This is a genomic window from Streptomyces sp. CLV115 (assembly GCF_038448545.1).
Taxonomy (GTDB): domain Bacteria; phylum Actinomycetota; class Actinomycetes; order Streptomycetales; family Streptomycetaceae; genus Streptomyces; species Streptomyces sanglieri.
Map to the genome: position 1 here is coordinate 1 of NZ_JBCEWQ010000050.1, position 51,408 is coordinate 51,408.

A 51,408-nucleotide genomic window follows, 5' to 3' on the forward strand; every position below is an offset into this window, starting at 1 on the left:
CCCGAGACCCCCACCGCCCCGCATCACCACCACCCACTCACCGGTCCCCCCAGTAGCGCGGATGCACCAGCGTCGACGGCTCCAGCCCCGGCAGCCGGTCGTGCTCCGTGCGCCGCCCCGCGTCCGCCAGCTCCGGCTCCGTCATCGACCGCAGCTCCGGCGCGTTCCGGGCGAGGCCGAGCTTCGGCGCCTTTCCCGGGCCGGCCAGCACGAAGCCCCAGCCGTGCGTGCGCCGGGCCCGGTGCGTGGCCCGGTCGGGTCCGGCCGCGGAATCGGCCGGCCGGCCGTCGATCCGGTACGGGCGGGTACGCAGGCCCGCCGCCCGCATCGACGCCTCGACCGTCCAGAAGGTGCGCGGCCGGGACACCGAGGGGCCTCCATGCACCACCACCCGGCCGCCGGGCGCGAGCGCCTCGGCGACCAGGCCGTAGAACTCCGCCGAGTAGAGCTTCGTGCTGGTGGAGATCCCGGGGTCGGGCAGATCGGAGATCACCACGTCGTAGCCGCCGTGCGCCGCCCGCAGCCAGTTGAAGGCGTCGGCGGTGACCGCGGTGACCCGGGGGTCGCGGAACGCGTGGCCGTTCAGCTCCGAGAGCGCCGGGTCGGTACGGGCCAGCCGGGTGACGCCCCGGTCCAGCTCGACCACGGTGACATCGCGTACGTCCGGGTAGCGCAGCACCTCCCGGGCGGCGAGGCCGTCACCGCCGCCCAGGATCAGCACACGGGCGTGCGGCCCGTTCATCGCCGGGTGCACCAGCGCCTCGTGGTAGCGGTACTCGTCGCGCCCGCTGACCCGCAGCCGCCCGTCCAGATACAGGTCCAGCGAGCTGCGGCCCGATCCCGTCAGCACCACCTCCTGGACCTCGGTCTGCACCGCGACCCGCACCGCGCCCCCGTACACCGCGTGCCGCGCCGCCCGCTCGAAGTCGTCGACCAGCGCGGTGGCGACCGCCAGCACCGCGATCACCGCCACGTTGAACACGATCAGCAGCCAGCGCGAGCGCGGGCCGAGGTCCCGCCGGAACACCCACAGCACCAGCGCCCCGCCCGCCGCCGCGTTGACCGCGCCGGTGAACAGCGCCCCGGTGAGCTGCCCGAGCATCGGCAGCAGCAGGAACGGGAAGGCGAGCCCGCCGACCAGCGCGCCCACGTAGTCGGCGGCGAAGAGATCCGCGACGGCGCCACCCGCGTCCTGCCGGTCGACGCGCTGGATCAACGTCATCAGCAGCGGGATCTCCGCACCGATCAGGATCCCGATCGTGAGCGAGAACCCGACCAGGGCGTACCGCGACTCCCCGATCCAGGCGAACGACGCGTACAGCACCAGCGCCGAGGAACCGCCGACGAGCGCGAGCGCCGCCTCGATCAGCCCGAAACCCACTGCGGCACGACTGCGTAAACGTTTCGCGAGAAGCGAGCCGACGCCCATCGCGAAGACCATCACGGACAGCACGACCGAGGCCTGGGTGACCGAATCACCGATCAGATATGAGGCGAGCGCCACCAGTTCGAGCTCGTACACCAGGCCGCAGGCGGCACAGACGAAGACAGCGGCGAGCACGAGATACCGACCGGTCCTCGGCCGTACGGGAAGGCATGCCGCGCCCCCTCGCAGCGACACCTGCTGGTCGATCATGATGCGAACGCTACGTCACGATTACGTGGCAGCCTGTCACCCACAAGGGTGTAAGTGGCGTGCTCACAACGGAGTTGGGACCACTCAGAACGCAGCCGCCGGCATCCGCACTCCCACTCGGGTGCGCGTCACCACCAACTGTCCCTCCTGCGGGTACGCGTGCCAGGTGCGCCACCGCACCTGGCCCTCGGTCCGCTGGGCGAGCATGGCGGTGAAGGCGTGCGGGCTGCCGGGGAACGTCCCGGCGAGACCCTGCGGGTGGTCGGCCACCAGCGCGAGCAGCTCCTGCGCGCGCCCCGCGAACGAGCCCTCCGAGAGCGTCTCGACGCGCGCCGCGAATTCGTACTCCCATTCCCCGAGGCGCTTGGAGACACCGAGCGGGAGCGGGGTGCTGCTCCCGGGGATACAGGCGACGGTTTCGGAACAGGTGCCGCGGTCCTCTTCGAGAAGCACCTGGTGGGAGGCACCGAGCAGGCGCAGCTGAAGCCTGGCACCCGCGAGATCGAGATCGAGCACGGCCAGGGCGGGGAGCGGTTCGCGCCCCAGCGCCCAGGCCAGATCGGCAGCACGGGTATCGGAATAAGCCGTCTGGAGGGTCGTGAGCATGGGTCGGCTCCGCAAGCAAGCATGGACGCATGGACAGGGGACGCTCCCGGCGCGATGCGCGTGGGAGGTGGGTAGCGCCCGATCAGGTCCAACTGGGGTCCGAGGGCTGAATGTTCTCTCAACCGAGGGAACCACGAATAAGTCACATCCACAGCGTTTTTACCCAACTTGCCGTGGTTTCCATCCCCTCGGGGGCCTCCCGGTTCATCTGTTCACCGGCAACGCGCCGAATGTCCAACAAAAAGGTGTCCGGCGGGAGTTCACCCGCCGGACACCTTCAAAACCAGCCGTCCGGATCAGCTTCCTCCGCCGCATCCGCCCCCGCCGCCGCACGAGGAACCGCCACCGCACGAGGAGTGTCCGCCGCCGCACGAATGACCACCGGAGTGCCCCGAGTGCCCGGAGTGCCCGCTTCCGCAGGACGAACCACCGCCCCCGTCGCTCCCGGCCCACCAGCCGCCTCCCGCGCTGCCACCCGCGGCCCCCCGCCGCACACCGCGCCTGCCGGCCTTCGACCGGTTCCCGGCGCGAACCAGCCCCGAGACGAACAACACGATCAGAACGACCGCCACCACACCGACGAGAACACCCATCGACCCCACGCCCTTCCGTCCCCCGAAGCGAGGTCCCCCGCTTCCCTGCTCCTTCTGCGTGTGAGGGGGATGCCCCCGCCCCCGAACGGCCAAAGCAGACTTGAGCAACTCCAGAGCTTTTGCGCAGGATGACAGCCATGACACAGGGACGACCGCTGCTCAACCGCCGCCTCGCCGAGTTCGGAACCACGATCTTCGCGGAGATGTCGGCGCTTGCCGTACGGACCGGCTCCATCAACCTCGGCCAGGGCTTCCCCGACACCGACGGCCCCGAAGAGATCCGCGAGGCCGCGGTCCGGGCGCTGCGCGACGGGCACGGCAACCAGTACCCACCGGGCCCCGGCATCCCCGAACTGCGCACCGCGATCGCCGACCACCAGCAACGGCGCTACGGTCTCGCCCACGACCCCGACACCGAGGTCCTGGTCACCGCCGGGGCCACCGAGGCCATCGCCGCGTCCATGCTGGCGCTGCTGGAGCCCGGCGACGAGGTCATCGCCTTCGAGCCCTTCTACGACTCCTACGCCGCCTGCATCGCCATGGCGGGCGGCCGTCGCGTACCGCTGACCCTCCGCGCCCCGGACTTCCGCCCCGATCTCGACGCCCTCCGGGACGCGATCACCCCCCGCACCCGGCTGCTGCTGCTGAACAGCCCGCACAACCCGACGGGCATGGTCCTCACCCGCGAGGAACTCACCACGATCGCCGATCTTGCGGTGGAGCACGACCTTCTCGTGGTCACCGACGAGGTCTACGAACACCTGGTCTTCGAGGGCGAACACATCCCGCTGATCTCACTGCCCGGCATGCGCGAGCGCACGGTCTCCATCTCGTCCGCCGGCAAGACCTTCTCGTTCACCGGCTGGAAGGTCGGCTGGGTCACCGCGAGCGCCCCGCTGGTCGCCGCGGTCCGGACCGCGAAGCAGTATCTGACCTATGTGAGCGCGGGCCCGTTCCAGTACGCCGTCGCCGAGGCGCTGCGCCTGCCGGACTCCTACTTCGAGGGCTTCCGCGCCGACCTCCGCCGCAAGCGCGACCTGCTCGGCGACGGCCTGCGCGCGGCCGGGTTCGACGTCCACCGGCCCCAGGGCACGTACTTCATCACCACCGACATCACGCCCTTCGGGGAGAAGGACGCCTACGCCTTCTGCCGCGCGCTGCCCGAGCGCTGCGGCGTCGTCGCCGTCCCCAACTCCGTCTTCTACGACGACCCGGACGCCGGCCGCAGCCAGGTGCGCTTCACCTTCTGCAAGAAGGAGGACGTCCTGCGGGAGGCGGCCGGCCGGCTGCGGCGCCTGGCGCCCTGAAACCGGCCCACCCCGGGGCGGCGGTCGTGCGGACCGCTGCCCCGGGGTGGGGTGTCACTGCCGTACGGGGGCTCAGGCGCCCGGGGCGTCGTCGCCGTCCTCCGGCGCCTTCTCCTCGGCCGGGGCCAGGCCCAGGCGCTCCTGCAGCCACTTGTCGAACTCGATCGAGGCGCGCACCCAGCTGACCGTCGACGAGACGAAGTGCTCCAGGCTGACGCCCGTACCGATGAGCATCTGCGCCTCACCGATCAGGCGGACCGAGACCTCGGTCTCCTCGGAGCCCTCCTCGGGCTCGTGGGTGTGCGTGTAGACCTTGGGCCACAGGGTGCGGCGGTTCCAGTCGTCGATCGCGTCGAGCAGGACCGGGCGCTGGTCCGCGGCGTGCGGGCGGTCGTAGAACGTACGGACCGAGAAGACCTGCTGCTCGTCCTCGCCCCGGAACATGAAGTACGTCCGGAATTCCTCCCACGGCGCCGCGAGGTCACCCTCGTCGTCGACGACGTACTTCAGCTCCATCTGCTCAAGAAGCTGCTTGACGAGGTCCTGGTCAGGGACAACGGGGCCCTCGGGTCCTGCCGCCTGCGGTTCGGGCTGGCCCCCGAAATTCGGAATCGAGGACGGATCGATAGACATCGCTGGGTACTCCTGTGGATCGCACGTGGTTTCCTGCCGACGACCCTAGCCGCGTTTCGCGGCCAGGGGGTCTTCCAGGGCCTGTCGGCCGTGATCGGCCGGACACGCCCTGGGGGTGTCCGGTGAATGAATGCCGGACCCCGGGACGCCGCAGGCATTCGTCGGACACCCCCTAAGCACTACGGGGAGTCGTCTGCCCGTCCGACACCCGGGCCCGGGCCCAGGCGGCGGCGGCGAGAATCGCGCACAGCACTCCGAGGAGTCCGGACGCGCCGATGGTGTTCGCCGACGAGCCGGTCAGCTCCGTCGCCACGCCCCCCGCGGCGACGCCGATCCCCTGCATGGCGGTCACCCCCGACCTGGCGAGTCCCAGTGCCTGGCCACGCCGGTCGACCGGGGTCAGGAGCACGAAGGTGGCGCCGGCGGTGATCTGGTAGGCGGAGCACACCCCGGCCACCAGCAGCAGGAACATGGCCACGGCCACACTGGGGTCGAGCCAGTAGACCAGGAGCGGCAGATTCGCGCCGATCGCCAACGGCCCGAGCAGACGGCGCCGCAACTCGTCACCGACCTTGGCCCGGCCCAGCAGCGCCGCGCCCAGCACCATCCCCGCCGGATGCGAGGCGAGCAGGAGTCCCACCGAATAGGCGCCGCCGCCGGCCTCGTCCGCGAACGGGGCCGCCAGCCCCTCCGGCAGGACGATGAAGCCCGCGAGCCACCCCAGCGCCAGCAGCGACCGGAGCCTGCGGTCCGACCAGATCAGCGCGGCCGCACCCCCGACCTGCGCGCCGAGCCGCGTCCTGCGGGCATCGGCACTCGCCGAGGGACGGGCCTTCACGCCGGTCCTGATCAGGGTCGCCGAAAGGAGGAAGGTCGCCGCGTTCACGCCCAGGGAGAGGTTGCTGCCCAGCCACGCGGCCAGCAGACCGCCGCCGGCGAAGCCGACCAGCTGTCCGACCTGATGGGTGATCTGCATGACCCGCTGGCCGCGTTCGTACCTCTGTGTGCCGAGCACGGTGGGCAGCAGCGCGCCCTGGGCGGCGCCGAAGGGCGCCTCGGCCAGCTGCGCGAGCACCAGCAGCCCGGCCAGCAGCGGCAGGGGCATCCCGGGCAGCGCCATCAGCCCGACCAGCACCATCCGCACCAGGTCGCAGCTGATCATGACCGTACGCCGGGGGAACCGGTCCGCCAGGCCGGACAGGAGCACCCCGGACAGCAGCGCCGGCAAGGTGGTCAGCGCGTACGTCGCCGCGGTCCACCCCGGCGAGTCGGTTCGTTCGAACACGAGCAACGACAGGGCCACGCGGGCCAGTTGGTCACCCAGGATCGACTGGGCGTAGGCAGCCCAGAGGGTACGGAATTCGCCAAGGTGAAAGAGATTGTCAGATCTGGGCTTTTTGAGCCCCGGATTTATCTCATCGCCCATCCGCTCGTTCATGCGGGCACGCTACAGACTGTCCAATTCGGGCCCCAAGCCTGCTCGCGGGCAGGCCACGGAGGACGCTCCGGGGTGTCCTGATTATTCGCACACCACCGGGCGCGCACTGTCCCCGTCCGAGCGGAACTCCCTTGTCAAGGGCGGGTGATGCAGCCCGGAAGGAGCCATTCCAGGGGCTGCCGCCCCTCAGTACAGGGCCAGGCGTTTGGCGCAATATCGATGTTGAACAATGGATCACCAATGACGGCGATGATTCCCCCCATCCCGTTCCTTGCGGAATCACCGCTTTCTCGCGGAATCACCGCGATGTCTCCCCTTCCGCACGGCGGCGCCGACGACAGGGCCCCGGCCGGGGACACCTGGGTCCTCCGGCCGGGGCCCGGCACCGATCGGGCCGGGTGCCCGCTACGAGGCGCCGCCCGGAGCCGCCGCGCCGGTGTCCGCGGTCGCGGGGCCGACCAGCAGGTCGTCGCCGACCCGGTCCACCCGGACGGTGTCCCCGTCCTTCACCTCGCCGGACAGGATCTCCTTCGCCAGCCGGTCGCCGATCGCCGTCTGGATGAGGCGGCGCAGCGGCCGCGCCCCGTACGCCGGGTCGTTGCCCTCCTCGGCCAGCCAGGCCAGGGCGGCCGGGGTGACGTCGAGCGTGAGCTGCCGGTCGGCCAGCCGCTTGGCGAGCCGGTCGATCTGGAGCTTCGCGATGTGCGCGAGCTCGTCGCCGGACAGGGCGGAGAAGACCACCAGGTCGTCGAGCCGGTTGAGGAACTCCGGCTTGAACGAGGCCCGTACGGCCTCCAGGACCCGTTGCTTCTTCTCCTCGGGCTTGGTCAGGGGATCGACCAGGAACTGGCTGCCGAGGTTGGAGGTCAGGATCAGGATGGTGTTGCGGAAGTCCACCGTCCGGCCCTGCCCGTCGGTGAGCCGGCCGTCGTCCAGGACCTGGAGCAGGATGTCGAAGACCTCGGGGTGGGCCTTCTCGACCTCGTCCAGCAGCACGACGCTGTACGGGCGGCGGCGGACCGCCTCGGTGAGCTGGCCGCCCTCCTCGTAGCCGATGTATCCGGGCGGGGCGCCGACGAGCCGCGCCACGCTGTGCTTCTCGCCGTACTCGCTCATGTCGATGCGGACCATGGCCCGCTCGTCGTCGAAGAGGAAGTCGGCGAGCGCCTTGGCGAGCTCCGTCTTGCCGACACCGGTCGGGCCGAGGAAGAGGAACGAGCCGGTGGGCCGGTCGGGGTCGGCGATTCCGGCGCGGGTGCGGCGCACCGCGTCCGACACCGCCCGCACGGCCTCGCCCTGCCCGATCAGGCGCTTGCCGAGCTCGTCCTCCATGCGCAGCAGCTTCTGCGTCTCGCCCTCCAGCAGACGCCCGGCCGGGATGCCGGTCCAGGAGCCGACGACGTCGGCGATGTCGTCCGGGCCGACCTCCTCCTTGACCATCGTGTCCTTCGCGGCCTCCTGCTCGGCCTCGTTCGCCTCCGCCAGCTCCCGCTCCAGGCCGGGGATCTCCCCGTACAGCAGCTTGGAGGCGGTGTCGAAGTCACCGTCGCGCTGGGCGCGTTCGGCCTGGCCGTGCAGCTCGTCGAGGCGCTCCTTCAGCTCACCGACGCGGTTGAGGCCCTGCTTCTCCTTCTCCCAGCGGGCGTTGAGGCCGCGCAGCTCCTCCTCCTTGTCGGCGAGGTCGCGGCGGAGCTTCTCCAGGCGCTGCCGGGAGCCGGGGTCGGTCTCGTTCTTGAGGGCCAGCTCCTCCATGTGGAGGCGGTCGACGGCGCGCTGGAGCTCGTCGATCTCGACCGGCGAGGAGTCGATCTCCATGCGCAGCCGGGACGCCGCCTCGTCGACCAGGTCGATCGCCTTGTCGGGGAGGAAGCGGGAGGTGATGTAGCGGTCGGAGAGGGTCGCGGCGGCCACCAGGGACGAGTCCGCGATGGAGACCTTGTGGTGGGCCTCGTAGCGGCCCTTGAGCCCGCGCAGGATCGCGATGGTGTCCTCGACGCTCGGCTCGGCCACCAGCACCTGCTGGAAGCGGCGCTCCAGGGCGGGGTCCTTCTCGATCCGCTCGCGGTACTCGTCGAGCGTCGTCGCGCCGACCATGCGGAGCTCGCCGCGGGCCAGCATCGGCTTGAGCATGTTGCCGGCGTCCATGGCGGAGTCGCCGCCGGCGCCCGCGCCCACGACGGTGTGCAGCTCGTCGATGAAGGTGATGATCTGCCCGTCGCTCTCCTTGATCTCGGAGAGGACGGTCTTCAGCCGCTCCTCGAACTCGCCGCGGTACTTGGCACCCGCGACCATCGCGCCGAGGTCGAGCGAGACGAGCCGCTTGTTCTTCAGGGACTCGGGGACGTCACCCTTGACGATGCGCTGGGCGAGGCCCTCGACGACGGCCGTCTTGCCGACGCCGGGCTCACCGATGAGCACGGGGTTGTTCTTCGTGCGGCGGGAGAGCACCTGGACGACCCGGCGGATCTCCTGGTCACGGCCGATGACCGGGTCGAGCTTGCCCTCGCGTGCGGCGGCGGTGAAGTCCGTACCGAACTTCTCCAGCGCCTTGTACTGGCCCTCCGGGTCGGGTGTGGTCACCCGGCGCCCTCCCCTGCTCTTCTCGAATGCGTCCAGCAGCCTCTTCGCACTGGCCCCCTGCCCACTGAGGATCTCACCGGCGCGGCCGCCCTCGGCCGCGATGCCGATCAGCAGGTGCTCGGTGGAGATGTAGTCGTCGCCGAGCTCCTTCGCGCGCTGCGCGGCGTCGGCGATGACGGCGAGCAGCTCGCGGTTGGGCTGCGGCGGGGCGACGGTGGACCCGGTGACGCTGGGCTGGGCACCCAGCAGCCGCTCGGTCTCGGTGCGTACGGCGATCTGGTCGGCCTCGACGGCGGCGAGCAGATCGGTGACGTTCTCGTTGTCCTCGCCCGCGAGCAGCGCGAGCAGCAGGTGCCCGGGGGTCAGATCGGGGTGCCCGTCCTTCACGGCCCTGCTGGTGGCCGCGTTGATGGCGTCCCGGCTCTTGTTGGTCAGCTCGGCGTCCACGTGCGCTTTCTCCTCCTTCTTGCGGTGACTGCCCTCTCGACAACACTGACTAGGTCGACGTGCGTAAAGTTGAGTCTACCCCACTCAATCCAAAATTGAGTCCACTCCGCTCAACTTGTGGCCGGGAGCCGTCCCGGGTCCGATTCCACCGATTCCGGCGCTTCGAGTGAACCGGCCGCCCCGGCCCTCCGCCACCGCAGCGGGGGCGGCGGGCCGGACCCCCGCCCGCGCTGCCTACGCTGTCCACATGGCAGTCGACGTGACGAATCCCGGCCCCGAGTACCTCGCCTTCTGGCGCGCGCGGCATGTGTGCACCCTGACCACGCCCCGTCCGGACGGCACGCCGCACGTGGTGCCGGTGGGCGTGACGTACGACCCCGAGACGAGGCTGGCGCGGGTCATCACCGGAAAGAACACCAGGAAGGCCGCCAACGTGCTGGCCGCGGGCCCGGACGGGGCACGGGTCGCGGTCTGCCAGATCGACGGGCGCCGCTGGGCGACGCTGGAGGGGCGTGCGACGGTGCGCACGGAGCCGGAGGCGGTGGCCGACGCGGTACGCCGCTACGCGGAGCGCTACGAGCGCACGCCGGCGCCCAACCCGGACCGGATCGTCATCGAGATCGCCGTCGACCGGGCGCTCGGCAGGGCCTGAGCACGGCTTCGGACCGTACCCGGCCGGGAAAAGCACAACGGCGCCATCGTGTTCAGGTCACGATGGCGCCGTTGTGTGGGGGAGTGACTGAGCGACATGTAACGACGGGGGATCGCTCAGGCACTGCGGGGGGTGGCGGAAATAGTCTCTGGCTCGAACAGCTGGTGGTCACGCCGGTCGAGGTTGACGAAAATCATGTCGTACCGGATCGCACAGCGAACGGGCTGCGGGGCTCCACGCGGCTTGCGGAGGCATCGGTAGGCACGTACTTCGTCGTCTTCTTCACGTGCGACAACGATGGGGTCGCCGAACAGAGTGACCATCAACGAGTCGCCACAGTGGGGGATGGCGGTGACGAGATCGATGAAATGCCAGCCTGATCGGTAGGCCGTGGCCATCTCGCGCCGGAAGGTCCGGTCGTCCGGCGGGATGGTCATGCGCCCGGCTGGACCGTGGCGGAGCCGATACGGGCGGGCGAGACCCAGCCGATGTCGGACGACTTGGCGGGTGCGACCCAGCCGATGTCGGACGACTTGGCGGGTGCGACCGGCCACCCGATGTCGCCGTCGGCCGCGGCCTGGACGACCCAGCCGATGTCGGACGACTTGCCGGGTGCGACCGGCCACCCGATGTCACCGTCGGCTCCGGCCCGGACAGTCCACCCGATGTCGCCACCGGCAACACTGTCCTCGCTCCAGCCAATGTCGCTGCCGCCCAGCAGCCCGATGCCCAGGGCCGCGACGAACGAGACGGCAAGCGCCGAGCGATGCATTCGCTTATACATAGTCGGCTTCGTCCTCACTTGTGGATTCTTCTCCCCCGCACCTAAGACGATGTCTCACCTGGGCACGCGAGCACCACTGAGTAGATGCATCATGTTCCTGCATGTTCAGGAACCTGGGGGGTGACGATATGACCACAAGCAACACAAAGCCGACACATTCTCATGGGATCACCGAACTGTGCGACGCGGGGGCACGCCTTTACGCCAGCGCTTTGCGGTTGGGACGCATCGCCCGCGCCGAAGTGGAACCGGCGCCCTGCCTGATGGAGTTCGCGCTACTGCATCCCGATCCGGACGACCCGGACTGGCTCCGGCCTGTTCCGCCGACCACCGCTCTCGCGCAGCATCTGCATCCCATCGAGCGGGAGATCCTGGAGCGGCGCCGGCACTCGGTCGAACTGACGGAGTCGTTCGAGCCATTCATGGACATCAGCACTCTGGGGCCGCCCAGCACCCACGCCATCACCGTGCTGGAGGGCGAGAACCGGATCAACGCGGCCCTCGATCTCGCCACCGCGGAGTGCCGCGCCGAAGTGCTCACCGTCCAGCCCGGCGGCGGCCGGGCCGAGCATCGTTTCAGCAAGTCGCTGCAACGCGGCCTGTCCGTGGTCCACCGGGGCGTCAGCATGCGCACCCTCTACCAGCACACCGCGCGCCACAGCCCCAGCACGCTCGCGTACGCGGAGCGCATGACCGACGACAACGTGGAGATACGCACGCTCGAAGAGCTGATCGGCCGCCTGATCGTGTTCGACCGGACCGTCGCCTTCATCCCGGCCAGCGACGACGACCAGATGGCCCTGGAACTCCGCCATCCCGGGCTCGTGCAGTATCTGGTCAACGTGTTCGAGCAGTTCTGGACGAGGGCCGCTCCGCTGCGGGAGGAGGTCAAGTACGAACCGACCTCCCTGGGCATCAGCGGGGTTCAGCGCTCCATAGCCCAGCTCCTCGTGGAGGGCCACGTGGACGACTCGATCGCCCGCAGACTCGGCATGAACGTCCGTACCTGCCGCGCCCACGTCGCCAAGCTCGCCGCCGCACTCGGCAGCAGCAGCCGGGCCCAACTCGGCTACCTGATAGCGCGGTCGGGAATCCTGGAGGAGGAGCAGAGCTGACCGGACCCCGCACAGCACACGCACCGCGCGCGACGCGCAGAACGCACGGCACGGCCGTACACCGCCACATCGCGCACCACACCGAGCATCACGGCACCGCACACACCTGCGTACGGCAAAGGGCCGGGAAACCGACCCGCAGGTCCGCTCCCCGGCCCTTCACCGTCGGCTCAGTCCTTCGACTCGGTCCGTCGGCCAGTCCTCCGACTCGGCCTCCGGCTCAGTCCTTCGGCCGCTTCGGCCGCCAGACCACCAACGCGCCGGTCTGCTGGACGTCCTGATACGGCACCAGATCGCGCCGGTAGGAGGCGTGCACCTGGGCCTCTCGCTGCTGCATGGCCTGGGCCGCGCCGTCCACCGCCGCAGACAGCTCGGCGACGCGCTGCTGGAGCGCGGCGACCTGGTTCTCCAGCTCGATGATGCGCTTGATGCCGGCGAGGTTGATGCCCTCGTCCTGCGACAGCTGCTGCACGGTGCGCAGCAGCTCGATGTCGCGGGCCGAGTAGCGCCTGCCGCGCCCGGCCGTGCGGTCGGGCGAGACGAGGCCGAGACGGTCGTACTGGCGCAGTGTCTGCGGATGCAGGCCCGAGAGCTGGGCCGCGATCGAGATCACGTACACCGGGGATTCGTCGGTCAGTTCGTACGGATTGCGTCGTCGGCCGTCCACCTCAAGCTCCCTTCGCTGCCTGGAACAGCTCCGCCCGCGGGTCCTGGCCCGCGGTCGCCTTCCGGTAGGCCTCCAGGGCGTCCCTGGCCTCGTTGCTGAGGTCGCCCGGCACCTTCACCTCGACGGTGACCAGCAGGTCGCCCCGGGTGCCGTCCTTGCGCACGGCGCCCTTGCCGCGGGCGCGCATCGTACGCCCGTTGGGAGTGCCGGCGGGCAGCTTCAGCGTGACCGGCGGGCCGCCGAGCGTGGGCACCTTCACATCGCCGCCGAGCGCCGCCTCCGTGAAGTCGACGGGCACGGTGACCGTGAGGTTGTCGCCCTTGCGGCCGAAGACCGGGTGGGCGTCGACATGGACCACGACGTACAGATCGCCGGCCGGTCCACCGCGCTCGCCCGGGCCGCCCTTGCCGCGCAGCCGGATCCGCTGGTTGTCCGAGACGCCCGCCGGAATCCTGACCTGCATGGTCTTGGAGGACTTCGCCCGCCCGCTGCCCTTGCAGACGTCGCACGGGTCCTGGGCGATGAGGCCCCGGCCCTTGCAGTCCACGCAGGGGTCGGTGAGCGAGAAGCCGCCGCCGGTGCCGCGCGACACCTGGCCGGTGCCGAGACAGGTCGGGCAGACCCTGGGGGTGCCGTTCTTGTCGCCGGTGCCGGAACAGGCCTTGCAGGGCGCCTGGCTGGACATCCTCAGCGGGACCGTGGCCCCCTCGACCGCCTCGGTGAAGCTGAGCGTCACCTCGGACTCGATGTCCTGGCCGCGCCGCGGCTGCACCCGCGTCCCCGTGCCGCCCCGGTTGAACAGGCCGCCGAAGACGTCGCCCAGACCGCCGCCACCGCCGAAACCGCCGGCCGCGCCGCCCTGGCCCCCGCCCTGGGCGCCTCCGAAGAGGTCGCCCAGGTCGAAGTTGAAGTTGCCTCCGGCGCCGCCGGGTCCGGCCCGGAAGCCGCCGTTGCCGAAGAGGGCGCGCGCCTCGTCGTACTCCTTGCGCTTCTTGCTGTCACCGAGGACGTCGTTCGCCTCGGAGATCTCCTTGAAGCGCTCCTCGGCCTTGTCGTCGCCCTTGTTGGCGTCCGGGTGGAACTCGCGGGCGAGCTTCCGGTACGCCTTCTTGATCTCGGCGTCGGTGGCGTCCTTGGGGACGCCGAGGACCTTGTAGTAGTCCTTCTCGACGAAGTCCTTCGTGCTCATCGACGTCCCTCCTTCCGGACGATCGGCCATGCGACCGGCTTGTGTGCCGGTCGCATGGCCGGGCGGTGGGCCACGAGGTGGTCGGACGGAATGTCAGACCTCCTCGGTGCCACCGCTCTCCTCGTCGGTTGCCTTCTCTTCCTTCGCTGCGGCCGGCGTCGCGCCCGGCTGGGGCTCGGCCACCGCCACCCGCGCGGGGCGGATGGTGCGCTCGCCGATCCGATACCCCGGCTGCAGGATCGCCACGCAGGTCGTCTCCGTGACATCCGGCGCGTACGAGTGCATCAGGGCTTCGTGGATCGTCGGGTCGAAGGGCTCGCCCTCCTTGCCGAACTGCTGCAGGCCCAGCTTGGCGACGACCGTCTCCAGAGACTCGGCCACCGACTTGAACCCGCCCACGAGCTCGCCGTGATCGCGGGCCCGGCCGACGTCGTCGAGCACGGGCAGGAGCTCGGACAGGAGACCCGCGACTGCGATCTCCTTGACCGTGGCCCGGTCCCGCTCGACGCGGCGGCGATAGTTCTGGTACTCGGCCTGGAGCCGCTGGAGGTCGCCCGTGCGCTCGTTGAGCGCGGTGCGGACCTGGTCCAGCTGGGCCGTCAGGCCGACTGTCTGTACTCCGTCCCCGGCCGGGGACGCCCCCTCCTCCGAAGAGGGGGCGGCGTCCTTCGGCTCAGCTCCGTCAGGGGTGGCGCCGGAAGGGACGTCGGGCTTCTCCTCGAAACCCGGAGTCTCCTCGGTCACACCGCACCGCCCTTGGCGTCCTTCTCGTCGTCCACGATCTCGGCATCGACGACATCGTCATCGGCCTTGGCCTGCTGGGCACCCGACTGCGGGTCGCCCTGCGGAGCGCCGTCGGCCTGGGCGTTGGCGTACATCGCCTGGCCGAGCTTCTGCGAGACGGCCGCGACCTTCTCGGTGGCGGTACGGATCTCGGCGGTGTCCTCGCCCTTGAGCTTCTCCTTCAGCTCGGTGAGCGCGGTCTCCACCTCCGTCTTCACGTCGCCGGGGACCTTGTCCTCGTTGTCCTTGAGGAACTTCTCCGTCTGGTAGACGAGCTGCTCGCCCTGGTTGCGCGACTCGGCGGCCTCGCGGCGGCGGTGGTCCTCCTCCGCGTACTGCTCGGCCTCCTCACGCATCCGGTTGACCTCGTCCTTCGGCAGCGAGGAGCCGCCGGTGACGGTCATCTTCTGCTCCTTGCCGGTGCCGAGGTCCTTGGCGGCGACGTGCATGATGCCGTTCGCGTCGATGTCGAACGCGACCTCGATCTGCGGGACGCCACGCGGGGCCGGCGGCAGGCCGGTCAGCTCGAACATCCCGAGCTTCTTGTTGTACGCCGCGATCTCGCGCTCGCCCTGGTAGACCTGGATCTGCACGGACGGCTGGTTGTCCTCGGCCGTCGTGAAGATCTCGGACCGCTTGGTCGGGATCGTGGTGTTGCGCTCGATGAGCTTGGTCATGATGCCGCCCTTGGTCTCGATACCGAGGGACAGCGGGGTGACGTCGAGCAGCAGGACGTCCTTGACTTCACCCTTGAGGACACCGGCCTGGAGCGAGGCGCCGATGGCGACGACCTCGTCCGGGTTCACACCCTTGTTGGCCTCCTGGCCACCGGTCAGCTCCTTGACGAGCTCGGCGACGGCCGGCATACGGGTGGAGCCACCGACGAGAACGACGTGGTCGATCTCGGAGAGCTGGATGCCCGCGTCCTTGATGACGTTGTGGAACGGGCTCTTGCAGCGGTCCAGGAGGTCGGCCGTGAGCTGCTGGAACTGCGAGCGCGTGAGCTTCTCGTCCAGGTGCAGCGGGCCCTCGGCGGACGCCGTGATGTACGGCAGGTTGATCGAGGTCTCCGTCGAGGACGACAGCTCGATCTTCGCCTTCTCCGCGGCCTCGCGCAGACGCTGGAGAGCCATCTTGTCCTTGGACAGGTCCACGCCGTGCCCGTTGGCGAACTGCTTCACCAGGTAGTCGACGACGCGCTGGTCCCAGTCGTCACCACCGAGGTGGTTGTCACCGTTGGTGGCCTTCACCTCGACGACGCCGTCACCGATCTCCAGGAGCGACACGTCGAAGGTGCCGCCACCGAGGTCGAAGACGAGGATCGTCTGGTCGTCCTTGTCGAGTCCGTACGCCAGCGCGGCGGCGGTCGGCTCGTTGACGATGCGCAGGACGTTCAGGCCCGCGATCTCGCCGGCCTCCTTGGTCGCCTGACGCTCGGAGTCGTTGAAGTACGCGGGGACGGTGATGACCGCGTCGGTCACCTTCTCGCCCAGGTACGACTCGGCGTCGCGCTTCAGCTTCTGCAGGATGAAGGCGCTCATCTGCTGCGGGTTGAAGCTCTTGCCGTCCAGGTCGATCTTCCAGTCAGTGCCCATGTGGCGCTTGACGGAGCGGATGGTCCTGTCGACGTTGGTCACTGCCTGGCGCTTGGCGACCTCGCCGACCAGCACCTCGCCGTTCTTCGCGAAGGCGACGACGGACGGCGTGGTCCTGGCGCCCTCTGCGTTGGTGATGACGGTGGGCTCGCCGCCTTCGAGAACGCTGACGACGGAGTTAGTCGTGCCCAGGTCGATGCCGACCGCACGTGCCATTTCAATTCCTCCAGCTTGACTACTTGAGTGGATCTGACTCAAGGATGCACGACCCCCGCCTCACTGTCAACAGACCTGAGTCGAGGCGACTCAACTATCGTGCACAGACCCCGCGCGGACCGCCATTTCCCGGGGCTGCGACCCGATCGCGCACGACACCCCCGGCCCCCCGGGCGGCGCAACCCTTCCCCATCATCACCCCATGGGATCGTTCTGTCACAAAATGCCGTGAGCCACGCAAAACCGGCATTCGATCCGCCGCGAACCCAGGCAGGTGCGAACGATGCAGAGACAGAGACAGAGGCAGGGGAGAGACGCGAGGCGGTACGGGCCGCCACCGGCCCTGTCGGCGGTACGCGCACGGGTGCGGCGGTGGGAGTCCCCGCCGGCCAAGCGCGTACTGGACCTGACCCTCGGCTCGGCCCTCCTGACCCTGGCCTCCCCGCTGCTCGCCGCGGGCGCCGTCGCCCTCGCGGCGCGGCGCCCCCCGGGCGGCGTACTGACCCGCTCCCCGCGGGTCGGCCTGGACGGCCACGTCTTCGTACTGCGCTCCCTGAGCACCCGGCGGCTGCGGCTGGACCTGCTCTCCCGGCTGCCGCACGTCGTCCGGGGAGAACTCTCCCTGGTCGGCCCGGAACCCCTGGCGCCGGACGACCCGCGGGCCGCCACCGACCCCGCCGGAGCCTCCGCCTCCCCCGGCGCGAGACACTGGCGGCAGGAACTGAAACCGGGCCTCACCGGCCTGGCGCAGATCCGCTCCCGTTCCGGGATGCCGTGGGACGAGCCCGCCCTGCTGGACCAGCACTACGCCGAGCACCACGGGGTGCGAGTGGACCTGGCCATCCTGGCGAGCGCCGTACACACTCCGCTGCGCGAGGCGGCCCGAGGGCTCGCCCGGCGCGGCAAGGCACGCCTGAGCGACACAGATCACCGCCCCTCCGGCTACAGCACGGCGGAAGAAGTGGGTAGTGTCGGCACAGACTGATTAAGTTACTGCTTAGTAATCACTGATAATCGCCAGTACCCGTCTCATCGACGCTGGATCCGACCGTCCCCACCCTCGCAGGCCCGAGGAGCCCTCAAATGCAACTCGCCGCGATCATCGTGTCGCTGGTTCTGATCGTGGTCGGCGTGGCCCTGTTCGTCCGCGCCCTCCTGCAGATCTACAACTTCATGCGGCTCGGCCAGAACGTGCCCGCGGGCACCCGCACGGACGAACCCGCACAGCGCACCGTCACCGTGGCCAGGGAATTCCTCGGTCACACCCGGATGAACCGCTGGGGCATCATCGGTGTCGCGCACTGGTTCGTGGCGGTGGGCTTCTTCTCCCTGCTCCTGACGATCGTCAACGCCGTCGGCCAGCTCTTCAAGGCCGACTGGATCCTGCCGGTCATCGGCGACTGGGCGCCGTACAACGTCTTCGTCGAGTTCATCGGCACGATGACCGTGCTCGGCATCCTGACCCTGATCGTGATCCGCCAGCTGGCCCATCCGCGCAAGCCGGGCCGCAAGTCCCGCTTCGCCGGGTCCAACTTCGGCCAGGCGTACTTCGTCGAGGCCGTCATCCTCATCGTCGGCGTCTGCATCTTCATGCTGCACGCCCTCGAAGGCGCCCAGCACCACGTCGACGGCTACGAGTCCTCGTTCTTCATCTCGTACCCGGTCGTCAGCTGGCTGGAGGGCATGGACATCTCCACCCTCCAGAACCTCACCTACTTCTTCGCCGGCCTGAAGATCGCGACCTCCTTCATCTGGATGATCACGGTCGCGCTGAAGCAGGACATGGGTGTCGCCTGGCACCGCTTCCTGGCCTTCCCGAACATCTGGTTCAAGCGCAACGCCAAGGGCGAGACCTCGCTCGGCGAGCTGCTGCCGATGACCTCCGGCGGCAAGGAGATCGACTTCGAGGAGCCGGGCGAGGACGACGTCTACGGCGTCTCGCAGATCGAGCACTTCTCCTGGAAGGGCCTGCTCGACTTCTCCACCTGCACCGAGTGCGGCCGCTGCCAGTCGCAGTGCCCCGCCTGGAACACCGGCAAGCCGCTCTCCCCCAAGCTCCTGATCATGTCCCTGCGCGACCACGCGCACGCCAAGGCCCCGTACCTGCTGGCCGGCGGCGGCAAGGACATGGAGGGCAACGAGAAGGCGACCGAGGAGCAGCTGAAGGACGTCCCCGCCGCGGCCCTGGCCGAGGCCGAGCGCCCGCTGATCGGCACGGCCGAGGAGAACGGCGTCATCGACCCGGACGTGCTGTGGTCCTGCACCACCTGCGGTGCGTGCGTGGAGCAGTGCCCGGTCGACATCGAGCACATCGACCACATCGTCGACATGCGCCGCTACCAGGTGATGATCGAGTCCGCGTTCCCGTCCGAGGCGGGCACGATGCTCAAGAACCTGGAGAAGAAGGGCAACCCCTGGGGCCTGGCGAAGAAGCAGCGCGTCGAGTGGACCAAGGAGGTCGACTTCGAGGTCCCGATCGTCGGCAAGGACGTCGAGGACCTCACGGAGATCGACTACCTGTACTGGGTCGGCTGCGCGGGTGCTCTCGAAGACCGCGCCAAGAAGACGACGAAGGCCTTCGCGGAGCTGCTCCACATCGCGGGCGTCAAGTTCGCGATCATGGGCGGCGACGAGAAGTGCACCGGTGACTCGGCCCGCCGGCTGGGCAACGAGCCGCTGTTCCAGCAGCTCGGCCAGGAGAACGTCGCGATGCTGAACATGGCGTTCGGCGAGTCCCTCGACGAGGACGGGGGTGTGGACGAGGCGACCAGGAAGCCGAAGTCGTCGAAGAAGATCGTCGCGACCTGCCCGCACTGCTTCAACACCATCGCCAACGAGTACCCGCAGCTCGGCGGCGAGTACGAGGTCATCCACCACACCCAGCTGCTCCAGCACCTCATCGACGAGGGCAAGCTGATCCCGGTGACCCCGGTCGAGGGTCTGATCACGTACCACGACCCCTGCTACCTGGGCCGTCACAACAAGATCTACACCCCGCCGCGCGAGATCATCGCGAAGGTCCCGGGCCTGCGCAACGAGGAGATGCACCGCCACAAGGAGCGCGGCTTCTGCTGCGGCGCCGGCGGTGCCCGGATGTGGATGGAGGAGCGGATCGGCAAGCGCATCAACAACGAGCGCGTCGACGAGGCCCTCTCCCTCAACCCCGACATCGTCTCCACCGCCTGCCCGTTCTGCCTGGTCATGCTGACCGACTCGGTCAACGGCAAGAAGAACGACGGCAAGGCGAAGGAGTCGATCCAGGTGGTCGACGTCTCGCAGCTGCTGCTGGACTCCGTGAAGACCCCGGCCGACCCGGCCGGGGAGGCGGAGTCGGCGGACGCACCGGAGCCGGAGCCGGTGAAGTGACCCGGTAGACCGCACGACGGAAGCGGCCGGACCTGCCAGGGGCGGGACCGGCCGCTTCCGCTTTTCTCCGCGACTCCCCCGACGCCCTGGGGAGTTCCCCCCGGGGTTCCCCTAGGGGATGTCACAGCTCGGCGGCAATGGCGGGCTGGTTCCCCAGGCCCCCTGACCGCACCGGCCCGGACCAGGTACGTTCGACGACGTGGCTGGATTCAGGATCGGACGCGGCCGGGACAACCGCACCCCGCAGCAAGCGCAACAGCAACCGCGGCAGCAGCCGTACGGCACACAGGAACCACCGCCGTACGGTCAACAGCCCTGGCCACCGGCAGGAGGCAACACAGCCCCGCCCCCGTACAACAACGGCGGCCACGGCGGCTACAACGGCGGTGGCCAGGGCGGCGGCTACAACGGCGGCCACGGCAACGGTGGCTACAACGGCGGCGGTCACGGCGGCGGCTACAACGGCGGCCAGGGCGGCGGTCACGGCGAACCGGAGTACTTCGGCGACCCGTACCAGCAGCCTCAGCATCCCCACCAGCCGCAGAACCCCCACGGTTCCCCGCAGCACGGCGATCCGTACGCCAACGCCCCCGGCCACACCCAGGCATTCAGCATCGGCGAGGACCCGTACGGCCCCGGCGACACCTACCGCGCCGGCCAGGCCCCCGCCCAGCCCGCAGGCCCCCGGCTGCCGTGGAAGCAGCTGCTCAGCGGCATCGTGCTCCGCCCGGGACCGACGTTCTGGCAGATGCGCGACTACCCCGTCTGGGGTCCGGCGCTCATCGTCACGTTCCTGTACGGCCTGCTCGCGCTCTTCGGCTTCGACCAGGCCCGGGACGACGCGATCCACGCGACGATCTCCACGGCGGTGCCCTACGTCGTCATCACGGGCCTCGGCTTCGTCATCGGCGGCCTGGTCCTCGGCGCGGTCACGCACACGCTCGCCCGCCAGCTCGGCGGCGACGGCGCGTGGCAGCCGACGGTGGGTCTGTCCATGCTGATCATGTCGATCACGGACGCGCCCCGCCTGATCTTCGCGGTCTTCCTCGGCGGCGAGAACTCCCTGGTCCAGATCCTCGGCTGGATCACCTGGCTGGCCTCGGCCGCGCTGTTCACCTCGATGGTGAGCAAATCGCACGACCTGCCCTGGCCGAAGGCACTGGGCGCGTCCGCGATCCAGCTGATCGCCCTGCTGTCGATCATCAAGCTGGGCACCATCTGACGCCCGCCCGCGCACACCCCCGAAACCCCCGGCACATCACGTGCGCCGGGGGTTTCGGAGTTCCCGGGCCAACAATTTCGAAATCCATGGGCGCGTGATGTCGAGAACCCGTGGCGTGCTCCGTCCCCGTGGTGAGCGCGACCACAATGGTCCGCACCGACACCGAGGAGACCACGATGGCCAAGTACCTGCTTCTCAAGCACTACCGCGGCGCTCCGAGCGCGGTGAACGATGTCCCCATGGACCGGTGGACGCCGGAGGAGATCTCCGCGCACATGCAGTACATGAACGACTTCGCGGCCCGGCTGGAGAAGACCGGCGAGTTCGTCGACGCCCAGGCGCTCGCCCCCGAGGGGACCTTCGTCCAGTACGACGGCGAGGGCCGCCCGCCGGTCACCGACGGCCCGTTCGCCGAGACCAAGGACCTCATCGCCGGCTGGATGGTGATCGACGTCGACAGTTACGAGCGCGCCGTCGAGCTGGCCGGGGAGCTGTCGGCGGCCCCCGGGGCGGGCGGGAAGCCGATCCACGAGTGGCTGGAGCTGCGCCCGTTCCTGACCGCGATGCCCACCATCACCGAGTGACCTCCTCGATGAACGAGGCCCTGCTCAGAAGCCTCACACCAAGCGTGCTCGGGATCCTCGTCCGCCGCGGAGCCGACTTCGCGGCGGCCGAGGACGCCGTGCAGGACGCGCTGGTCGAGGCGGTCCGCGTCTGGCCGGCCGACCCCCCGCGCGACCCGAAGGGCTGGCTGATCACGGCGGCCTGGCGCAAGTTCCTCGACGCGAGCCGGGCGGAGACCGCCCGCCGCCGGCGCGAGGACCTCGTCGACGAGGAACCGGCTCCCGGCCCCGCGCCCTCGGCGGACGACACGCTCCGGCTCTACTTCCTGTGCGCCCACCCGTCGCTGACCCCGTCGTCCGCCGTCGCGCTCACCCTGCGCGCCGTCGGCGGGCTCACCACCCGCCAGATCGCCCGGGCCTACCTGGTGCCCGAAGCGACCATGGCGCAGCGCATCAGCCGGGCCAAGCGCACCGTCTCGGGCGTGCGGTTCGACCGGCCCGGCGATGTCGCCACCGTGCTGCGCGTCCTCTACCTGGTCTTCAACGAGGGCTACTCCGGCGACGTGGACCTCGCCGCCGAGGCGATCCGGCTCACGCGGCAGCTCGCGGCCGCGATCGACCACCCCGAGGTGTCGGGGCTGCTCGCCCTCATGCTGCTCCACCACGCCCGGCGCGCCGGGCGGACCGCGCCGGACGGCAGCCTGGTCCCGCTCGCCGAGCAGGACCGGACCCGGTGGGACACCGGGGCGATCGCCGAGGGCGTCGAGATCCTCCAGGCGGCCCTCGCCCGCGACCGGCTGGGCGAGTTCCAGGCCCAGGCCGCCGTCGCGGCCCTGCACGCCGACGCGCCCACCGCCGAGGAGACCGACTGGGTGCAGATCGTCGAGTGGTACGACGAGCTCGCCCGCCTGACCGACAACCCGGTCGTCCGCCTCAACCGCGCGGTGGCCATCGGCGAGGCGGACGGACCACGCGCCGGGCTGGCAGCACTCGCGACGCTGGACGGCTCACTGCCCCGCCACACCGCGGCGGCGGCCTACCTCCACGAACGCGCCGGCGACCTGACGACAGCGGCACGCCTCTACGCCGAGGCGGCCGACAAGGCACCCAACCACCCCGAACGCGACCACCTGACCCGCCAGGCGGCCCGCCTCAACACCCGGAAACACCACTGACGGTCCCGCATCCGCGCCGTCCGGGCCTGTCCCGGGCCCGCCCTCGGCCCCGTCCGGGCCTGTCCGACCCTGTTGTCCCCCTGCCCCGTCCGGGGCTCAGGCGTCGAGAACCTGCCCGCTGCGCCGTACGACGGGCTTGTCCACACTCCACGGGAAGTTGATCCAGCGGTCGGTCTTCTTCCACACATATTCGCACTTCACCAGCGAATGCGACTTCTCGTAGATGACCGCGCTGCGCACCTCGGCGACATGATCGATACAGAAATCACGCACCAGCTTCAGCGTCTTCCCGGTATCGGCGACGTCGTCGGCGATCAGGACCTTCTTGTCCGAGAAGTCGATGGCATTCGGAACGGGCGCCAGCATGACCGGCATTTCCAGGGTGGTGCCCACCCCGGTGTAGAACTCCACGTTCACCAGGTGAATGTTCTTGCAGTCCAGCGCGTAGGCCAGCCCGCCGGCGACGAATACCCCGCCCCGCGCGATGCTGAGCACCACATCGGGCTCGAACCCGTCGTCCGCCACGGTCTGCGCCAGCTCTCGCACGGCGCGGCCGAACCCCTCGTAAGTGAGGTTCTCCCGCACATCGTCCACGTTCGTTTCGCCGCTCATGGTCATCCCGTCGTCACACCTGGGTCCGGTGGAAATTCATGAAGGAGCGCGACGCGGTCGGCCCGCGCTGGCCCTGGTACCGCGACCCGTACCGCTCGGAGCCGTACGGGAACTCCGAGGGCGAGCTCAGCCGGAACATGCACAGCTGCCCGATCTTCATTCCCGGCCACAGCTTTATCGGCAGCGTCGCCAGATTCGACAGCTCCAGCGTCACGTGCCCGGAGAAACCGGGGTCGATGAACCCGGCGGTCGAATGCGTGACGAGGCCGAGCCGCCCCAGCGAACTCTTGCCCTCCAGCCGCGACGCGAGATCGTCCGGCAACGAAATGACTTCGTACGTCGAAGCGAGCACGAACTCACCGGGGTGCAGGATGAACGCCTCGTCGCCGTCCGGCTCGACCATGCGAGTCAGATCGGCCTGCTCGACGGCCGGATCAATATGCGGATAGCGGTGGTTCTCGAACACCCGGAAGTAGCGGTCGAGCCGCACATCGATGCTCGAGGGCTGCACCATCGACGCGTCGAACGGATCAATGCGCACACGTCCGGCGTCGATCTCGGCCCGGATGTCCTTATCTGAGAGAAGCACGCCCCGAGGATACGCAGAACGCGCGGGCCCACCCCAATCCGGGACCACCCGCGCGCCCTGCCACCGCCACTACCGCCGCTCGGCCACCACGGGTACGGCATGCCGCAACCGCGCACAACGCGGACAGCGGATAAGCCGCCCGGGACCGATCCGCCCGGACCCGAGATGCTGCATCGGGAACGAAGCGGTAGCGAAAACGTGCCCTTCGGCACAGCGGACGACGGTGCGCTCCATGGAGTCCATCAAGTCCCTTCCCCAACAAGCCTTGGACGAAAAAGCCACATTAGGGGATGAACAGGACGCCACTCCAGGCGGCACTCCGACCCCCCACGCTACGCCCCCAACTCCCGCCCACGGCACACCCGTCCACCTTCCCCGTACAACGAAAAGGCCCCACGGCTCAAACGCCGGGGACCTGGCATGGGGTACAGTATGGGACGGTAGGAGCCGCTCAGGCGGCACGCCTCGCGGGTGTAGTTTAATGGTAGAACATGAGCTTCCCAAGCTCAGAGCGCGAGTTCGATTCTCGTCACCCGCTCCATGACGAAGGCCCTGGTCGGAGACCAGGGCCTTGTTTGCGGTCGACATCGCGCGACGCGAGACCCGCCACTGCAGTCTTCGGCTTCCGCACATTCGTCGCTGCGCCCATCGCGAAGTCAGCGTCATCGAGATGGTCAACACCAGGAACTCTGTTCATCCCGCCTGGGCCATCAGGGGCCCGGCTTGAAGAGCTCGAAGACGGGCAGGTGGCTCGCCCAATTGCTGCCAAACAAAGCCATGAGTATCAACACGGACCAGGCGGTTCCTGCGGCAGCCATCGCCATGTCCGGCAGGCCGAGGAAGGCCAACCCGACAACGCCTCCAGCGATCAGCACAGCTGCGGCGGCTACCCGTAGCAGCTCTCGGTCGCGGACCGGCTTCTTGCCCTCCAGCAAAGGCTTGGGGAGGAGCGCTCCAATGCATCCGTCCACATACTGTTCGGCGATCGTCGCGACCAAGCCGGCGATCTCGCTAAGCGCTTCGGCCTGGGGGCTGTGATCCAGAGCAGCTTCCGCCTCGCGCAGCTTGGCCACCACCTGGCCAGCATGGGCCTTCAGCTCTCGCCGCCGGGGAGACAGGAAGGCGACTGTTCCCGAACGGCGATGCGCTCGCATCACGTTCCCTTCGAGACGGCGCAGCGCGGTCCCCACAGCGAAGAGCTTCTCCGGCCGCTGAGCGTGGCTGGCGCCATGCGCTTCCGCGCAGGCTCGAATCGTTGCCCTGCACGCCGAGGTGAGCTGGTTGCGGACGAACGGAAGACCGGCGCCTCTCGTCTTCACACACAGCTTCATGAGCAGCGTGACCAAGATGGCCCAGGCTGCCAGCCAGTGCCAATGTGGCTCCCGCCCGCGGTAGAGACCCAGCACAATCACGAAGTACACGACCACGACGTACGCGAGCATGACCGCAGCAAGCATGAAGAAGAACCACGGGAGATCCGCTGCGGACGCATGTCTGAGAGCAACCTTCATTCGCGGTGGGATGGGCCACCATCCATATCCCAGCCGATCAAGGTCAACGCGAAGTTCAGCTACCGACTCGTCGCCCCAGCCCCGTACACGCCGTCCCCACCGCGCCCGTAACGAGATGTTCAGACTCATGGCCGCGAGCATGCCACCTGGCACCGACAGCGGCGGTACGTCACTGGTGCCGACCGCAGGGCGCCATAGCCGAGCAGGAAGGAAGGGCGTGCCACAAAGTGCCAGTAGGGGCAGTAAACAGCGGTCAACAGCAGGCAGGGAAAGACGCCACCCACTTTCCTAGTTGGACTCGTTTCCGCAGGTCAGGGCCCAAGTAGTGGCCCGAGCGCCAGGGGATTCCCAAGCTCAGAGCGCGAGTTCGATTCTCGTCACCCGCTCCACAGCAAAGCCCCAGGCCAGCGGTCAGGGGCTTCTTTGTTGTCCGGATGCCGGGCGGCACAGGGGAAGCTGGCCGAGGGCGGAGGCAGGAAGCATGCTCTCCTGCTTACCCGCACGAGCCTTGCGATCACCGATCACCCGATGAGCAGTATTCAATCCGAGAAGGCCAGGGTCGACTCGATGGGCACAATGACTCCTGCGATTCCCGGCAGCAATTTCTCCAAAGATTGATCCATCGCCGCCACGATGAACGTAGCGTGCGTAGCCATGGGAGACCTCATACGCCCCCGGGCATGGGCGGAACGATCAACAGGTATGCCAGTGCTGCCAGGTGCAAGGTCGACCTGGCTCATCACTCTTCACGCGCTGATCAAGGAGCTGTCTGCCAACAGAGAGCCGTCCTCAAGCGATCATGTCCCACTACCTCGGACCGGTGGACTGGACCGGCATCAACTTCAGCGGCTCGTCCGCGCCGGACTACTCTCTCGCGAGGGGGCAACGCTTACGCCCAGTGCCGCTGCCGTCTCTTGGCATCAAAGTGGCGACCCTGCCGTGCTCGTGGAAGCGCTCCACTGCAACGTCAGGTTCGTGGGCGAAGCCATGGACGCCTTGTCCTCCGGGCCTCGTACACATGATCAGTTGCTGGAGCTGGCCCGCGAAGAGTTCGACCTGCAGTGGGACACCGCGGCCCCTGTGCGCGACCGCACGGGTTGGCTCGCTGTCACGGGAATGGTTGACCTTTTCGACCGCCAGGTCCACCTGACAGAAGCAGGCCGACGCGTCCTTGCAGCCATCGAGCTGGGAAAGCCCGATCCCGACGAGACCGACGCCGTCGTACATCTCGCCCCCACGCCCGGAGCCATCGCCAGGCTTGTCGAACAGCTCGACCAAACCGGCCTCAGGGAGAGGACGGACGGCGCGAATCTCTATATTCCGGGAGTTGCTGCTAACGGCGGGGTGCTGGATGCACTGCAGGTGCTCACCGAGGCGGCCATTCCGTCGATCAGTGACGCGGACTTCGTGCGATCCGTCCAGAGCATCTTCCCGAAGGCCCAAACGGTGGCCACGGCACGAACGGCCAAGGACACCCTGAAGGCGCTCGGGCTGATTCAGCGAACGTCATCCGAGAGCTGGACCGCCACGCCGGCTGCCCTTGCTTGGGTCGAGTCGGGCGAACCGCTGGACCTTGCACGCACTGTTCATTCCGCGATCGCATTCTTCGGTGAGGTACTGGGAGAACTTGACCAGACGGTTCGGCCCACGACCGGCACGCTTACGGAACGCAGTTCGCTTTACCTCCCCAACCGCGGGAAACCTCTGTCCCGCAGCGCGGTCAATACCCGTCTGAACCTGCTGGATGCCTGTGGGCTCGTCACTCGGCTCTCGCAGACCACTTACCGTACGACGGCTCTTGGGCGAGCGTTCAAGGAGTCGCTGCCCTGCTTCCAGCCGAACGGCGCCGCGGGTCGCACTCCGTCCGACGAAGCCACCGAAAACCACCACGGTGACAGCCCTTCCGGCACCACTCACCAATCCGTTTCCCTGGGTTCGCACATCGCGGCGGTGCTGGAGGATGCCGCACGGGACAGCGCGAACCCCAAGCTCTTGGAGAAGGCCGCCGTCGTCGCGCTGGGCTACCTGGGCATGCCGGGCCAGCACGTGGGCGGCCCCGGAGCGGTGGACGGCCATGTGCGCTTCGGTATCGGTACGGACTCGCGGATCCTGGCCATCGAGGCAAAGACTTCAGCCACTGGTCCGGTCAGGGATCAGCCGTTGTTCGGGTTGTCGGAGCATCGAGTGGGGATCGGGGCACATATTCACCTCCTCATCGGGCCGGGCTTCGAACGTCGCATGCTCAAGGAAGCCGACGACGATCCCGCCATCGCCGTGATCGATACCGGGCTGCTGGCCGAAGTCGTCCGTCGCCAGGAACAGACACCGCTCACCCTGACCCAACTAGCACCCCTCGTTGACCCAGCCCTGAAGGCAGCTCAGCGCGGCGACGCTCTGCGCGCGTACTGGGAGGCCCAGGACATGTGCAGCCGACTCGAGTACGCCCTGGTCGACATCTTGAATGCCGAAGCAGAGGACCCACTGGAGGAGGGTGGCTGGCTCGATCTCACGTCGATCCGACGCGAGCTTCGGACTCGTGGGTACCGCGTCGGCGAGGGCACGGTCGTGGAAGCCCTCGAATTCCTGACTTCTTCCCGGATCGGCGTACTTCAACGCTCTGAGCAGCGCTACCGCTGCGCGGCCAGCGTCCACACAGCAGGGCAGCGCATCAGGGCACTCGGATACCAATGGGTAGCAGCGACACAACCCCATCAGCAAACGCGCTCAAGAGACGAAGCTACCCATGCATAGCTGACCTCTCGAGCAGATTGGGTCGCTGGGCACTGCCCCGAAAGCTGGGTCTCTCGAACAGACTTGAATACCGAATATCCGCGCCAGACACCTGATTATCAGCGGCTTCACGCCGAGCCCTCACAAGCTGGTCCAGGCCGGCCGCCACCTCACGCCGCCGCTCGAAAGCCCGAGCACCGACAGATGAGCGCGGCCCGTCCGGTCGACCGCCCGCTCGCACCATCGTGTCCTTCAGCGTGGCACTGGACCGGCTTACCAGGGTGCAACCGGTGTAACGAAGACCGTAGAGGACGAAGCCGCTGGAGAGACCCACCTTCGAGCGAGTAGCGCGCCACTTACGCCCGAACGTGGAGCGCGGAACGGCTTGCCGTTCTCCCCCACGAAAGACAGTCCATCCGGGCGCTTCTCGGCGTCGGCCCGCCTGCCGGAGTGCCGCGGGAGAAGCCCGTCTACATGAGATTGGGCAGGGCAAGCACGAGGGCGGTCGAGAGGCAGATGCTGACGATGAACTTCCGCCACCTGAAAGGACGTCGTCGACCCCTGGCATCCACGAGCTGCGCGATCCAGGCAGCCAGGAGCACGCAGAGTGACCCTAGTGAGGCATGCCCGAGATGTCCGCCCTGCAGCGCCGTGGAGAGGTAGAAGACGCCCGCCATCTGAACAGCGACCGTAATCACTACGACAGCCAGGACGATGCCAGCCTTCCTCTCGGCTTCCTCCTCCTCCGGCGTAACGATCCTGACTCGCACGCATCGAGGCATCGCTCTCCAACCAAGTCGAGAACAGGCCGTATTGGTGATCACGCACCCTATCGAGATCCACGCCGATGACCCCAACCATGCGCCATCACCCCTGGCAGACGAAGCGCGCGCCTTACCTGTCGACGGAGAGGCGGCCACGGTTCTACAGGTCGTACCGCTCGTCGAGGCCGAAGAGGGGGGCAACGTCGCGATATGTGGCGCCCCATCCACATTGTGTGACCGGCGTCACGGAGAGTGGCGATGGGGCAGTAAAGCCCTTGCGTGCATACTCCAGTATGCTTGCCATATGTCTTCGACGACTCGCATCACCGTCACGCTCCCCAGCGACCAGGTGGCGGAGCTCCGCAAGCTCACGGACAACGTCTCCGGCTACGTGGCGGAAGCCGTGGCCCGCCAGATCCGGCACCAGCTTCTGGGCGAGGATCTTCGCCGACACGAGGAGCGACACGGGCCCTTCAGCGACGAGGAGCTCGCCGAAGCCCGTTCCAAGATCTTCGGTGCCGATGGCTCCGCCAAGGGCGCGGACGCCGCGTGAGCGAGCGCATCGAGACCGTCGTCCTGGACTCGGAAGGGCTCTCCGCCTGGATCGCGCAGGACCGCCAGTTCCTCGCGATGTTGCAGGTCTTCCACGACATGGGGGCCGACCTCGTGATCGGGGCGAACACCATCGTGGAAGTCAGCCACGCCCGCACCAACATCCCCCGCCTGAACTGGGCCCTCTCCCGCATCAGGGTAGAGCCGGTCACCGAACAAGCGGCCAAAGCAGCAGCGCAACTCCTCAAGGATGTTGGCCTGCACGGACACAAGTACGCCATCGACGCCACGGTCGCCGAGGTCGCCCTGCGCCAGCCGAAACCGGTCGCCCTCCTGACGTCCGACAGCGACGACATGACCAAGCTCTGCGGCAACCAGGTCCGCATCATCCCTCTCTGACCCGCCAGCCCATCCGGAGCATGCACCCTGGCAGGGTCCGCTGCACTGCCGGGCTGCGTGCCCCCTCCGTGCCCAGCAGAGCGGGCAACAGCGGTCAGATACGGCGGCCAGAGACCGTAGCCATCCACCTGCCCAACGCGAAAGCGCAGGTCAGAGCCCCTTCAACGGCCCAAGCACCGTTGATTCCCAAGCTCAGAGCGCGAGTTCGATTCTCGTCACCCGCTCCATGAAAAAGCCCCCGGCCGGGGGCTTCTTTGTTATCTGGACCACTTGGAGTCCGCGTGCCATAAAGAGACGCGATCAGCGCCGGCTCATCCCAGAGCTGGCCCTGATGGCGTGCTGACGTACTCGAAGGCTCAGAGCGATGCCTCGATCCCGACGCTTCCGGCACTGATGACTCCCCGCAGGACGTGGGCGATCTCCTCGGGCTTGAGGTCGATGCCGTCGAGCCCCTCCGTGGTCAGTGGGATCTCCTCCAGTGCGTACTCGCCGCGGCCCTCGGCACTGAACTCGGGGCCGGTGCGGTCGTCGAAGGACCAGGTTGCGATGCGGGCGAGGTAGAAGAGCTGACGCTCGTCGTCGGACTCCATGGTGTGAAGGAGGCGGATGATGTCGGCCTTCCCGGCGATCTCCTCGTGGATCTCACGGTGGAGGGCGGCCTCCCGGGACTCGTCGGTGGGTTCGACGCCGCCGCCGGGCAGGACCCAGTACTCGGGGATGCCGGGCCGGGTGCGGCGGATGACCAGCATGGTGTCGTCTGTGGTGACGAGGACGGCACGGACTCGTTCGATCATTTCGGTTCGTCTCCTTGCTTGTTGTCGGTCTCAGTGCAGCAGCCAGCCACCGTCGACGTGGACGGACTGCCCCGTGATGAACGAGGCGGAGGGGCCCGCGAGAAACGCCACCAGGGCCGCGACGTCCTCGGGCCGGCCACGGCGAGGGACGCGCCGGCGCTTGATCTGACCCTCCGGGCGCGCACGGAGCCGGGTGGGGATGACGGTCTCGGCCTCGACCTGGATGGCCCCGGGCATCACCGTGCTCACGCGGATCCCGTACGGACCCAGCTCGCGGGCGAGGGAACGGATCAGGCCCAGCAGTCCGGCCTTCGCTGTGCTGTACGCGGCGAGGTTCATCCGGCGGGCGCGGGCGTTGACGCTGCCGATGCCGATGCCGATGCCGATGCCCACGATCCGGCCCCGGCGGCGTTCGACCATGCCGGGGGTGAACGCGTGGCAGGTGTGGTAGTGGGCGGTGAGGTGCACGTCGAGGGAGTAGCCCTGGACGCGGCCATGCACGTACCGCTTCCCAGGAGATGGCCATGCCCCTCACCCAGATCCCTGCCACCACGGCAGAAGTGATCACGATCCGGCCCGGCCTGCACTCGCCGGGGTCATGACCGTCGACGGCTCCAGGAACACCGCGCTGCCGGTGCTCGCAGCGGCAGCGGCCCTGTGTCGGCCGGTGCAGCTCAGCAACGTCCCTACCAGCGCTGATGTAAACGCCATGCTCACGCTGTTGCAGCACTCCGGGCACCGACTGGCGCGTGCGGTCGGTGACCGGACCACGGTTCTGGTCCTGGGCGACAGCTTCGGGCACATCGCCCCGGCACAAGGCGACTTGGCAGGCCACTCTGCTCAACGGAGCTTCGGCCTTCCACACACGGGCCGCTCACCTGCGGAGGTATCTCGGTCCCGGGCTTTGTCCGGCGAACGCCTCACACGCTGTCGGGCGAACCTCTACCGTGAAATGGATCTCTGCTCCACAGCCCGCAACGCAAAAGACGGAGAGGGCAGGCCCGCGCCGCCCCGGCCACGGTGTTGTAGCGGCGGGTTCGGCAAGTTCGGGAAGGAATACGAAGCCTACATGCTCAGCCTCTGCGCAGATCAGCTTTCCTATGCGAATCGGGTAGACGGAGGAATTGACTTTTTCAAATTCCTTGCAGGATTCTTCACTGCTGCAACGCTTTTTATTGTTCTCCAGGTCGCCATCGCCATCGTCACCATCCTCCTGTCGTTAGCTTTCGGGAACCTTCTGGGCAGACGGCTGAACGGATGGTTGAGGCAGATATTCGAGCCGACAAGCAGTCGCCAGCAGGAACGGGCGGACGAATTCGCGGAACAGTATATGCAGAACGCCGTGGCACACATCGAATCCGTAGCCTCCGGCATTTCCAGCGATGAACGAAGCCGCCTGGTCAGTGACATCAAGACCTGGCACGCCAATTCTCATTTGTGGACCGCGCGACAGGCAGCCGCACTTGCCCTTACCGTATGGCTTCTGATGAATATCACCCACATCAGGAATACCTTGTCCCTCTGGGTGGGCGAAAAATGCCAGAAATCGATGGGGAGCGGCGTCGGACACGATGCTCAGGGCTGCAATCTCGGATGGACGGACTCGCTCGGTGCGCTGTGGGACCCGAAGGTTGATTTCGTCCGCGAGAGGTGGGGCGACGCGAAAACGGCGGTGCTCCATCCACTGGAGCACCCCGCACACACCGCCACCACAGCTGCGGTGGCGCTTCTCTTGGTGGTCGTCATCATGATGGCGTATCCGTTGACATCAGCTGTCTGGTACAGCTTGCACCGACGACTGGGCCGCGATTTTCCCGGGGCGGGCAGCTCACCGGCCGCCGCCAGACCCGGTCTGGTCAGTGAGGTGAATCGCTGTTGGCCGACAGTCAGGCTCCTGAATATCTGCAAGGAGGTAGGTCACGCACACAATCAGCTGGAAACCGGCGGAGAAGTATCACTGGTCAGCCTGAAGCATGCGGAAAGCGCCGTCTATTCCGCCTGGCGAAGTCGGTACCGAAGAAAGGTGTTCGCCCGTAGCCAAGAATTCTCCGAGCATGCCGAGCTGGCGGTCGGAGCACTCCGCGCTGCAGAAGTCCGACAGGAGCGCGAATCCGACACCAAGAAAGTCCTCGAAGACACGCATGCCATGCTGCTGAAGATTAGTAATCGGTACACGGCGGGCCTCACTTTGGCGCTGCTCGATGCCGAAGACCTCGAAGGCGTCGAGCCCGCGGTGCGCCGGAAATGGGTCAAGGCGGCGTTCGCAGTAATCATCATGGGTGGCATAGCTGCGGGTGCCACGGCACTGGATGCGCCGGAAGAGGTGTGGACTCCACTTGTCACGGCATCCCCCGTGTTGGCCTGGGGTATCGCGTACATGCGCCCGGCACGCATTGCCGAAACGCTCGCCCTGTGGAACGGCAGCGGCCGGCACCGCGCGGAGTAGCCGCGTCCTCAGTCACAGCAGCTGTCCGGTTCATGCAGAGCGAGATTCCGCGCATCCTGGCCGCGGTACCTCGTGCCAGTAGGGGCGGTGAACAGCGGTCACCAGCAGGCACGGGAAGACGACGAAAGTCTCGCCGACAGCGTCGGTTTCCGCAGGACAGAGGATCTCCCAAGGCCCGAGCCCTGGGTGATTCCCAAGCTCAGAGTGCGAGTTCGATTCTCGTCACCCGCTCTTCCACGAGCCCCTGGAGTCATCGGCCTGGGGCTGGTCGTTGTCCCGACCTCTCAGCGCCCTTGCACCACCTGGCCTCTTCTCGCGCCCCTCGCGCCCACTCCCGGGCCGCTCGCACCCATCCGGTCCAGTCCGCCCGCCACCTCCTTCTGCCGGTCGTGGTCGACGTGCTGATGGATCGGGGCCGCCCTGCCCGTCGGCCGGCCGGCCGGCGCACACCATCGTGCCCTTGAGCGTGGCGCCCGAACGGGTCGAGAAGGTGTGGCCGGTGTGCCGGAGGTCGTAGAAACGGAAGTTCTCCGGCGGGCCGAGCGTGGTCGGCGCCTTGCGCCACTTCCGCCCGAAGGCGGACCGACGGAGCGGCTTGCCCCTCTCCCCGACGAACAGCAGGCCGTCCGGCCCCTTCTCGGCGTACCGGCTCATGTGCGCCCTCAACCGGGCGACACTTGAAACGGACGTCACCACCGGTCTGCAGCAACATGAGGGTGCCGACCGGGTATCCACGAGAGATCGAGGCGAGCAGGCCGATGATGTTGTGGTCCGGCCACACCCAGCCGCGCTGGAACTCCGGTAGCTGTGCTTCGCCCTCGGCCACCCGCCGCAGCAGTTTGACCAGCTGAATCTTGTCGATCCCGAATGCTTGCTCAGTCACGGCCCACCCCCTCCTCGACACTGAACGCTGCCGAGAGGTTACCGGTGGTGGAGTGAGCACGAGGCCGGTGCAGGAATTCAAGCCGCCAGGGGTGGCGTCCGCCCCCTCGCCAAGGGACGTCGCGCTGCGTCGGCTCGGGACCGATACACGTCTCTCCCTGCCCGGGTGGCCGGATTCGTGGCTTCGAGGTCGCTATTTTCGAGGTGGCCATCAAGGCCTTTTCGCTTGCCCATCAGGAAGCCGACGCTTGCCCCCGCGAGCAGCCGGAGCACCGCACGGCGACATCCCGCATACTCCAGTATGCTTGGACTTATGTCCTCGACGACCCGCATCACCGTCACGCTTCCCAGCGACCAGGTGGCGGAGCTCCGCAAGCTCACGGACAACGTCTCCGGCTACGTGGCGGAAGCCGTAGCCCGCCAGATCCGGCACCAGCTTCTGGGCGACGACCTTCGCCGGCACGAGGAGGAGCACGGCCCGTTCAGCGACGAGGAGCTCGCCGAGGCCCACGCGAAGATCTACGGCGACGACGGCTCCTCCAAGGGCGCGGATGCCGCGTGAGCGAGCGCATCGAGACCGTTGTTCTGGACTCTGAAGGGCTCTCCGCCTGGATCGCGCAGGACCGCAAGCTCCTCGCGATGTTGCAGGTCTTCCACGATATGGGGGCCGACCTGGTGATCGGGGCGAACACCGTCGTGGAAGTCACTCACTCCCGCACCAACATGCCTCGCCTGAACTGGGCCCTGTCCCGGATCAAGGTGGAGCCGGTCACCGAGCAGGCAGCGAAAGCGGCAGCTGAGCTGCTCAAAGGCGCCGGACTGCACGGGCACAAGTACGCCATCGACGCCACGGTCGCCGAAGTCGCCCTGCGCCAGCCGAAGCCGGTCGCCCTCCTGACCTCGGACAGCAACGACATGACCAAGCTCTGCGGCCACCAGGTCCGCATCATCTCTCTCTGACCCACCAGGCCGCCTCGGAGCACGCACCCCGGCAGGCTCCCGATTGCACTGCCAGCCTCGTGCCCCATCCGTGCCCAGCAGCGGTCAGGTGCGGTTCCCAGAGCCTGTTGCCATACACCCTGCCCGACGGGAAAGCACAGGTCAGATCCCCTTCAACGGTCCACGCACCGCTGATTCCCAAGCTCGGGGCGCGAGTTCGGATCTCGTCACCCGCTCCACGACGGAGGCCCTGGTCGGAGACCAGGGCCTTGTTTGTTGTCCAGATCTCTCCAGGCGTCTCGCGCCGTCTCCGCACCGCCTGCCCCAGGCTCCTACCTGTCCGCCGGGACCGGGGTGGCTTTCAGCGTCTCCCGCATGATGCGCACCCCTTGCTCGGCCATCTCGCCGATGGGGCCGGCGAGTTCATCCGGCGTCACGTCGATCGTCCAGACGAAGCGGCTGCGCCCTTCGGTGTCGGCGAGGACCTGCATCGAGGCGTGATGGTGCTTCGGCGTCATCGAGCCGCCGACCACCGCGTAGGCCACCCGGCGGGACGCCTCGTCGATGTCGACGATCAGCTCGTGCACGACCGCTCCGTTCGCGAAGGTCACGATCCTGGTGTCCGCTTCCATGCGGGTGTCCGTGACGAAGCCCGGCACCAGACGCTCGTGGACGGCTCCGACCTCGCGCAGGGACTCCCAGACGTTTTCCGGGGAGTTGTCGATCAGGAATTCTTTGTTGATGTGAGCCATGAGCCCTTCTCCTGTCGGGTGACGTGTCAGGCGCCGGTGGTGAGGCAGAACGGGTGTCCCTCGGGGTCGCTGAGGACGACCCACTGGTCCTTGCCGGGCTGGAACTCCGGCCTCGACGCTCCGAGGGCAAGGATCCGGGCGGTCGCCTCCGCCAGGTCGGTGACCGTGAAGTCGAGGTGGACGTGCTTGGCGTCGTCGGGCCAGGCGGAGGCCCGGTAGCCCTCGATGCGTACGAACGCCAGGCCGGGGTGCTCCCCGTCGGCCAGGGACGCGTAGTCCTCGCCGCTGCAGGTGATCTCCCAGCCGGTGACCTCGCTGTAGAACTCGGCGAGCCGAACCGGGTCTCCACAATCGATGACTACGGTGCTGATCTGCGCGAGAACGGACATGACGGCGACTCCTTGAGCGAGTTACGGGATGACGTGCGACGCCGCTCAGCCTGCTCGCCGTGCCCCGTCCCGGTCTTGAAGATCCTTGCGGGAAGGGGCCGATGTCAGACCCCCGGCGTAGCGTCGAGAAGTGCTCACCGCCACCGTTCTCGCTTCCCGGCCCGACTTCCGTATCACCGCGGTGAGCTGCCAGGACGACCACACCCGCTGGTCACAGGCGGAGGTGCGCGAGGACTACCGGGTGGTGCTCGCGCGGCGCGGCCGGTTCCGCAGGCAGGTGGCCGGCGCCCCGGCCGAGGTCGATCCGACGACGGCCTACCTCGGCGTGCCGGGCGAGGAGGAGCATTTCGCGCACCCGGCCGCCGGGGGTGACGAGTGCACCTCGATCAGCCTGACACCCGCACTGTGGCGGGCGGTGGCGGGTGAGGACGCCCGCCCGGCCCGGCAGAGTGTCTACGTGGACGCCCGCCTCGACCTGGCCCACCGCCGCGTCCTCGCGTCCGCCCGCACCGGCGACGTGGACCACGCGGTGGCCGAGGAACTCCTCGGACTGCTCTCCGCCACCGTCGGACAGGCCGTCGACGGAGCCGTTCCGACCGGCGTCCGCCCCAGCAGTGCCGAGGCGACGCTCGTCACCGCGGCCCGCGAGGCGATCGGGGAGGCCCACCCCGCCTCCGAGGGACTGCTGCCCCTCGCGGAGTTCCTCGGCGTCTCGCCCTACCGTCTGAGCCGCGCCTTCACTCGCGAGCTGGGAGTCTCCCTGACCCGCTACCGCAACCGGGTCCGGGTCGGACGCGCCCTCGACCGTCTGGGCGCGGGCGAGGAAAGCCTCGCCGCACTCGCCGCCGACCTGGGCTTCTCCGACCAGGCCCACCTCACCCGGACCATGCGCCACTACCTCGGCCACACGCCGACGGCACTGCGGCGGCTCCTCACCCCGGGGCACCCCGAGGGGGACAGTGCCAGGTAGAGGGCTCTCGGCCGGGGCCGACACGTGCCATTACGTGCCGGTAGGGACGGTGAGCAGTCGAGCGGCGCCGGCCGACGCCGGGTGGCGAAAGGTTTGGCGTGCGGGGTCGACGGGACCGGGTAACGTCTTTGTCATGTTCTTCCAGACACCGATTTACGAGTGAGAGCGTGACGGGCCCCTGCTGACGTCCCCGATGTCGCCGCGCCCGTCCCCCACCGATGAGTCCGTAGATCACTTCACCTCATTCCGGGAGAGCTCATGACCGTGAGCAAGAACATCAACAACCCCGTGGGCATGGGCGGCGGCCAGCGCAAGAGGCTGTCCCGCACCGAACGGCAGAACAATGGTCCGCACCGCAATCTCGACCGCAAGGGTGCCGCTGACCGGAAGGCCGAGCTGGTGCGCAAGATGCGTGAGAAGGCGGGCGCAGGGCAGGCGGGTGCAGGGCAGGCGGGCGACGACACCGCGCAGAGCTGACGCACCACCGCCGCAGGGTTGCGGCACCGTACGAGGCAGGGTCCGGACCGCGACGCGCGGTTCGGGCCCTGTTGCCGTACCGGGCGCGGCCGGTCCCGCTCACCTCTCGGCCGGGCACGCGGGGGTGGACGCGCCACTGAGGAAGTGGCCGACGTGGTCCTTGCCCGTGGTCACGCCACCGCCCGGGCGGGCCGGCGGCTGTTCGATCGCAGGGCACCCATCCTCGGTCATACCGTGGGCTCCTCGGCCTGATCTTCAGGGTCCTGCTGCGCCGACGCGAGGGCCGGCACTCGGGCTGCTGAATCCAGAGCGTGAAACCGGACCGGAATGCCGCCGTGCAGTGGCCACAGAAGGAGGCACTGCATGGCGACGCCGTGTGCAGTCGATCCCGGCCGGTCGCACTCGGTCGAACGAGTTCTCCGCAGGTCGGATCCGATGTGGCGCCGAGACATGGCGGTCCCGCCTCTGTACCTCGTTCGTGTTGGAACGCCGACGTCCGGAGGGCGGAACGGGCACGGTGGGAACAGCCGGTCCAGTCGGCACTGTTGGATCAGCCGAGGGACCGGCACCGCTCGGGCGGGGAGTACGGAGACCACGAGGTCGTCCGCCCCACCGGGGGCCGGGCCCCGGGGTCGCGGTGTGTTCGCCGCGTATTCGAATCTGGACGTAGTTCTGCAGGAGGACTCTTTTCATGACTGGCCGACCCTTGACGCTCATGGCAGTGCACGCCCACCCCGACGACGAGGCCACCAGTACCGGAGGGGTCCTCGCGCGGTACGCGGCGGAAGGCATCCGCACGGTTCTCGTGACGTGTACCGACGGCGGTTGCGGTGACGGACCGGGGGGTGTCAAGCCGGGCGATCCCGGCCACGATCCGGTGGCCGTCGCCAGGATGCGCCGTCAAGAACTCGTTGCGAGCTGCGACGTCCTGAAGATCAGTGATCTGGAGATGCTGGACTACGCCGACTCCGGGATGGTGGGCTGGCCCAGCAACGACGCCCCCGGATCCTTCTGGCAGACCCCCGTGGAGGAAGGCGCCGGCCGACTTGCGGAACTCATGCGGCGCTACCGACCCGATGTGGTCGTCACCTACGACGAGAACGGCTTCTACGGCCACCCCGACCACATCCAGGCCCACCGCATCACGATGGCCGCACTGGAAATGACCGACCTGACACCGAAGGTGTACTGGACGACAATGCCCCGCTCGATGATGCAGCGGTTCGCCGAGACCATGCTTGAGTTCCAGGAGGACATGCCGGAGCCGGATCCTGCCGAGACCGCCGCCATAGCCGAGATCGGCCTCCCCGACGAGGAGATCACCACGTGGGTGGACACCACCGAGTTCAGCGGCCAGAAGTTCGATTCGCTGGCCGCGCACGCCAGTCAGGGCGAGAACATCTTCTTCCTCAAGATGGGCAAGGAGAGGTTCGGCAAGTTGATGGGCGTGGAGACCTTCGTACGTGTCAAGGACGCCACCGGCGCGGCCGTGCCGGAGAACGACCTCTTCGCCGGACTGCGCTGATCCGCCCAGGACTCATCACCATGCGGCCGTGCCCCGACGTGCCCGTAGCCTCGGTGGACAGCGGTCACCAGAGGCTTCGCCGAAGTCGTGGGGGAACGGCCGCGAACGGCGATCACTCCGGTTCGCAGGTCGCAGTCCGACCGAAACCCGGGGCAATTCCGGCGCCCGGGCCCGGAGGTGGCGCTCGCCGGTTTCTTCTCCACCGCCGCACGGCAGTTGCTGCCGTGCGGCGGTGGGCGTCCGCGCGGAGCACCGCACCCGAGGGCCTGTGGCATTGATCACAGCGAAAGTGTGGGCGGCGGACACAACTGCACCCTTTCGTCTTTTCTGTCGGCAGCGGTGTTGTGGTAATGGCCGGGACAGGTGAAGAACTCGTGGTGGTGGACCGTTGGTCCGGCCATACGATCCCCTCAAGTCGCATCTGCGTGCCCCCCTCCCGCAGCGACCCCTTCTTCTTTTTCGGACACCGAAGGGCTCTTGTGAAGATTCGCCCGGTACTTGCCACAGCTGTTGCCGCCGCAGTGACCATGCCTGCTCTCCTGCTGTCGGTCACCCCCGCGTTCGCCGACGACAAGCCGGCAGCACAGACGCAGGACAAGACGCAGGACAAGCCGTCCATCACGGAGTTGGAAAAGGCCGCTGCGGCCGCGAAGGTGGTGTACGACGACGCCGTGGAGGCCGAGAGTGCCGCCAAGGCGGCGCTGGAAGCCACCCTGTCCGACACTCATCCTCTGGCCGTGGCCGCCAAGGCCGCCCAGACCGCGGCGGCGGAGGCCGCTGCCGCGAAGGTGACCGCCGACCAGGCGGTCATCGACGCCCAGGCCGTGGTCGACGCACTGCCGGAGACGGCCACCGAGGAGGAGAAGGCCGCCGCCGCGACCGAGCTCGCCGAAGCGAAGGCCGGCGCCGAGACCGCCAAGGAGGCCAAGGCCGCCGCCGATGCCGCGGTCGTGGAAGCCGTGGACGCGCGGGACGACGAGCGGGTCGCCGCAGCCCGGAAGCTGGGCCAGGCGCAGAAGGCCACCAAGGAGGCCCTCGCCGACAAGACCGCCGCCGACGAGGCGCTGGCCAAGGCGAAGGAGGAGGAAGAGGAGGGCGGCGAGGACGGTGAGGACTGTGTCCCCGAGGCCAGGCTCACCACGGTCGTCACGGGTCTGCCGTCCACCGTCGTGGCCGGCACGAAGGTCGACTTCAACCTTCGGGTGACCAACGGCACCGACAGGACGATGGACGAGGTGCTTCCGTTCGCCTACGTCCACGCGACCGACCGGAGCGGGCTCAAGAGCACCGACGACCTGGTGCACCTGCAGTGGTCCTCCGCCTCGTCCTCGAAGTGGAAGACCGTCGACAACAAGCACTACATGGACGCCATCAGCCCGCTGAAGGCCGGTGCCCACGCCGACATCAAGATGCGCCTCAAGGTCGACGCCTCGGCCCCCGCGGGCAACGGCATCACCTTCGTCGCCGGTGACTACTTCAACGACAACGGCACCTGCGGCGGGAACCCGGACCTCAAGGGCTACGAGTTCCTGATCGCCGCCGCGGGCAGCAAGCCCGGCAAGGTCGACGACGCCAAGCCCGGCACCACCAAGCCGAACACCTCGGACGTCAAGGCGCAGAGCAGCACGTCCCGTCCGGTGAGCGGCAGCCTCGCCGCCACGGGCTCGTCCTCCGCGATGCCGCAGCTCGCCCTCGCGAGCGGCGCGGCCATGGCGATCGGCGGGGGCGCGGTGTTCCTGGTACGCCGTCGCAGGGCCGGCTCCCACGCCTGATGCATGAGGTGGGGTGCCGACCGGGCACCCCACCCCACGCGGCGGCCGTCCAACGGCCCGGCGCGGAGTGGCGTCAAGCCCCGGGTCAGCGACCTGGGGCACGGCGAGCCCACTGGAAGCGGCAACGCCGGGGAGGGCGGGCTCGACCGCATGGCGGCAGCCGGTGGCCCGTTCGTGGAAGTCGGGGTGGTCGCCGCCGTGGCGGGTCTGCGTGAGGAAACGCGAGCCTTCCGGGAGGCGCGACAGGATCACCTGCGCGTGCTCCTCCGTGTCCGGCCTGCGGTCAGCGAAGCCGTACCGCCGCGACGCGTCCATGGCGTCCGTCGCGTCCGTCGCCGGCATGACGAGCAGCCGCACCGATCTCTCGGTGCAGCGTTTGCCGATCGGTTTCGGAGTCACTTGCTGATCGGTGGGGCCGTGCATGTCGATGAGAAGTAACGGCACTGCCGGCCCAGTCCAGGAGACCCGCCTTTTGGGCAAGTGGCAGGCGGACGTGCCCCTGACGGGCTCGGCGACGGATTTCCGCCAGCACATCGCCTTTGGCGCTCCTACGCTGCGGCCATGTCATACCGCTTCGCCGGCATCGTCGACCGCTATCTACTCTCCGGTTCCGAGTTCACCCGCAGGCTGCGCGCGGTACGGCCCGAGCAGTGGTCGGCGCCCACCCCCTGCGCAGAATGGGACGTACGCCAACTCGTCAACCACATGACCCGGGGGAACCTCAATTACGTCTCCCTGCTGGACGGCGGCTCGGCCGACGACTTCCTCCGGCTCCGGGACGAGGACGCCCTGGGCCGCGATCCGGTGGGCGCCTACATCCGGTCTGTACGGGAGTGCGCCGAGGCCTTCCGGAGGCCGGGCGCCCTCCGGCAGATCCTGGATTACCCCCTCGGCCCGGTGTCCGGTGAACAAGCCCTCGCCGTGCGCACCACGGATGCGGCCATTCACACCTGGGACCTGGCCCGAGCCGTCAACGCTCCCGAGGAGCTCCCTCCCGAGCTCGTCGCCTGGATCGAAGACCACCTCGCCGAAATCTACGCCGGCCTGGCGGAGTCACCTGTCTCCGCCGACACCACCCACCGCTTCTTCGCCGCCCCAGGGGCTCCCCCCGTGGCCGGAGAGGCCCGACAGGCCCGGTTGCTGCGGCTGATGGGCCGCTGAGCGGGGGGAGAGGCAAGTTCGGCCTTCGGCATCCGCGGGTTGACAACGAGTTTCGCCGGAAGCATCCGCTACCGCCTCGGCAAGAGACCTGGCGCCTCCGTGGCTGGGGCTGCGGGACGTACGCCTCCGCCGTACCCCGACCGGCCCGGACCCGGATCTCCTCACGGCACGTGGCCACGTACCCGCGCGCTGTCTGGCACGCACCGAACCCCTGCGCCCGAGCCCGTTCCTCCTGGAACGTGGGCGCGTGGGCGCGTTCGAGAACTTGTACGGCGTGGGGCCCGTGCTGTCACGGGTCGGTCCGGTGGGCGCGGCGGGCGCCGGCGACGACCAGGGATCCGGCCAGGAGTACGACGAGGGCCGCGGCGCGCAGCGCGGTGTCGGCGCCGTGGATGAACGCTTCGGTGATGGCGGTGTGGTCGGCCGGGGACAGTGTGAGTGCTTCCTGCACCGTACGCGGGAGCGGTGTGTGCCGGCCCAGGTCGGCAGGCAGGTGGTGGGTGAACCCGGCTGTGAGGATGGTGCCGACCACAGCCACGCCCAGCGCGCTGCCCAGTTCACGGGTCGCGGACTGCAGGCCTCCGGCGATGCCGGCCCGCTCCACGGGCAGGGCCGAAGCGATCTGAGCGGTCAGGCAGGGCGCGGCCAGCATGATGCCGAGCCCGATGACGAACAGACCGGCCGCGTACACGGGGTAGGCCATGGTCGAGGCGTACGAGAGGCCGAGCAGGCCGGCGCTGGTGAGCGCGAAGGCCGCGGAGAGTGTGGCGGGGATGCCGATGCCGCGGATGAGCCCGGGAACGTAGCGGGTGCCCACCAGGAGCGGGACGGTCAGCGGGATGACCCCGAGCCCTGCCTCCAGGACGGAGAAACCACGCCCGTATTGCAGGAGTGAGGCGTTGACGTAGAAGAGCCCGAAGCTTCCGAAGAACGTGATGGTCATGCCGAGGCCGGCGCTGCTGAGCGCCGCGCTGCGGAACAGCCGCGGGTCGAGCATGGGGTGGGGGGCGCGCAGCTCGACACGTACCCAGCACAGGCTCAGCAGAAGGCTGCAGGCGAAGGCACCGAGCACGACCGTGCTGCCCCAGCCCTGTTCGGGTCCTTCGATGATTCCGATCAGCAGGGCCACGAAGGCCGCCACGAACAGCAGCGTGCCGGGCAGGTCGAGGGTCCGGTCGTGGCGGGCGCTGCGCGGGGCGGACCGTGCTGCCCACGCCAGGCAGCAGGCCGCGACGAAGGCGACCGCCGCGAACAGCGCGCGCCAGGAGCCCGCGCTGAGCACGGCGCCGCCTCCGACGTTGCCGACGACGCCGCCGATGCCGGTGGCCGCCGCCCAGATGGCCAGCGCGTGCGGGCGCCGCTCGGGGGCAGTGGCGTGCAGCAGGATGCCGACGCAGTTGGGCAGGACGCACGCGGCGCCCAGGCCCGTGACGGCGCGCCCGATCAGCATGATCGCCACGTTCGGCGCGATGGCCGACACGACGGCGCCGAACGCGAATATGCCGAGCCCCGCCATGAGGACGCCCTTGCGGCCCAGCTTGTCGCCGACCGCGCCGGCGGGGATGACCAGGCAGGCGAAGATCACGACATAGGCGTCGACGATCCACAGCAGGTTCGACGAGGTCGGTCGCAGTGAACTCGCGGCCAGTTGGGGCACTGCCAGGTTGATCGACGCGACGAAGCCGACGACCAGGGCGGTGCACACACTCACGCAGGCGAGCACGGAGCCGGACCGCTGCGCCGGGCGCGGGGCGCCTTCGGGTATGGGAGCCATCGCTCTCGATTCCTTCTGGGGGTTGAAGTACACGGAGCACGGCCGGACACCGTCCGACGGGCCCTTCCCGGGACCGGGTGGGGAAGGCCGGACACTCACTTACGAGCCACCGTGCACCGTAAAGGTAGCACATACGAGACACCGTGCCTCGTATAGAGTGGCGGCATGGTGGATGGAAGTGGCCGCGGACGGCCCCGCAGCGAAAGCGCACGCTCCGCCGTGCTGCACGCCGTCGACGACCTGCTGGTGGAGGTCGGGTACGCGGCCCTGACCATGAAGGGCATCGCCGAACGGGCGGGCGTGGGCCGTCAGACCGTGTACCGCTGGTGGTCGAACAAGGCGGAAGTCCTCTATGAGGCCAGCGCCCTCGACGCCCGGCACGAGCTGTCCGTGTCCGTCGGTGACGACCCCCGCAAGGACCTCAAGGCGTATCTCGACGCGCTCGTCACCTTCTTGTCGCACTCCCACGCGGGCGCGGCCTACCGCGCCCTCATGGGGGAGGCCCAGCACGACGCGGACGTCGCCGCGCTGCTCACCTCCCGCGACATCCTCGGGGAGAGCGCCGCGGAGGTCGTGGAGGCGGCGCGGAAGTCGAGCGGCACCGCCCTCTCGCTCGAACAGGCGACCGCGCTCCTGATCGGCCCGCCCTTCTTCCACATCCTGTCCGGGCGCGGTGCGGACGGCATCGACACCGAGCAGCTCGCCGAGCAGTTCATGCGCACCCTGAACCATCCCGGAGCATGAGGCGCCCCGGCGCTCGGCACACGCCGCGTGCCCGGCACACGATGAGCACCCGGCACTCCTGGCGCTCCCGGCGCACACGTGGTGCTCCCGGTACTCCCGGTACTCCACGTACTCCCGGAGCGGAGGGTGCCGGTACCGCGCCATGAAGAAGCCCCGGGCCAGTGGCCCGGGGCTTCTTCGCCGCCTGGAGCTCCGCGGTCAGCCGCGACCGCCCGGACGCTGTCGCCGCGGGCTCCGACGCCCGCCCACGCACAACGCCCGGCCGGGAAGCCGACGCGGCTTCCCGGCTGCCGTCAGGTCAGATCGTCGGCGTGTCGTCGACGATCTCCTTGTGCGGCTCGACGATGAACTTCCAGCCCTCGCTGGGCTCCAGGAACCGCACTCGGGTCGGGTAGATGTCCAGGGCGCGGCGGTCGCGGTTCTGGCTGTTGTTCTTCCGCGCCCGGGCCGGCTCCTCGTACAGGTCGACCTTGACGTCCGGCACCTCGACGACTTCCTCGCTCCAGCGCTGCACGACTCCCGCACCGAACGCGTCCCGCGCGGCGGAGTAGAGCGACTCCAGGGACTCCTTGTTCCCGTTGGGCACGAAGAGGGCGAGGTTCAGGAGGACGCCGGCGCTCTGGAGAACCTCGATCTCCTCCCCCGCCTTGTCGGCAACCCAGATCCCACTCTCTTCAGCATTGTCCGGGAGGACGTGAATCTCCTCGCCGAACACCGTCCTCGCAGCGAAGGATCCCCCCTCGAAATTCTTGCCCGGCTCCGTGAGGAAAGCCGGGGCGTAGCAGTCGAGAGGAAGGTCGCCCGTCCCTGCCGAGACGAAAATGGCGTCCTGGGGGCCCAAGCCTGAAATCTCTTCGGCCGTAAGACGTCGAGCCGTAACCTTCTCGGTGTTCACGCCATTCCCCTTTTAATCGCGGCGTCCTGTGAATTCATTAAGACTCTACCACGAAAATGATCAACCACTTCCCATTGCGCGGGCCCTCGCATCAACCGCGCAACCGGCCAACCCTGCGGGAAATCCCCTACGGACGAGAGGCGGTCAACTCCCTTGCACGGGCATGGAATCGCGGCATCCTCGGGGGAATGCGGCACCCCCCGGAGGCGTCACCCCTTTTCTTCACCGATTTCAGTAACGGAGCCCTGGCCACCGAGGTGCAGCCGGTCGAATTTCCGGTGCGATCGCCGTGTGGACCGGGTACGAAACGAGCAGGTCGCACAGCCGGGATGCGCTTTTGTTATGCACATTTGGGATGCGCATTTTGGATGCAAATTTGAGATGCGCTGCCGAGGTGCACACCCGGGGGCACATTCAAGGTTTCCCGTGTTCGCGCAACGACAGAATCCGGGCTGCACACATGGAGTGACAACACATGTCGAAGCCGGGCCCGGGCGGGCTTTCCGATTTCAGCGGCATATCAGTGACCGCGAATCTCCTCACGCCTGCCGTGCGTCAGGTCCCGCCCGCAGCCATGACCCCGCCCACCGGCGAGCGGCCGGCGGGCCGCTTTCGTGGTACTGCCGTACCAACATCATGGTACGGTCGTATTACGAAGAATGGATCTTCCAGGAGGTGCCACCGTGCCCGACAACCCGACCCGTGCACGCCGCGACATCGGCCGCTATGTCAACGACACCTTGCGCGACCGGTACTTCGCCGCCTGCGAAGCGGTCTACGCGATGGGCGCCCCCGCCCGCTCCGAGACGGACGTGGAGACGAGCTTCGGCACCACACACGTGTACCGGTACGGCCCCACCGACCCGGCCGCCGAGTCCCGCACTCCGGTGGTCCTGATCCACGGCGCGGGCTACTGCTCGGCGATGTGGTACCCCAACACCCCCGCGCTCAGCGCCGAGCGGCCCGTCTACGCGCTCGACACCCCCGGCGACGCCGGGCGCAGCGTCCACCGCGAGCCCATGTGGCAGCCCGAGCGTGCCGCGCAGTGGATGGACGAGGCCCTCGACGCGCTCGGCCTCGACCGGGTCCACCTCGTCGGCTCGTCCTACGGCGGCTGGCTGGTGCTCAACCAGGCGCACCACCGGCCCGGACGGCTCGCCTCCGTCACCGCCCTCGACCCGGGCGGCCTGGAGAAGGTGGGACTGCGCTTCTTCGCCTGGGTCTTCGCGAGCCTCTTCGCCAGCTTCGCTCCCAAAGCGCTGCGTCCGCGCCTCGCCTCCTGGCTGGAGCAGCCGGTCCTCGCCGTTCCCGAGTTGCGGAAGTGGGTCCAGACAGGCGCCCGGGCCTTCCGGATACGCCGTCCCGCACCTCTGCCGCTGGCCGAGGACGCGCTGCGCTCCATCCGGACCCCGCTCTACGTCATCATGGGCAAGCGCAGCCTTCTGGTGCACCCCAAGCGGCAGTTGGAGCGGGTACCGCGCCTGATCCCCGGCGCCCGCGCCGAGATCATCGCCACCACCGGCCACGGACCGCAGATCGACCACCCCGACGTCGTCAACGCCCGGATGCTGGGCTTCATGAAGGACGTCGACTCCGCCGAGCCGGCCGCCGTCGACGGCGCGGTCGACGCGTAGGGCCTGTGGCCGGAATCACCGGCGCCGGGGCGACGGCTGTGCACCACGGGCCACGAAGGCCCCACCCGCGTCAGCCGCCCGTCCCGGCATCGATGGAGGACAGGCTTGCGCGGGCCGCGGTCATGAAGGCGGTCTTGTGCTCCTCCAGGTGTTCGTTGACCTCGGTGTCGCCGATCTCGCGCCATACCGCCTGGTTGAGCGCGCGAGCGTACGCGTGGACGGCGGAGTGCAGGGCCGGATCACAGAGCAGCACGAGGTGTCGTTCGGCGACCCAGAGCGTGGTCATGGTGGTGCCGGCGGATGCACTCCAGCCGTCGTCTTCACCGCCCCATGGATCAGGGCGGCGGTAGGCCGCTCGTTCGGCCTCCTGGGCGCATGCGATGAATTCCTTGATCGCATGCAGCTGTTCGGTCCGGCGTGCCTCGCCGGTGGCCGCCCTCAGCCGCCGTTCCTCGACCCGCTCCGCGGAACGCTGGGTGACGCGCTGGGACAGGGCCGTCAGCCCGCCACCGAGCGCGACACCCGTGAGCGAGAGAACCGAACTCCACACGTCCAAGGCCACTCTGTCCCCCCTGAGACAAGTCCTTGCGCAGACTGAGACAAGTCCTTGCTCAGACTGCTTTCCCGAGCTTGGAACGCCGGTTCGCCATTAGAATCCACGCGTGCCCGACGAACCGTCTCCCGAGACCGTACGCCGTGCGGTCGTTCGTGGCCGTGGAGCCGGATTCGAGGTGCCCGAGGGCGAGGCGTCCGCCACCGCGAACAGGCTCAGCCGGCAGCTCGCCGGGCAGGACATCCGGGTGTTCGTCTCCGGACCCACGACCTGTACGGCGCTGCGACTGGTCGATGCGCACGAGGCCCGACGCACCCGTCCCGAGCTGGACACCCTCATCGCCGACTTCCGCAGCCTGGCACGGACCCTCACTCAGGAGTTCGAGCTGGGCACGCTCGACGAGAACGTCTGGTGGGCTGCTCCGCACGGCGAACACTGCCGCTTCGAGAACCTCGGAACCGGCGTGGTCGTGGAGGCCCACGTCCAGGCCCCCGACTCGGTCGACCCGTATTTCCTCCTGCGCTTCGCCGAGACCTCGGGGCGCTACCCCGGCATTCTCGGCGCCTGCGTGCACGGCTTCCACGACATGAGTCGCCTGCTGGAGATGGCGGGCGTCCGGTGAATGGACGCAGTGCGGTTCAGTAGCGGGCACTTCTGCCGCTGTCGGCAGTGCACTTGGTACCGGCAGCGCTGTGCAGTGCTGCCGGTACCGGCAGTTGCCGTCGGTGCCGGCCGTGCTGTGCTGTCGGTGCTGCTGATTCGTTGCCGTAGCGGGGCGGACTACCGTACGGGGAAGCCGAAGGAGTAGCCCTGCTGCTTCAGCCAGGGAAGGACCTCGCGCAGGGCGGCCAAGGTCTGGGAGCGGTCTCCGCCCGCGTCGTGGAAGAGGACGGTCGGGCCGTTGGAGATCTCGCGCTTGACGGTGGCGACCATGGCGTCCGCGCCGGGGCGCTCGAAGTCCTTGGTGTCGACGTTCCAGCCCAGCGGGCGCATCCCGCGGGACGCGGCGAGCTGTCGGCTGTACGGGGTGAAGGCACCGCCCGGGGCCCGGTAGTACTGGGGGCGGACGCCTCCGGAGGCCTTGGTGATCATGCGTTCGGCGTCGAGGATCTGCTGGGACTGGTACGCCTCGGACTTGCCGTCCATGGCGGTGTCGTGCGAGACAGTGTGGTCGCACAGCCGGTGCCCGGCCGCCACGACCGCCTTGACCAGGTCCGGGTGGGCCTGGGCCTGGGTGCCGACCATGCAGAACGTGGCCTTCACGCCGTTGTCCTTGAGCAGTTGCAGCACCTGCGGCGTCCAGACCGGGTCCGGTCCGTCGTCGATGGTGATGTTGACGCCCCGGGCGCCCTTGTCCGAGGCGTGGGCGATGTCCGCCGCCACCTTGGTCACGTTCCGGTCCTGGTGCCGGGCGTCCGGCGACGAGACGCGTCCTTGCGGCTGCGGCACTCCGGCGGTGTCGGCCTGGGCGGTCCAGACCGAGGTGGCAGCGGCCATCGCCGTCACCCCGAGTGCCGCCGCGAGAAGCCGGCCGTGCCATCCCTTCTTGTGCTTCGCCATGTCCGCCCGCCCCTTTGTCGTCTTCGCCGTTGCCGTGCGCCCATCTAGACATACGAACGGTCCGATGGGATGCCTCGGTTACCGTTCGCGGACAAATCTGCAGGGGGTCGGCGACAAACGCAGGGGTTCCGCGACAGGTTCTGCCCGGTCGGTGCGGCCATGGCCGACCGGGCAGAGCCGTCTGCCCGTCCCCGCCCGTTCCCCGTCCGTCCCTCGCCCGTCCGCTGCCCGCCCGCCTGGACGTCCGTCCGGGCCGGCGGTGCCGCCCCCGCCCGGACTGCCGTCGGGGGCGGGCCGGTTCAGACCGCTTCGGGTTGTGTCTCCGGGTGCCGTGCTGGTGAAGTGGCCGACTCCCATCGGGCGGTGGTCCGCACGTAGCCGAAGATCACCGAGCCCATCGCCAGCACGAGCAGTGGCCCGGCCAGCCACGGAAGCCTGGCCATCTCCAACGGCAGGTAGCGGTAGGACAACAGGAGCGCTGCGAAGACGGCCGTGCCGTGGGCGACCAGCCGGAGCCCCGATCGGTCCCAGCCGCGGTCGAACGAGCGCAGGGCCGCCTCGATCGTGAGGGTGAACACCACGCCGGCGATGAGATCCGCGCCGTAGTGGTAGCCGAATCCCAGCGTCGCGGTGAGCGTGGCGATCAGCCAGAACGTGCCTGCGTACCGCAGGAACCGCGGTCCCTTGCGGGAATGGATGAAGATCGCGGTGGCCCATGCCGTGTGCAGGCTGGGCATGCAGTTCCGCGGGGTGATCCCGTCGAACGGCATGGAGTGCGGGGCATCGACCGAGGGCGGCGTCACCGGCCACAGGTCGCCCAGCGACCAGGGCGCGCTGGACGACGTGTCCGACCACCACAGGCTGACGGACGCCCAGTGCTCGGTGCCGGTGCCATAGGCGTAGAGCGGCCCGACCACCGGGAAGATCATGTAGATGGCCGGCCCGAGAAGGCCGATCACCAGGAAGGTGCGCACCAGGTGGTGGACCGGGAAGCGGCGTTCGACGGCTACCTTGCGCAGTTGGTACAGGGCGACGAGGACCGCGGCCACCGCGAGCTGGCCGTAGACGATGTCGAGAAAGTTGAAGCCGATCGGGCCGGTGGCCGTGACGAGCCGGCCCACCAGCCACGACGGGTTGCCCAGCGCGTGATCGGCGACCGCCACGTACTGGTCGAGCACCATCGGGCGGGACTTGGAGGTGATGAGCAGCCAGGTGTCACCGGTCTTGCGGCCCGCCACCAGCAGCAGGCCCAGCCCGACGCCCTTCAGCAGCAGGGCGCGTTCCGGGCCGGTGCGGCGGGTGACGGCGATGACCGCGACGCCCAGGATCACCCACAGCGCGCCGTTGCCGAAGGGGTGTCCCTCGGTCACCTCGATGCCGGCCGCCCACCGGACCACCAGGAAGACGATGTCGATACCGATCGCGGCGGCAACCGCGATGAACCGTTGCCGCCAGGTGAGCACCAGCATCATCAGCGCCATGCCGGAGTACAGCAGGAAGCCCGACTTGGGGGCGACCAGCACCTCTTTCGCCTGGCTGACCATCGGTCCCGGCAGGCCGTAGTGGTGCGCGGCAATCTCCAGCGCGACGAGGAAGCCGAGGGTCACGACACCCGCCAGGGCCCAGAGCCTCGCCCGTGGTCGGCGCCACAGGGGGAGCGGGGGTCCGGATTCCATTCGCGAAAGGTCCTGCGATATTCGATTTCTCAATTTTCGGCCGATTTTCTAGATTTTGGTCAGATGTAAAGGCTGGTTCCGCTCGCCACCTTCAGATCGGACCGCTTTCTCCCTCACGAAGAACAGTCCGCCCGACAAGGGAAGACGAAAAGATTACCGTCCGGGTTCAGCCGCGTTCCCGGCCGCCCATTCACCTGCCATTGGGCGACCGCCGGCCGGCCGTCGGTCGCCGGGGTCACTCGCTCACGGTGAAGGCGGCCGGGGTCACTCGGTGACGGTGAAGGGGGTGTCCGCGCGCTTGTCGCTGTCCAGCCCTCTGACCTCGACCGACTTCTGCTGGTCGTCCGCATAGGTCGCGGGGACCTTGATCTCCGCGACGAAACCTCCGTCGGACGAGGCCGTGACGTCCCGGAGGTCCCAATCCGCGCTGTAGCTGCCGTGAAAGGTGATGCGTACGCGCTCGCCCGACGCGAAGCCCGAACCGGTGAGGGTGACCACCGAGCCGACGGCCCCGCTGTCCGGACTCGCCTCGATCCGGGGATTCACCGACACCTCGGGGGCCGGGTTCTCGGCGGGGAGGGACTGGACCGGCTGCGCCGCGGGCGGGGACCCGGGCCCGGACGGGGACGGCGCGGTGGCGGACGGCCGGCTGGAGGCGGCCGGTCCCGGCTGCGCGGCGGGCTTGCCGTTGTCGCCCACGGCCACGGCGGTGATGACGGCGGCCACGATGGTGGCCGCCGC

The 51,408-nt window shown here is 68.6% G+C and carries 47 protein-coding genes, 1 tRNA gene and 1 pseudogene; 23 read left to right on the plus strand and 26 right to left on the minus strand.

Annotated elements, in window-relative coordinates; translation table 11 throughout:
• Nucleotides 1-37: 37 nt before the first annotated feature.
• A complete protein-coding gene (locus AADR41_RS18850) occupies nucleotides 38-1,636 on the minus strand; it encodes a polyamine aminopropyltransferase (RefSeq protein ID WP_342282582.1) in 1,599 nt (532 codons plus the stop codon).
• A gap of 84 nt (nucleotides 1,637-1,720) precedes the next feature.
• Nucleotides 1,721-2,242: a DUF2617 family protein gene (locus tag AADR41_RS18855; RefSeq protein ID WP_342282583.1), complete on the minus strand. Its 522-nt coding sequence runs from the start codon at nucleotides 2,240-2,242 to the stop codon at nucleotides 1,721-1,723.
• A gap of 730 nt (nucleotides 2,243-2,972) precedes the next feature.
• Here AADR41_RS18855 and AADR41_RS18860 point away from each other — a divergent pair.
• A complete protein-coding gene (locus tag AADR41_RS18860) occupies nucleotides 2,973-4,142 on the plus strand; it encodes a pyridoxal phosphate-dependent aminotransferase (protein WP_342282584.1) in 1,170 nt (389 codons plus the stop codon).
• A 72-nt stretch (nucleotides 4,143-4,214) separates the two neighbouring features.
• Here AADR41_RS18860 and AADR41_RS18865 read toward each other — a convergent pair whose 3' ends face one another.
• From AADR41_RS18865 to clpB, 3 genes are all read right to left on the minus strand, one after another.
• On the minus strand, nucleotides 4,215-4,775 hold the full coding sequence (locus AADR41_RS18865) for a YbjN domain-containing protein (RefSeq protein WP_342282585.1): 561 nt from the start codon (nucleotides 4,773-4,775) through the stop codon (nucleotides 4,215-4,217).
• A 172-nt stretch (nucleotides 4,776-4,947) separates the two neighbouring features.
• On the minus strand, nucleotides 4,948-6,213 hold the full coding sequence (locus tag AADR41_RS18870) for an MFS transporter (protein WP_342282586.1): 1,266 nt from the start codon (nucleotides 6,211-6,213) through the stop codon (nucleotides 4,948-4,950).
• Nucleotides 6,214-6,618: 405 nt separating this feature from the next.
• A complete protein-coding gene (clpB, locus tag AADR41_RS18875) occupies nucleotides 6,619-9,240 on the minus strand; it encodes an ATP-dependent chaperone ClpB (RefSeq protein WP_342282587.1) in 2,622 nt (873 codons plus the stop codon).
• A 247-nt stretch (nucleotides 9,241-9,487) separates the two neighbouring features.
• Between clpB and AADR41_RS18880 the strand changes: the two genes are divergently transcribed.
• Nucleotides 9,488-9,892: a pyridoxamine 5'-phosphate oxidase family protein gene (locus AADR41_RS18880; protein ID WP_124719621.1), complete on the plus strand. Its 405-nt coding sequence runs from the start codon at nucleotides 9,488-9,490 to the stop codon at nucleotides 9,890-9,892.
• A gap of 116 nt (nucleotides 9,893-10,008) precedes the next feature.
• Here the strand turns inward: AADR41_RS18880 and AADR41_RS18885 are convergent, their stop codons facing one another.
• Both AADR41_RS18885 and AADR41_RS18890 read right to left on the minus strand, forming a co-directional pair.
• Nucleotides 10,009-10,329, minus strand: a complete 321-nt coding sequence (locus tag AADR41_RS18885; protein ID WP_072487853.1) for a (2Fe-2S)-binding protein — start codon at nucleotides 10,327-10,329, stop codon at nucleotides 10,009-10,011.
• A complete protein-coding gene (locus tag AADR41_RS18890) occupies nucleotides 10,326-10,664 on the minus strand; it encodes a hypothetical protein (protein ID WP_342282588.1) in 339 nt (112 codons plus the stop codon). The genes AADR41_RS18885 and AADR41_RS18890 overlap by 4 nt, the downstream gene beginning before the upstream one ends.
• A gap of 140 nt (nucleotides 10,665-10,804) precedes the next feature.
• On the opposite strand from AADR41_RS18890, the gene AADR41_RS18895 reads away from it, so the two are divergent.
• Complete coding sequence (locus AADR41_RS18895) at nucleotides 10,805-11,791, plus strand: helix-turn-helix transcriptional regulator (protein WP_446751070.1); 987 nt, start codon at nucleotides 10,805-10,807, stop codon at nucleotides 11,789-11,791.
• A gap of 220 nt (nucleotides 11,792-12,011) precedes the next feature.
• Here AADR41_RS18895 and AADR41_RS18900 read toward each other — a convergent pair whose 3' ends face one another.
• The 4 genes from AADR41_RS18900 to dnaK all read right to left on the minus strand — a co-directional run bounded on the left by AADR41_RS18900 (nucleotide 12,012) and on the right by dnaK (nucleotide 16,241).
• On the minus strand, nucleotides 12,012-12,458 hold the full coding sequence (locus AADR41_RS18900; RefSeq protein WP_342282590.1) for a heat shock protein transcriptional repressor HspR: 447 nt from the start codon (nucleotides 12,456-12,458) through the stop codon (nucleotides 12,012-12,014).
• A gap of 1 nt (nucleotide 12,459) precedes the next feature.
• Complete coding sequence (gene dnaJ, locus AADR41_RS18905; RefSeq protein ID WP_342282591.1) at nucleotides 12,460-13,647, minus strand: molecular chaperone DnaJ; 1,188 nt, start codon at nucleotides 13,645-13,647, stop codon at nucleotides 12,460-12,462.
• A gap of 93 nt (nucleotides 13,648-13,740) precedes the next feature.
• On the minus strand, nucleotides 13,741-14,391 hold the full coding sequence (grpE, locus tag AADR41_RS18910; RefSeq protein ID WP_342282592.1) for a nucleotide exchange factor GrpE: 651 nt from the start codon (nucleotides 14,389-14,391) through the stop codon (nucleotides 13,741-13,743).
• The gene (dnaK, locus tag AADR41_RS18915) at nucleotides 14,388-16,241 is read right to left on the minus strand and encodes a molecular chaperone DnaK (RefSeq protein WP_342282593.1); all 1,854 of its coding nucleotides are present in this window, start codon (nucleotides 16,239-16,241) and stop codon (nucleotides 14,388-14,390) included. Before dnaK ends, grpE begins: the two co-directional genes overlap by 4 nt.
• Before the next feature lie 283 nt (nucleotides 16,242-16,524).
• Between dnaK and AADR41_RS18920 the strand changes: the two genes are divergently transcribed.
• The 5 genes from AADR41_RS18920 (at nucleotide 16,525) to AADR41_RS18940 (ending at nucleotide 22,567) form a co-directional block, all read left to right on the plus strand.
• Nucleotides 16,525-17,226, plus strand: a complete 702-nt coding sequence (locus AADR41_RS18920; RefSeq protein ID WP_342282594.1) for a sugar transferase — start codon at nucleotides 16,525-16,527, stop codon at nucleotides 17,224-17,226.
• A 98-nt stretch (nucleotides 17,227-17,324) separates the two neighbouring features.
• Nucleotides 17,325-19,607: a (Fe-S)-binding protein gene (locus AADR41_RS18925; protein WP_342282595.1), complete on the plus strand. Its 2,283-nt coding sequence runs from the start codon at nucleotides 17,325-17,327 to the stop codon at nucleotides 19,605-19,607.
• A gap of 199 nt (nucleotides 19,608-19,806) precedes the next feature.
• Entirely contained in the window at nucleotides 19,807-20,829 is a 1,023-nt protein-coding gene (locus tag AADR41_RS18930; RefSeq protein ID WP_342282596.1) for a Yip1 family protein, read from the plus strand.
• A gap of 176 nt (nucleotides 20,830-21,005) precedes the next feature.
• Complete coding sequence (locus AADR41_RS18935; RefSeq protein WP_342282622.1) at nucleotides 21,006-21,413, plus strand: YciI family protein; 408 nt, start codon at nucleotides 21,006-21,008, stop codon at nucleotides 21,411-21,413.
• Nucleotides 21,414-21,421: 8 nt separating this feature from the next.
• A complete protein-coding gene (locus AADR41_RS18940) occupies nucleotides 21,422-22,567 on the plus strand; it encodes an RNA polymerase sigma factor (RefSeq protein WP_342282623.1) in 1,146 nt (381 codons plus the stop codon).
• Between the two features lie 96 nt (nucleotides 22,568-22,663).
• Here AADR41_RS18940 and AADR41_RS18945 read toward each other — a convergent pair whose 3' ends face one another.
• Nucleotides 22,664-23,179, minus strand: coding sequence for a phosphoribosyltransferase (locus AADR41_RS18945; RefSeq protein ID WP_342282624.1), 516 nt, complete (start codon nucleotides 23,177-23,179; stop codon nucleotides 22,664-22,666).
• A 13-nt stretch (nucleotides 23,180-23,192) separates the two neighbouring features.
• The gene (gene dcd, locus AADR41_RS18950) at nucleotides 23,193-23,768 is read right to left on the minus strand and encodes a dCTP deaminase (RefSeq protein ID WP_072487843.1); all 576 of its coding nucleotides are present in this window, start codon (nucleotides 23,766-23,768) and stop codon (nucleotides 23,193-23,195) included.
• Between the two features lie 467 nt (nucleotides 23,769-24,235).
• On the opposite strand from dcd, the gene AADR41_RS18955 reads away from it, so the two are divergent.
• Nucleotides 24,236-24,309, plus strand: a tRNA-Gly gene (locus tag AADR41_RS18955).
• A gap of 169 nt (nucleotides 24,310-24,478) precedes the next feature.
• Here the strand turns inward: AADR41_RS18955 and AADR41_RS18960 are convergent.
• Nucleotides 24,479-25,279: a hypothetical protein gene (locus AADR41_RS18960; RefSeq protein WP_342282597.1), complete on the minus strand. Its 801-nt coding sequence runs from the start codon at nucleotides 25,277-25,279 to the stop codon at nucleotides 24,479-24,481.
• Nucleotides 25,280-26,254: 975 nt separating this feature from the next.
• Here AADR41_RS18960 and AADR41_RS18965 point away from each other — a divergent pair.
• Entirely contained in the window at nucleotides 26,255-28,030 is a 1,776-nt protein-coding gene (locus tag AADR41_RS18965) for a hypothetical protein (RefSeq protein WP_342282598.1), read from the plus strand.
• 449 nt (nucleotides 28,031-28,479) lie between these two features.
• On the opposite strand, the gene AADR41_RS18970 is transcribed toward AADR41_RS18965, so the two are convergent.
• Nucleotides 28,480-28,779, minus strand: coding sequence for a hypothetical protein (locus AADR41_RS18970; RefSeq protein ID WP_342282599.1), 300 nt, complete (start codon nucleotides 28,777-28,779; stop codon nucleotides 28,480-28,482).
• A 298-nt stretch (nucleotides 28,780-29,077) separates the two neighbouring features.
• Here AADR41_RS18970 and AADR41_RS18975 point away from each other — a divergent pair, with 298 nt between their 5' ends.
• On the plus strand, nucleotides 29,078-29,326 hold the full coding sequence (locus AADR41_RS18975) for a type II toxin-antitoxin system CcdA family antitoxin (protein ID WP_342282600.1): 249 nt from the start codon (nucleotides 29,078-29,080) through the stop codon (nucleotides 29,324-29,326).
• Entirely contained in the window at nucleotides 29,323-29,724 is a 402-nt protein-coding gene (locus AADR41_RS18980) for a DNA-binding protein (protein ID WP_342282601.1), read from the plus strand. Before AADR41_RS18975 ends, AADR41_RS18980 begins: the two co-directional genes overlap by 4 nt.
• A gap of 356 nt (nucleotides 29,725-30,080) precedes the next feature.
• On the opposite strand, the gene AADR41_RS18985 is transcribed toward AADR41_RS18980, so the two are convergent.
• Together AADR41_RS18985 and AADR41_RS18990 are read right to left on the minus strand one after the other, a co-directional pair.
• Nucleotides 30,081-30,518 (minus strand): NUDIX hydrolase, encoded by a 438-nt coding sequence (locus AADR41_RS18985; RefSeq protein WP_342282602.1) that lies wholly within the window; start codon nucleotides 30,516-30,518, stop codon nucleotides 30,081-30,083.
• Nucleotides 30,519-30,548: 30 nt separating this feature from the next.
• Complete coding sequence (locus AADR41_RS18990) at nucleotides 30,549-31,019, minus strand: SDR family oxidoreductase (RefSeq protein WP_342282603.1); 471 nt, start codon at nucleotides 31,017-31,019, stop codon at nucleotides 30,549-30,551.
• Nucleotides 31,020-31,116: 97 nt separating this feature from the next.
• On the opposite strand from AADR41_RS18990, the gene AADR41_RS18995 reads away from it, so the two are divergent.
• Nucleotides 31,117-32,964 (plus strand): hypothetical protein, encoded by a 1,848-nt coding sequence (locus tag AADR41_RS18995; RefSeq protein WP_342282604.1) that lies wholly within the window; start codon nucleotides 31,117-31,119, stop codon nucleotides 32,962-32,964.
• Between the two features lie 646 nt (nucleotides 32,965-33,610).
• Here AADR41_RS18995 and AADR41_RS19000 read toward each other — a convergent pair.
• Nucleotides 33,611-33,847, minus strand: a pseudogene (locus tag AADR41_RS19000) (DUF262 domain-containing protein); the annotation flags it as partial.
• Nucleotides 33,848-34,159: 312 nt separating this feature from the next.
• Between AADR41_RS19000 and AADR41_RS19005 the strand changes: the two are divergent.
• Together AADR41_RS19005 and AADR41_RS19010 are read left to right on the plus strand one after the other, a co-directional pair.
• Nucleotides 34,160-34,408 carry a type II toxin-antitoxin system CcdA family antitoxin gene (locus AADR41_RS19005; RefSeq protein ID WP_342282605.1) on the plus strand — a complete coding sequence of 83 codons (249 nt, stop codon included), beginning with the start codon at nucleotides 34,160-34,162 and terminating at the stop codon, nucleotides 34,406-34,408.
• Nucleotides 34,405-34,806, plus strand: coding sequence for a DNA-binding protein (locus AADR41_RS19010; protein ID WP_342282606.1), 402 nt, complete (start codon nucleotides 34,405-34,407; stop codon nucleotides 34,804-34,806). Before AADR41_RS19005 ends, AADR41_RS19010 begins: the two co-directional genes overlap by 4 nt.
• A gap of 311 nt (nucleotides 34,807-35,117) precedes the next feature.
• Here the strand turns inward: AADR41_RS19010 and AADR41_RS19015 are convergent, their stop codons facing one another.
• Nucleotides 35,118-35,537, minus strand: coding sequence for an SRPBCC family protein (locus AADR41_RS19015; RefSeq protein WP_342282607.1), 420 nt, complete (start codon nucleotides 35,535-35,537; stop codon nucleotides 35,118-35,120).
• 26 nt (nucleotides 35,538-35,563) lie between these two features.
• Entirely contained in the window at nucleotides 35,564-35,926 is a 363-nt protein-coding gene (locus tag AADR41_RS19020) for a VOC family protein (protein ID WP_342282608.1), read from the minus strand.
• A gap of 130 nt (nucleotides 35,927-36,056) precedes the next feature.
• Here AADR41_RS19020 and AADR41_RS19025 point away from each other — a divergent pair, with 130 nt between their 5' ends.
• The 5 genes from AADR41_RS19025 (at nucleotide 36,057) to AADR41_RS19045 (ending at nucleotide 41,831) form a co-directional block, all read left to right on the plus strand.
• Entirely contained in the window at nucleotides 36,057-36,896 is an 840-nt protein-coding gene (locus tag AADR41_RS19025) for a helix-turn-helix domain-containing protein (RefSeq protein WP_342282609.1), read from the plus strand.
• Nucleotides 36,897-37,154: 258 nt separating this feature from the next.
• On the plus strand, nucleotides 37,155-37,373 hold the full coding sequence (locus AADR41_RS19030) for a DUF6243 family protein (protein WP_342282610.1): 219 nt from the start codon (nucleotides 37,155-37,157) through the stop codon (nucleotides 37,371-37,373).
• Nucleotides 37,374-38,064: 691 nt separating this feature from the next.
• Nucleotides 38,065-38,898 carry a PIG-L family deacetylase gene (locus tag AADR41_RS19035; protein ID WP_342282611.1) on the plus strand — a complete coding sequence of 278 codons (834 nt, stop codon included), beginning with the start codon at nucleotides 38,065-38,067 and terminating at the stop codon, nucleotides 38,896-38,898.
• Nucleotides 38,899-39,377: 479 nt separating this feature from the next.
• Nucleotides 39,378-40,670, plus strand: coding sequence for an LAETG motif-containing sortase-dependent surface protein (locus AADR41_RS19040; RefSeq protein WP_342282612.1), 1,293 nt, complete (start codon nucleotides 39,378-39,380; stop codon nucleotides 40,668-40,670).
• A gap of 561 nt (nucleotides 40,671-41,231) precedes the next feature.
• Entirely contained in the window at nucleotides 41,232-41,831 is a 600-nt protein-coding gene (locus tag AADR41_RS19045) for a TIGR03086 family metal-binding protein (protein ID WP_342282613.1), read from the plus strand.
• 289 nt (nucleotides 41,832-42,120) lie between these two features.
• Here the strand turns inward: AADR41_RS19045 and AADR41_RS19050 are convergent, their stop codons facing one another.
• A complete protein-coding gene (locus tag AADR41_RS19050) occupies nucleotides 42,121-43,605 on the minus strand; it encodes an MFS transporter (RefSeq protein WP_342282614.1) in 1,485 nt (494 codons plus the stop codon).
• A 165-nt stretch (nucleotides 43,606-43,770) separates the two neighbouring features.
• On the opposite strand from AADR41_RS19050, the gene AADR41_RS19055 reads away from it, so the two are divergent.
• Nucleotides 43,771-44,349, plus strand: a complete 579-nt coding sequence (locus AADR41_RS19055; RefSeq protein ID WP_342282615.1) for a TetR/AcrR family transcriptional regulator — start codon at nucleotides 43,771-43,773, stop codon at nucleotides 44,347-44,349.
• Nucleotides 44,350-44,647: 298 nt separating this feature from the next.
• Here AADR41_RS19055 and AADR41_RS19060 read toward each other — a convergent pair whose 3' ends face one another.
• Nucleotides 44,648-45,244: a hypothetical protein gene (locus tag AADR41_RS19060; protein WP_342282616.1), complete on the minus strand. Its 597-nt coding sequence runs from the start codon at nucleotides 45,242-45,244 to the stop codon at nucleotides 44,648-44,650.
• A gap of 659 nt (nucleotides 45,245-45,903) precedes the next feature.
• Here AADR41_RS19060 and AADR41_RS19065 point away from each other — a divergent pair.
• Complete coding sequence (locus tag AADR41_RS19065) at nucleotides 45,904-46,878, plus strand: alpha/beta fold hydrolase (RefSeq protein ID WP_446751071.1); 975 nt, start codon at nucleotides 45,904-45,906, stop codon at nucleotides 46,876-46,878.
• A gap of 70 nt (nucleotides 46,879-46,948) precedes the next feature.
• Here the strand turns inward: AADR41_RS19065 and AADR41_RS19070 are convergent, their stop codons facing one another.
• Entirely contained in the window at nucleotides 46,949-47,440 is a 492-nt protein-coding gene (locus AADR41_RS19070) for a hypothetical protein (RefSeq protein WP_342282617.1), read from the minus strand.
• 100 nt (nucleotides 47,441-47,540) lie between these two features.
• Between AADR41_RS19070 and AADR41_RS19075 the strand changes: the two genes are divergently transcribed.
• Nucleotides 47,541-48,053, plus strand: coding sequence for a hypothetical protein (locus AADR41_RS19075; protein ID WP_342282618.1), 513 nt, complete (start codon nucleotides 47,541-47,543; stop codon nucleotides 48,051-48,053).
• 158 nt (nucleotides 48,054-48,211) lie between these two features.
• Here the strand turns inward: AADR41_RS19075 and AADR41_RS19080 are convergent, their stop codons facing one another.
• The 3 genes from AADR41_RS19080 to AADR41_RS19090 all read right to left on the minus strand — a co-directional run.
• The gene (locus AADR41_RS19080; RefSeq protein WP_342282619.1) at nucleotides 48,212-48,991 is read right to left on the minus strand and encodes a polysaccharide deacetylase family protein; all 780 of its coding nucleotides are present in this window, start codon (nucleotides 48,989-48,991) and stop codon (nucleotides 48,212-48,214) included.
• Nucleotides 48,992-49,290: 299 nt separating this feature from the next.
• A complete protein-coding gene (locus tag AADR41_RS19085; protein ID WP_342282620.1) occupies nucleotides 49,291-50,667 on the minus strand; it encodes a phosphatase PAP2 family protein in 1,377 nt (458 codons plus the stop codon).
• Between the two features lie 264 nt (nucleotides 50,668-50,931).
• Nucleotides 50,932-51,408 (minus strand): IPT/TIG domain-containing protein (locus tag AADR41_RS19090; protein ID WP_342282621.1); only part of this gene is annotated, 477 nt, incomplete at its 5' end.

Bases quoted from the DNA above. Each gene is read 5' to 3' on its own strand.
- AADR41_RS18850 (WP_342282582.1), bottom strand. From the start codon at position 1,636: ATGATCGACCAGCAGGTGTCGCTGCGAGGGGGCGCGGCATGCCTTCCC.
- AADR41_RS18855 (WP_342282583.1), bottom strand. From the start codon at position 2,242: ATGCTCACGACCCTCCAGACGGCTTATTCCGATACCCGTGCTGCCGAT.
- AADR41_RS18860 (WP_342282584.1), top strand. From the start codon at position 2,973: ATGACACAGGGACGACCGCTGCTCAACCGCCGCCTCGCCGAGTTCGGA.
- AADR41_RS18865 (WP_342282585.1), bottom strand. From the start codon at position 4,775: ATGTCTATCGATCCGTCCTCGATTCCGAATTTCGGGGGCCAGCCCGAA.
- AADR41_RS18870 (WP_342282586.1), bottom strand. From the start codon at position 6,213: ATGAACGAGCGGATGGGCGATGAGATAAATCCGGGGCTCAAAAAGCCC.
- AADR41_RS18880 (WP_124719621.1), top strand. From the start codon at position 9,488: ATGGCAGTCGACGTGACGAATCCCGGCCCCGAGTACCTCGCCTTCTGG.
- AADR41_RS18885 (WP_072487853.1), bottom strand. From the start codon at position 10,329: ATGACCATCCCGCCGGACGACCGGACCTTCCGGCGCGAGATGGCCACG.
- AADR41_RS18890 (WP_342282588.1), bottom strand. From the start codon at position 10,664: ATGCATCGCTCGGCGCTTGCCGTCTCGTTCGTCGCGGCCCTGGGCATC.
- AADR41_RS18895 (WP_446751070.1), top strand. From the start codon at position 10,805: ATGACCACAAGCAACACAAAGCCGACACATTCTCATGGGATCACCGAA.
- dnaJ (WP_342282591.1), bottom strand. From the start codon at position 13,647: ATGAGCACGAAGGACTTCGTCGAGAAGGACTACTACAAGGTCCTCGGC.
- dnaK (WP_342282593.1), bottom strand. From the start codon at position 16,241: ATGGCACGTGCGGTCGGCATCGACCTGGGCACGACTAACTCCGTCGTC.
- AADR41_RS18920 (WP_342282594.1), top strand. From the start codon at position 16,525: ATGCAGAGACAGAGACAGAGGCAGGGGAGAGACGCGAGGCGGTACGGG.
- AADR41_RS18925 (WP_342282595.1), top strand. From the start codon at position 17,325: ATGCAACTCGCCGCGATCATCGTGTCGCTGGTTCTGATCGTGGTCGGC.
- AADR41_RS18935 (WP_342282622.1), top strand. From the start codon at position 21,006: ATGGCCAAGTACCTGCTTCTCAAGCACTACCGCGGCGCTCCGAGCGCG.
- AADR41_RS18940 (WP_342282623.1), top strand. From the start codon at position 21,422: ATGAACGAGGCCCTGCTCAGAAGCCTCACACCAAGCGTGCTCGGGATC.
- AADR41_RS18945 (WP_342282624.1), bottom strand. From the start codon at position 23,179: ATGAGCGGCGAAACGAACGTGGACGATGTGCGGGAGAACCTCACTTAC.
- AADR41_RS18960 (WP_342282597.1), bottom strand. From the start codon at position 25,279: ATGAAGGTTGCTCTCAGACATGCGTCCGCAGCGGATCTCCCGTGGTTC.
- AADR41_RS18975 (WP_342282600.1), top strand. From the start codon at position 29,078: ATGTCTTCGACGACTCGCATCACCGTCACGCTCCCCAGCGACCAGGTG.
- AADR41_RS18985 (WP_342282602.1), bottom strand. From the start codon at position 30,518: ATGATCGAACGAGTCCGTGCCGTCCTCGTCACCACAGACGACACCATG.
- AADR41_RS18995 (WP_342282604.1), top strand. From the start codon at position 31,117: ATGACCGTCGACGGCTCCAGGAACACCGCGCTGCCGGTGCTCGCAGCG.
- AADR41_RS19005 (WP_342282605.1), top strand. From the start codon at position 34,160: ATGTCCTCGACGACCCGCATCACCGTCACGCTTCCCAGCGACCAGGTG.
- AADR41_RS19015 (WP_342282607.1), bottom strand. From the start codon at position 35,537: ATGGCTCACATCAACAAAGAATTCCTGATCGACAACTCCCCGGAAAAC.
- AADR41_RS19020 (WP_342282608.1), bottom strand. From the start codon at position 35,926: ATGTCCGTTCTCGCGCAGATCAGCACCGTAGTCATCGATTGTGGAGAC.
- AADR41_RS19030 (WP_342282610.1), top strand. From the start codon at position 37,155: ATGACCGTGAGCAAGAACATCAACAACCCCGTGGGCATGGGCGGCGGC.
- AADR41_RS19035 (WP_342282611.1), top strand. From the start codon at position 38,065: ATGACTGGCCGACCCTTGACGCTCATGGCAGTGCACGCCCACCCCGAC.
- AADR41_RS19045 (WP_342282613.1), top strand. From the start codon at position 41,232: ATGTCATACCGCTTCGCCGGCATCGTCGACCGCTATCTACTCTCCGGT.
- AADR41_RS19050 (WP_342282614.1), bottom strand. From the start codon at position 43,605: ATGGCTCCCATACCCGAAGGCGCCCCGCGCCCGGCGCAGCGGTCCGGC.
- AADR41_RS19055 (WP_342282615.1), top strand. From the start codon at position 43,771: ATGGTGGATGGAAGTGGCCGCGGACGGCCCCGCAGCGAAAGCGCACGC.
- AADR41_RS19065 (WP_446751071.1), top strand. From the start codon at position 45,904: ATGGATCTTCCAGGAGGTGCCACCGTGCCCGACAACCCGACCCGTGCA.
- AADR41_RS19080 (WP_342282619.1), bottom strand. From the start codon at position 48,991: ATGGCGAAGCACAAGAAGGGATGGCACGGCCGGCTTCTCGCGGCGGCA.
- AADR41_RS19085 (WP_342282620.1), bottom strand. From the start codon at position 50,667: ATGGAATCCGGACCCCCGCTCCCCCTGTGGCGCCGACCACGGGCGAGG.